This window comes from Rhodococcus coprophilus NBRC 100603 (assembly GCF_001895045.1).
GTDB classification, from domain to species: domain Bacteria; phylum Actinomycetota; class Actinomycetes; order Mycobacteriales; family Mycobacteriaceae; genus Rhodococcus; species Rhodococcus coprophilus.
This window is the reverse complement of the sequence record NZ_BDAM01000001.1, coordinates 514497-571048: the sequence shown is the minus strand read 5'-3', so window position 1 is coordinate 571048 and position 56552 is coordinate 514497. Positions and strand designations below refer to the sequence as shown.

General features: G+C 67.5%; 53 protein-coding genes and 6 tRNA genes (2 of these 59 cut by a window edge). 30 read left to right on the top strand and 29 right to left on the bottom strand.

Annotated elements, in window-relative coordinates; translation table 11 throughout:
• Positions 1-261, bottom strand: the 5' portion of a protein-coding gene (locus RDCOP1_RS02600; protein ID WP_072698482.1) for a YihY/virulence factor BrkB family protein. 1053 nt of this gene lie to the left of the window's left edge; the window shows 261 of its 1314 coding nt (coding positions 1-261); it begins with the start codon at positions 259-261; its stop codon lies off the left edge, out of view.
• A 231-nt stretch (positions 262-492) separates the two neighbouring features.
• Between RDCOP1_RS02600 and RDCOP1_RS02595 the strand changes: the two genes are divergently transcribed.
• Positions 493-2220 carry a DEAD/DEAH box helicase gene (locus tag RDCOP1_RS02595; protein WP_072698856.1) on the top strand — a complete coding sequence of 576 codons (1728 nt, stop codon included), beginning with the start codon at positions 493-495 and terminating at the stop codon, positions 2218-2220.
• A gap of 75 nt (positions 2221-2295) precedes the next feature.
• Here RDCOP1_RS02595 and RDCOP1_RS02590 read toward each other — a convergent pair whose 3' ends face one another.
• Positions 2296-2496, bottom strand: a complete 201-nt coding sequence (locus RDCOP1_RS02590) for a DUF7455 domain-containing protein (RefSeq protein WP_072698481.1) — start codon at positions 2494-2496, stop codon at positions 2296-2298.
• 288 nt (positions 2497-2784) lie between these two features.
• Here RDCOP1_RS02590 and RDCOP1_RS02585 point away from each other — a divergent pair, with 288 nt between their 5' ends.
• Complete coding sequence (locus tag RDCOP1_RS02585; RefSeq protein ID WP_072698480.1) at positions 2785-3129, top strand: DUF952 domain-containing protein; 345 nt, start codon at positions 2785-2787, stop codon at positions 3127-3129.
• Between the two features lie 112 nt (positions 3130-3241).
• On the opposite strand, the gene RDCOP1_RS02580 is transcribed toward RDCOP1_RS02585, so the two are convergent.
• Entirely contained in the window at positions 3242-4603 is a 1362-nt protein-coding gene (locus RDCOP1_RS02580; protein ID WP_072698479.1) for an RNA polymerase sigma factor, read from the bottom strand.
• A 133-nt stretch (positions 4604-4736) separates the two neighbouring features.
• The gene (gene ppgK, locus RDCOP1_RS02575; protein WP_072698478.1) at positions 4737-5531 is read right to left on the bottom strand and encodes a polyphosphate--glucose phosphotransferase; all 795 of its coding nucleotides are present in this window, start codon (positions 5529-5531) and stop codon (positions 4737-4739) included.
• Between the two features lie 163 nt (positions 5532-5694).
• Between ppgK and RDCOP1_RS02570 the strand changes: the two genes are divergently transcribed.
• A complete protein-coding gene (locus RDCOP1_RS02570) occupies positions 5695-6573 on the top strand; it encodes an inositol monophosphatase family protein (RefSeq protein WP_072698477.1) in 879 nt (292 codons plus the stop codon).
• Between the two features lie 89 nt (positions 6574-6662).
• Here RDCOP1_RS02570 and cei read toward each other — a convergent pair whose 3' ends face one another.
• The gene (gene cei, locus RDCOP1_RS02565; RefSeq protein WP_072698855.1) at positions 6663-7346 is read right to left on the bottom strand and encodes an envelope integrity protein Cei; all 684 of its coding nucleotides are present in this window, start codon (positions 7344-7346) and stop codon (positions 6663-6665) included.
• A gap of 393 nt (positions 7347-7739) precedes the next feature.
• Here cei and RDCOP1_RS02560 point away from each other — a divergent pair, with 393 nt between their 5' ends.
• The gene (locus tag RDCOP1_RS02560; RefSeq protein ID WP_072698476.1) at positions 7740-8042 is read left to right on the top strand and encodes a DUF4193 domain-containing protein; all 303 of its coding nucleotides are present in this window, start codon (positions 7740-7742) and stop codon (positions 8040-8042) included.
• Positions 8043-8225: 183 nt separating this feature from the next.
• Here the strand turns inward: RDCOP1_RS02560 and RDCOP1_RS02555 are convergent, their stop codons facing one another.
• Positions 8226-8660, bottom strand: coding sequence for a DUF3093 domain-containing protein (locus tag RDCOP1_RS02555; RefSeq protein WP_072698475.1), 435 nt, complete (start codon positions 8658-8660; stop codon positions 8226-8228).
• 149 nt (positions 8661-8809) lie between these two features.
• Between RDCOP1_RS02555 and dut the strand changes: the two genes are divergently transcribed.
• Positions 8810-9280, top strand: coding sequence for a dUTP diphosphatase (dut, locus tag RDCOP1_RS02550; protein WP_072698474.1), 471 nt, complete (start codon positions 8810-8812; stop codon positions 9278-9280).
• Between the two features lies 1 nt (position 9281).
• Complete coding sequence (locus RDCOP1_RS02545; RefSeq protein ID WP_072698473.1) at positions 9282-10235, top strand: DUF3710 domain-containing protein; 954 nt, start codon at positions 9282-9284, stop codon at positions 10233-10235.
• Here the strand turns inward: RDCOP1_RS02545 and RDCOP1_RS02540 are convergent.
• Positions 10232-10996, bottom strand: a complete 765-nt coding sequence (locus RDCOP1_RS02540; RefSeq protein ID WP_072698472.1) for an alpha/beta fold hydrolase — start codon at positions 10994-10996, stop codon at positions 10232-10234. The genes RDCOP1_RS02545 and RDCOP1_RS02540 overlap by 4 nt on opposite strands.
• A 131-nt stretch (positions 10997-11127) precedes the next feature.
• On the opposite strand from RDCOP1_RS02540, the gene RDCOP1_RS02535 reads away from it, so the two are divergent.
• Positions 11128-11505, top strand: coding sequence for an OB-fold nucleic acid binding domain-containing protein (locus RDCOP1_RS02535; protein WP_072698471.1), 378 nt, complete (start codon positions 11128-11130; stop codon positions 11503-11505).
• 85 nt (positions 11506-11590) lie between these two features.
• Entirely contained in the window at positions 11591-12286 is a 696-nt protein-coding gene (locus tag RDCOP1_RS02530) for a DUF3159 domain-containing protein (RefSeq protein ID WP_072698470.1), read from the top strand.
• Positions 12287-12306: 20 nt separating this feature from the next.
• On the opposite strand, the gene eutC is transcribed toward RDCOP1_RS02530, so the two are convergent.
• The 4 genes from eutC to RDCOP1_RS02510 all read right to left on the bottom strand — a co-directional run bounded on the left by eutC (position 12307) and on the right by RDCOP1_RS02510 (position 15919).
• Complete coding sequence (gene eutC, locus RDCOP1_RS02525; protein WP_072698469.1) at positions 12307-13053, bottom strand: ethanolamine ammonia-lyase subunit EutC; 747 nt, start codon at positions 13051-13053, stop codon at positions 12307-12309.
• Entirely contained in the window at positions 13050-14462 is a 1413-nt protein-coding gene (locus RDCOP1_RS02520; protein ID WP_072698854.1) for an ethanolamine ammonia-lyase subunit EutB, read from the bottom strand. Before RDCOP1_RS02520 ends, eutC begins: the two co-directional genes overlap by 4 nt.
• 103 nt (positions 14463-14565) lie before the next feature.
• On the bottom strand, positions 14566-15219 hold the full coding sequence (locus RDCOP1_RS02515) for a potassium channel family protein (RefSeq protein ID WP_072698468.1): 654 nt from the start codon (positions 15217-15219) through the stop codon (positions 14566-14568).
• 34 nt (positions 15220-15253) lie between these two features.
• The gene (locus RDCOP1_RS02510) at positions 15254-15919 is read right to left on the bottom strand and encodes a potassium channel family protein (RefSeq protein ID WP_072698467.1); all 666 of its coding nucleotides are present in this window, start codon (positions 15917-15919) and stop codon (positions 15254-15256) included.
• Positions 15920-16113: 194 nt separating this feature from the next.
• On the opposite strand from RDCOP1_RS02510, the gene RDCOP1_RS02505 reads away from it, so the two are divergent.
• From RDCOP1_RS02505 to dxs, 5 genes are all read left to right on the top strand, one after another.
• On the top strand, positions 16114-18111 hold the full coding sequence (locus RDCOP1_RS02505) for an APC family permease (protein ID WP_072698466.1): 1998 nt from the start codon (positions 16114-16116) through the stop codon (positions 18109-18111).
• On the top strand, positions 18108-19400 hold the full coding sequence (locus RDCOP1_RS02500; protein ID WP_072698465.1) for a class I SAM-dependent RNA methyltransferase: 1293 nt from the start codon (positions 18108-18110) through the stop codon (positions 19398-19400). The genes RDCOP1_RS02505 and RDCOP1_RS02500 overlap by 4 nt, the downstream gene beginning before the upstream one ends.
• Before the next feature lie 129 nt (positions 19401-19529).
• On the top strand, positions 19530-19994 hold the full coding sequence (locus RDCOP1_RS02495) for a MarR family winged helix-turn-helix transcriptional regulator (RefSeq protein WP_072698853.1): 465 nt from the start codon (positions 19530-19532) through the stop codon (positions 19992-19994).
• Positions 19991-21598 carry an MDR family MFS transporter gene (locus RDCOP1_RS02490; protein WP_072698464.1) on the top strand — a complete coding sequence of 536 codons (1608 nt, stop codon included), beginning with the start codon at positions 19991-19993 and terminating at the stop codon, positions 21596-21598. The genes RDCOP1_RS02495 and RDCOP1_RS02490 overlap by 4 nt, the downstream gene beginning before the upstream one ends.
• 156 nt (positions 21599-21754) lie before the next feature.
• Positions 21755-23719, top strand: a complete 1965-nt coding sequence (gene dxs, locus RDCOP1_RS02485; protein WP_072698463.1) for a 1-deoxy-D-xylulose-5-phosphate synthase — start codon at positions 21755-21757, stop codon at positions 23717-23719.
• Positions 23720-23740: 21 nt separating this feature from the next.
• On the opposite strand, the gene RDCOP1_RS02480 is transcribed toward dxs, so the two are convergent.
• From RDCOP1_RS02480 to RDCOP1_RS02470, 3 genes are all read right to left on the bottom strand, one after another.
• Positions 23741-25138: a sugar porter family MFS transporter gene (locus tag RDCOP1_RS02480; protein WP_072698462.1), complete on the bottom strand. Its 1398-nt coding sequence runs from the start codon at positions 25136-25138 to the stop codon at positions 23741-23743.
• Positions 25139-25321: 183 nt separating this feature from the next.
• Entirely contained in the window at positions 25322-27463 is a 2142-nt protein-coding gene (locus RDCOP1_RS02475) for a 3-hydroxyacyl-CoA dehydrogenase NAD-binding domain-containing protein (protein WP_072698461.1), read from the bottom strand.
• Between the two features lie 2 nt (positions 27464-27465).
• Positions 27466-28686 carry a thiolase family protein gene (locus RDCOP1_RS02470; RefSeq protein WP_072698460.1) on the bottom strand — a complete coding sequence of 407 codons (1221 nt, stop codon included), beginning with the start codon at positions 28684-28686 and terminating at the stop codon, positions 27466-27468.
• A 169-nt stretch (positions 28687-28855) separates the two neighbouring features.
• Between RDCOP1_RS02470 and RDCOP1_RS21425 the strand changes: the two genes are divergently transcribed.
• Complete coding sequence (locus RDCOP1_RS21425; protein WP_169848802.1) at positions 28856-29011, top strand: hypothetical protein; 156 nt, start codon at positions 28856-28858, stop codon at positions 29009-29011.
• A 36-nt stretch (positions 29012-29047) separates the two neighbouring features.
• Here the strand turns inward: RDCOP1_RS21425 and RDCOP1_RS02465 are convergent, their stop codons facing one another.
• The 3 genes from RDCOP1_RS02465 to RDCOP1_RS02455 are packed head-to-tail and all read right to left on the bottom strand — an operon-like array spanning position 29048 to position 32458.
• Positions 29048-30343 (bottom strand): ribonuclease D, encoded by a 1296-nt coding sequence (locus RDCOP1_RS02465; protein ID WP_084722307.1) that lies wholly within the window; start codon positions 30341-30343, stop codon positions 29048-29050.
• Between the two features lie 58 nt (positions 30344-30401).
• Complete coding sequence (locus RDCOP1_RS02460; RefSeq protein WP_072698458.1) at positions 30402-31832, bottom strand: WS/DGAT/MGAT family O-acyltransferase; 1431 nt, start codon at positions 31830-31832, stop codon at positions 30402-30404.
• Between the two features lie 53 nt (positions 31833-31885).
• The gene (locus RDCOP1_RS02455; protein ID WP_255311407.1) at positions 31886-32458 is read right to left on the bottom strand and encodes a DUF3000 domain-containing protein; all 573 of its coding nucleotides are present in this window, start codon (positions 32456-32458) and stop codon (positions 31886-31888) included.
• A gap of 132 nt (positions 32459-32590) precedes the next feature.
• On the opposite strand from RDCOP1_RS02455, the gene hemE reads away from it, so the two are divergent.
• From hemE to RDCOP1_RS02435, 4 genes are read left to right on the top strand one after another with little or no spacing between them, the layout of a single operon-like run.
• Positions 32591-33688, top strand: coding sequence for a uroporphyrinogen decarboxylase (hemE, locus tag RDCOP1_RS02450; protein ID WP_072698850.1), 1098 nt, complete (start codon positions 32591-32593; stop codon positions 33686-33688).
• Positions 33685-35043: a protoporphyrinogen oxidase gene (locus RDCOP1_RS02445; protein WP_072698457.1), complete on the top strand. Its 1359-nt coding sequence runs from the start codon at positions 33685-33687 to the stop codon at positions 35041-35043. The genes hemE and RDCOP1_RS02445 overlap by 4 nt, the downstream gene beginning before the upstream one ends.
• A gap of 5 nt (positions 35044-35048) precedes the next feature.
• Positions 35049-35744, top strand: a complete 696-nt coding sequence (hemQ, locus tag RDCOP1_RS02440; RefSeq protein ID WP_072698851.1) for a hydrogen peroxide-dependent heme synthase — start codon at positions 35049-35051, stop codon at positions 35742-35744.
• A 59-nt stretch (positions 35745-35803) separates the two neighbouring features.
• Complete coding sequence (locus RDCOP1_RS02435; protein WP_072698849.1) at positions 35804-38095, top strand: molybdopterin-dependent oxidoreductase; 2292 nt, start codon at positions 35804-35806, stop codon at positions 38093-38095.
• Between the two features lie 19 nt (positions 38096-38114).
• Here RDCOP1_RS02435 and RDCOP1_RS02430 read toward each other — a convergent pair whose 3' ends face one another.
• A complete protein-coding gene (locus tag RDCOP1_RS02430; protein ID WP_072698456.1) occupies positions 38115-39086 on the bottom strand; it encodes an L-lactate dehydrogenase in 972 nt (323 codons plus the stop codon).
• An 88-nt stretch (positions 39087-39174) separates the two neighbouring features.
• Between RDCOP1_RS02430 and RDCOP1_RS02425 the strand changes: the two genes are divergently transcribed.
• The gene (locus RDCOP1_RS02425; RefSeq protein ID WP_072698455.1) at positions 39175-39900 is read left to right on the top strand and encodes an HAD family hydrolase; all 726 of its coding nucleotides are present in this window, start codon (positions 39175-39177) and stop codon (positions 39898-39900) included.
• On the opposite strand, the gene msrB is transcribed toward RDCOP1_RS02425, so the two are convergent.
• The 3 genes from msrB to RDCOP1_RS02410 form a co-directional block, all read right to left on the bottom strand.
• Complete coding sequence (gene msrB, locus RDCOP1_RS02420) at positions 39863-40291, bottom strand: peptide-methionine (R)-S-oxide reductase MsrB (RefSeq protein WP_072698454.1); 429 nt, start codon at positions 40289-40291, stop codon at positions 39863-39865. The two genes, RDCOP1_RS02425 and msrB, sit on opposite strands and share 38 nt — an antisense overlap.
• 75 nt (positions 40292-40366) lie before the next feature.
• Entirely contained in the window at positions 40367-41611 is a 1245-nt protein-coding gene (locus RDCOP1_RS02415; RefSeq protein WP_072698453.1) for a glycosyltransferase family 87 protein, read from the bottom strand.
• A 74-nt stretch (positions 41612-41685) separates the two neighbouring features.
• Positions 41686-43245: an alpha/beta fold hydrolase gene (locus RDCOP1_RS02410; RefSeq protein ID WP_072698452.1), complete on the bottom strand. Its 1560-nt coding sequence runs from the start codon at positions 43243-43245 to the stop codon at positions 41686-41688.
• Between the two features lie 211 nt (positions 43246-43456).
• Here RDCOP1_RS02410 and zapE point away from each other — a divergent pair, with 211 nt between their 5' ends.
• Entirely contained in the window at positions 43457-44470 is a 1014-nt protein-coding gene (zapE, locus tag RDCOP1_RS02405; protein ID WP_072698451.1) for a cell division protein ZapE, read from the top strand.
• Between the two features lie 13 nt (positions 44471-44483).
• Here the strand turns inward: zapE and RDCOP1_RS02400 are convergent, their stop codons facing one another.
• Positions 44484-45044, bottom strand: a complete 561-nt coding sequence (locus RDCOP1_RS02400; RefSeq protein ID WP_072698450.1) for a GNAT family N-acetyltransferase — start codon at positions 45042-45044, stop codon at positions 44484-44486.
• Between the two features lie 347 nt (positions 45045-45391).
• Between RDCOP1_RS02400 and RDCOP1_RS02395 the strand changes: the two genes are divergently transcribed.
• Entirely contained in the window at positions 45392-45988 is a 597-nt protein-coding gene (locus RDCOP1_RS02395) for a 2-isopropylmalate synthase (RefSeq protein ID WP_231922953.1), read from the top strand.
• 49 nt (positions 45989-46037) lie between these two features.
• Here RDCOP1_RS02395 and RDCOP1_RS02390 read toward each other — a convergent pair.
• From RDCOP1_RS02390 to RDCOP1_RS02370, 5 genes are all read right to left on the bottom strand, one after another.
• Positions 46038-46112, bottom strand: a tRNA-Val gene (locus tag RDCOP1_RS02390).
• 17 nt (positions 46113-46129) lie between these two features.
• Positions 46130-46204: transfer RNA gene (locus tag RDCOP1_RS02385), tRNA-Gly, on the bottom strand.
• 52 nt (positions 46205-46256) lie between these two features.
• Positions 46257-46331, bottom strand: a tRNA-Val gene (locus RDCOP1_RS02380).
• Position 46332: 1 nt separating this feature from the next.
• A tRNA-Cys gene (locus RDCOP1_RS02375) sits at positions 46333-46403 on the bottom strand.
• Positions 46404-46428: 25 nt separating this feature from the next.
• Positions 46429-46500, bottom strand: a tRNA-Gly gene (locus RDCOP1_RS02370).
• A gap of 438 nt (positions 46501-46938) precedes the next feature.
• Between RDCOP1_RS02370 and RDCOP1_RS02365 the strand changes: the two genes are divergently transcribed.
• The 9 genes from RDCOP1_RS02365 (at position 46939) to pdxS (ending at position 55522) form a co-directional block, all read left to right on the top strand.
• A tRNA-Val gene (locus tag RDCOP1_RS02365) sits at positions 46939-47010 on the top strand.
• A gap of 198 nt (positions 47011-47208) precedes the next feature.
• Positions 47209-47799: a DUF742 domain-containing protein gene (locus RDCOP1_RS02360; RefSeq protein WP_072698449.1), complete on the top strand. Its 591-nt coding sequence runs from the start codon at positions 47209-47211 to the stop codon at positions 47797-47799.
• A 145-nt stretch (positions 47800-47944) separates the two neighbouring features.
• The gene (thrS, locus tag RDCOP1_RS02355; protein ID WP_072698448.1) at positions 47945-50014 is read left to right on the top strand and encodes a threonine--tRNA ligase; all 2070 of its coding nucleotides are present in this window, start codon (positions 47945-47947) and stop codon (positions 50012-50014) included.
• Positions 50011-50607 (top strand): ATP adenylyltransferase, encoded by a 597-nt coding sequence (locus RDCOP1_RS02350; protein WP_072698447.1) that lies wholly within the window; start codon positions 50011-50013, stop codon positions 50605-50607. Before thrS ends, RDCOP1_RS02350 begins: the two co-directional genes overlap by 4 nt.
• A 118-nt stretch (positions 50608-50725) precedes the next feature.
• Positions 50726-51391, top strand: a complete 666-nt coding sequence (gene pgsA, locus RDCOP1_RS02345) for a phosphatidylinositol phosphate synthase (RefSeq protein ID WP_072698446.1) — start codon at positions 50726-50728, stop codon at positions 51389-51391.
• The gene (locus RDCOP1_RS02340) at positions 51388-52290 is read left to right on the top strand and encodes a phosphatidylinositol mannoside acyltransferase (protein ID WP_072698445.1); all 903 of its coding nucleotides are present in this window, start codon (positions 51388-51390) and stop codon (positions 52288-52290) included. The genes pgsA and RDCOP1_RS02340 overlap by 4 nt, the downstream gene beginning before the upstream one ends.
• Positions 52291-53418 (top strand): glycosyltransferase family 4 protein, encoded by a 1128-nt coding sequence (locus tag RDCOP1_RS02335; RefSeq protein ID WP_072698444.1) that lies wholly within the window; start codon positions 52291-52293, stop codon positions 53416-53418.
• Positions 53415-54479, top strand: a complete 1065-nt coding sequence (locus RDCOP1_RS02330; protein WP_072698443.1) for an NUDIX hydrolase — start codon at positions 53415-53417, stop codon at positions 54477-54479. The genes RDCOP1_RS02335 and RDCOP1_RS02330 overlap by 4 nt, the downstream gene beginning before the upstream one ends.
• A 113-nt stretch (positions 54480-54592) precedes the next feature.
• Positions 54593-55522: a pyridoxal 5'-phosphate synthase lyase subunit PdxS gene (gene pdxS / locus RDCOP1_RS02325; protein WP_072698442.1), complete on the top strand. Its 930-nt coding sequence runs from the start codon at positions 54593-54595 to the stop codon at positions 55520-55522.
• 51 nt (positions 55523-55573) lie between these two features.
• Here the strand turns inward: pdxS and RDCOP1_RS02320 are convergent, their stop codons facing one another.
• A complete protein-coding gene (locus tag RDCOP1_RS02320; RefSeq protein ID WP_072698441.1) occupies positions 55574-55777 on the bottom strand; it encodes a hypothetical protein in 204 nt (67 codons plus the stop codon).
• A gap of 64 nt (positions 55778-55841) precedes the next feature.
• A protein-coding gene (locus tag RDCOP1_RS02315; protein WP_072698847.1) for a SpoIIE family protein phosphatase crosses the window boundary here: on the bottom strand, positions 55842-56552 show its 3' portion. It continues 510 nt past the right edge of the window; only the last 711 of its 1221 coding nucleotides appear in the window; the start codon falls outside the window, past its right edge; its stop codon occupies positions 55842-55844.

Below are 56552 nucleotides of genomic sequence, written 5' to 3'. Positions count from 1 at the left end.
GAAGGTGACGATCTTGGACGTGATGATGTCGACGGTGTCCGGCCCGAACCATCCGCCCACGTAACCGAGGCTGCCGAGCAGCCCGAGCAGCAGCGGCGGCAACGACAGCGTCTGCCAGAACGCCGCGGTGGCCGCCTTGCTGAAGATGGAATGGGACCACGCCATCGACAGCGTGTGCCAGACCACCTGCCCACTCCGGCGTACCGCGTGCCGTACGCGGACGCGGAGATTCGGAGAGGCGGATCGGGCTGTGTCGTTCATCTGCTTCCAGCATTCCCGACGACATGCCGTTGTGCGTGTTGCCGGGCGGGTTAGGTGCAGGGAAAGTCTGCCACGATCCGTTCGGGGGTGATCTTCGGCGCGCGGTTCGTGGCCGGGATCGCTGCGCCGAGACGTTAGGCTTCAGGACGGTCGACGTCCGGTCGAGTCGAAAATGTAGTGGCACCGGCGGAGGTCGATCAGAGCTATGCGGACAAGGAGCACGAGAAACCGGTGAGCATCGAAACCGTCGGACAAGCTACGACCTCCGCTCCGGGGGGACAGCTTCGCGCCTGGCAGCGTCGCGCCCTGACGAAGTACCTGGCGACCAAGCCCCGCGATTTCCTCGCGGTTGCCACCCCGGGCGCTGGTAAGACCACATTCGCACTGCGTGTCGCATCCGAACTGCTTCGCGACCGTACCGTCGACCAGATCACGGTGGTCGCGCCCACCGAGCACCTCAAGCACCAGTGGGCAGCGGGCGCTGCGCGCGTCGGTATCGCGCTCGACTCGAACTTCTCGAACTCGACCGGGCAGACCTCGAGCGATTTCCAGGGCGTCGTCGTGACGTACGCGCAGGTGGCGTCGCACCCGTTCAAGCACCGGGTGCGCACGGAGGCGCGCCGGACCCTGGTGATCCTCGACGAGATCCACCACGGCGGTGACGCCAAGAGCTGGGGCGAAGGCATCCGGGAGGCGTTCGGCGACGCGACGCGGCGTCTCGCGCTGACCGGTACACCGTTCCGCAGCGACGACAGCGCTATTCCGTTCGTCACGTACGAGCCGAACGGCGACGGACTGATGCAGTCCAAGGCGGACCACTCGTACGGTTACGCCGACGCCCTCGCGGACGGTGTGGTGCGGCCGGTGGTGTTCCTCGCCTACTCGGGAGAGGCACGATGGCGCACGAACGCGGGGGAGGAGTTCACCGCCCGTCTCGGTGAGCCGCTGAGCGCCGAACAGACGGCGAGGGCCTGGCGCACCGCACTCGACCCGGACGGCGACTGGATCCCCGCTGTCCTGCGGGCCGCGAACACCCGGCTCGAACAACTGCGGGCCGGTGGGATGCCCGACGCGGGCGGACTCGTCATCGCGACCGATCAGACGGTTGCGCGTGCGTACGCGCGGACACTGGAGGCGCTCACCGGCGAAGCGCCGGCCGTGGTTCTGTCCGACGATCCCACTGCGTCGAAGCGGATTTCGGAGTTCAGTGCGAGCGCTCAGCGCTGGATGGTCGCCGTGCGCATGGTGTCCGAAGGCGTCGACGTTCCCCGCCTCGCGGTGGGGGTGTACGCGACGAGCGCGTCCACGCCGTTGTACTTCGCGCAGGCCATCGGCCGGTTCGTGCGTGCGCGCCGCAAGGGCGAGACGGCGAGTGTCTTCCTGCCGTCGGTGCCGGTCCTCCTCGACCTCGCCAGCCAGCTCGAGGCGCAACGCGACCATATTCTCGGCAAGCCGCACCGGGTGAAGGAAGGGTTCGACGACGAACTGCTCGCCGACGCGAACCGCCGGAAGGACGAGCCGGGTGAGGACGAGAAGGCCTTCCAATCGCTGGGTGCGGACGCCGAACTCGACCAGGTGATCTACGACGGTTCCTCGTTCGGTACGGCGACGTTCTCCGGGAGCGACGAGGAAGCCGACTATCTCGGTCTGCCCGGACTGCTCGACGCAGACCAGATGCGGGCGTTGCTGCGCCAACGCCAGGAGCAGCAACTCGACAAGCCGAAAGCCGCGCCCGCGCACGAGCCACCTCCGCAAGTGGCGGAGCGGGCGGCGACCGCCGATTCCCTGGCACAGTTGCGGCGCGAGCTCAACTCACTCGTGGCTGTGGTCCATCACCGGACCGGTAAGCCGCACGGTGTCATCCACGGGGATCTACGCCGCCAGTGCGGGGGTCCGCCGACCGCGATGGCGACCGTCGAGCAGTTGCGCGACCGGATTGCGATCCTGCGGAGCTGGTGACAGACGAAAAGCGGGCGACCACATCGATGTGGTCGCCCGCTTCCGGTCGGGTGCCGTGCGGCTCCTGACGGAGGGTCACACGGTCGCGTCGGATTCTTCTTCGGTGGCGATCGTCGCACCGAGTTCACGGAGACGATCGGCGTGCTCGTTGGCATGGTGGCCGCAGAAAAGCAACTCGCCACCGGCAGGAAGCACGGCGCGGACACGAGCGGCAGCATTGCACCGATCGCAGCGATCTGCAGCGGTCAACTTCGGGCTGGTCAACGTACCGGGCATGACTCCTCCAAACTGGCTACCGCTGAAATCGGGTGCCTGGGGTCTGGTCCGCCGCGCCGGGGGTAGCGCGGTGGATCTACTCTGACAGACGTTTCGGGTCGATGGGTTGTTCCCCCGGGTGCCCAATGGTGGTGCGGTTCACGCATGGACCTGCGAAAAGGCTCCGACGTGGCGCTTTGTCCCAGGTTGTGTTCGCTGACAGCGCAGCGCCCGTGAGCGAGTCCACACGGGATCGGGCAGCGGAGAGGCTGCAGTGCGCGCCCGCGGAGCCACGGCGAGAATGATCCGATGACCGACATCCTCTTGCACATCTGTTCACGCGACGACTGGAGTCGGGCTCAGGACGCGGGCGCTGTGACGCCGGTGTCGCTGGACGAGACGGGATTCGTGCATCTGTCGACGCCCGCGCAGGTGCATCTGCCGGCCGACCGTTTGTTCGCCGGACGGACCGACCTGATGCTGCTGCACGTCGATCCGTCGATGCTCACCGATCCGGTTCGTTTCGAACCGGGTGTGCCGGAAGACCCCGAGTCGATGCGGTTTCCGCACCTGTACGGTCCGCTGCCGGTCGCGGCGGTCGTCGCGGTCACCGAATACCGGCCGGGTACCGACGGACGCTTCGCGCCTCTGTGAGTGCCGGCCGCGTAGGACCGGTGCACCGGCGAGGGCGCGGGCACGCACCCGGGTGCCGAAACGAGAAGCGAGGGCCACCCGAGTGGGGTGGCCCTCGCTTCACGAGAAAATGTCAGTCGAGGTAGTCGCGCAGTACCTGCGAGCGGGACGGGTGCCGCAGCTTCGACATCGTCTTCGACTCGATCTGGCGGATACGCTCGCGGGTCACCCCGTAGACCTGACCGATCTCGTCGAGCGTGCGCGGCTGGCCGTCGGTGAGGCCGAAGCGCAACCGGACCACGCCGGCCTCGCGCTCGGAGAGGGTCTCGAGGACCGACTGGAGCTGGTCCTGCAGCAGCGTGAACGACACGGCGTCGACAGCGACGACCGCTTCGGAATCCTCGATGAAGTCGCCGAGCTGGCTGTCGCCCTCGTCACCGATCGTCTGGTCGAGAGAAATGGGTTCACGCGCGTACTGCTGGATCTCCAGCACCTTCTCGGGCGTGATGTCCATTTCCTTCGCCAACTCCTCCGGAGTGGGCTCACGCCCGAGATCCTGGAGCAGTTCGCGCTGGATGCGGCCGAGCTTGTTGATGACCTCGACCATGTGGACCGGAATACGGATCGTGCGGGCCTGGTCGGCCATGGCGCGCGTGATCGCCTGCCGGATCCACCACGTGGCGTACGTGGAGAACTTGTAACCCTTGGTGTAGTCGAACTTCTCGACCGCGCGGATGAGACCGAGGTTGCCTTCCTGGATCAGGTCCAGGAAGGCCATTCCGCGGCCGGTGTAGCGCTTGGCGAGCGAGACGACGAGTCGGAGGTTCGCCTCGAGCAGGTGGTTCTTGGCGCGGTTGCCGTCGCGGCAGATCCAGTTCATGTCGCGGCGTTGCGCCACGGGTAGCTTCTCGCCCTTCTCGGCGAGCTGCTGCAGACGGTAGACCGCGTACAGACCGGCCTCGATGCGCTTGGCGAGCTCGACTTCTTCCTCGGCGTTGAGCAGCGCAACCTTGCCGATCTGCTTCAGATACGCACGAACCGAGTCGGCGGACGCCGTGAGTTCGGCATCTTTGCGGGCCTGACGCAGCGCCTCGGACTCTTCTTCGTCCCAGACGAAGTCACCCGACGCCTTGTCCTTCTCGCTGGGCTCCTCTTCCTCCACCACGACATCCTCGGTGGTGGCGAGTTCGCCCTCGGAGATCTCGAGGTCGGCGAGATCGGCCACGTTCGCGGCGTCGAATTCTTCCTCGCCGGCGACCGCGGTGGACTTCTTGGCAGCCGCCTTCTTGGCGGGAGTCTTCTTTGCTGCGGCTTTCTTGGCGGGAGCCTTCTTCGCTGCGGCTTTCTTGGCGGGAGCCTTTTTCGCTGCGGCCTTCTTCGCTGGGGGCTTGGTGCTCGGCGCGGTGTCCTCAGCGTCTGGGGCGGCGCCGGAGGCGCCTGCAACTGGTGCGGATTCGTTCTCTGAATCAGCGGTGTGGATGTCGGTGGCTGCCACGTACGCCCTTTCGTGACGAGGTAGTGCGGCGTCGCGCCAGAGGTGTTCCGGCGGAGAGGTCTGTCGGGATCAGGCCGGTTCCGGCCGGCTGTGGACCATTGTAACGATTCCGCCCGGAGAGGATGAGCGCGACTCAGGGAGTTACGCCGGTTTTTGCTGCATACGCGGCTCCGACGATCCCTGCGGCGTTGCGCAGTTCGGCGGGCACGACCGGAGTCCTGTTCGTCAACAAGGGGATCCACTTGTGATGTTTGCGGCTGATCCCGCCGCCGGCGATGAACAGGTCGGGCCACAACAGCGCTTCGTAGTGCTCGAGAACCCGGGAGACCCGCTTGGCCCACTGTTTGTACGACAGGCCGAGCTTGTCCTTCACCGACGACGCGGCAATGTGCTCGGCTTCGTGTCCGTCGATCTCCATGTGACCGAACTCGGTGTTGGGAAGGAGCACGCCGTCGTGCAGCACGGCGGAGCCGATACCCGTGCCGAAGGTGAGGAGTATGACCACTCCACCGGTGTCCTTCGCGGCACCGAAGCGGTCTTCTGCGATCCCGGCGGCGTCGGCGTCGTTGAGCACGGAGACCTCCTTCCGGCCAAGTGCCCCGGTGAACAAGCCGATCGCGTCGGTGCCGATCCACGACGAGTCGATGTTGGCGGCGGTGCGGACGACACCACTCATCAGAACCGACGGCAGGGTCACACCCACCGGGCCCGACCATTCGGCCTGCTCCACGATCTGGGCGACCGTCGCGGCCACCGAGTCCGGCGTCGAGGGATCGGGGGTGAGGATCTTGATGCGCTCACCGACAAGTTGCCCGGTGTCGAGATCCACCACCGCGCCCTTGATGCCGCTGCCACCGACGTCGACCCCGAACCCCAGGTTCGACGACTGCACCGAATCCGACGAACCCGACAGGGTCTCCTGGGTCATCGCGTGTTCCTCTCGCTCGGATCGTCCACCCGGGTGGAGCCCGGACTGCGCCTGCCGCAACTTTAGTGTGGTCCGCCGCGGCGCGGGGCGCCGAACCGGGGCTTCGTCCTGCCCGGCGCGCCGTCCGCTGGTGCGGCGAGAGCGGGTGTGTTCGGATGAGGAGATGCCTGTCGAGCAAACCTTCACCGAATCGGACCTGGCCGAGCTGCGCGAGGTGGCCGTCACCGTCGCACGGGAAGCCGCAACCCACGTCCGTGCCCGTCGCGGTGAACTTTTCGGTCCGCTCGGGTCGAACGACGGCGGTTCGGTCCGCACGAAGTCCAGCCACACCGATCCGGTCACGGTGGCCGACACCGAGAGCGAGGATTTGATCCGCGCACGACTGCGCGAGCTGCGTCCCGACGATGCCTTCCTCGGGGAGGAGAGCGGTGGCAGCCAGGTCGCCGGAACAGGGGCCTCGGGAGTGCGCTGGGTGGTGGATCCGATCGACGGCACCGTCAACTTCGTCTACGGGATCCCCGCGTCGGCGGTTTCGGTCGCGGCGCAGGTCGACGGTCGATCGATTGCGGGAGCGGTCGTCGACATCGCGTCGGGTGACATCTACGCGGCGGCCGAAGGCGCGGGCGCGACGCTCACGGATGCGAGCGGCGAGGTGACGACTCTGCGATGCAACCCGGTGACGGACCTCCGACTGTCCCTCGTGGCGACAGGCTTCTCGTACTCGCCGGCGCGCCGCGCCCATCAGGGTGCGATCGTGGCTGTGCTGCTACCGCGGGTCCGTGACATCCGGCGCATCGGTGCGGCCGCGCTCGACCTGTGCATGGTGGCCGCCGGTCGCGTCGACGCTCACTACGAGCACGGGCTGAACCCGTGGGACTGGGCCGCGGGTGCGCTCGTCGCGACGGAGGCCGGCGCGGTGGTCCGGCTGCCCGAGGGGTTCGGCGACGTGGGCGAGGTCACCGTCGCGGCCGCGCCCGGAATCGCCGTTGCATTCGACGACTTACTGACCGAATTAGGCGCAAATCACAACGCACCGAATTGAGTAATGCGCCCGATTCACCCGAATATCAGTTCCGGGTTCACGTGAATTTGAGACGGGCGTACCCATTTGCACCCGAAGTGAAAAAGTAATCAGCAGCGAGCGTCCCGGGCGGCGGTGAGAAGATCGATGTCGAGCGGCGCCGAACCCTCACCCGCCGGAACCTCACGCAGCGTCCTCAGGACCTCTTCGGCGTCGGCGGAGGGGGAGAGGTCCTTGAAGTACGTGCCCAGCGCGAAGTCGACGGTGTCGTCCTCCCGCGAGTCCTGGACCAGCTCGGCACACGGAGCGAGAAGCCAGACCGCGCCGGCGGCGGCCTTGCCCGACTCGCCGAACCGGATCTGTCCCTGGCACTGCATGTTCTGGTCCAGATACACAGGATCGTTACCGGCCTGCACGTCCGGCGCGCTGGCGAAGCCGTAATCGCTCAACTGCGCGGCCACGTGCGTCGCCTGACCGCGTTCGCCGTTGGCGTTGAACACACGAACGCGGGTGGCAGCCAGGGGCGCGGGCTCGATGTCGAGGAGCGTCGAGCGATCCACGACGTCTCCGAGAGGCGCAGGCCGCGCGCCGTCCGGGCCGGATGCGTCGAGTGACGGCGGGTTGCACGCGACCGTGGTCGTCACCGGTTCGACGGAGCTGAACACCGAGCTCCAGACGACGATGGTCGCGGCTGCGAGAACTGCAGCGGCGATCGCTGCCGGTAAAGCCTTGCGACGGCGGAACGGCCGGCCGCGCTTGTCGGTAGCGGTGCCATGTGTGATCAGGGAAACCACGCGGCCCTGCCTCTCGTCTTCGTACCGGTGATCGTGCGCACTCACTCTAGAGGGCGTGTCCTCCACCCGATGGAGGGCTCCTGAGGTGTCGCCGATCCGGCCCGGGAATGTCACGGGTTTCTGTGGTGTTGGTGACAATTACTCGGCAATTGCCGACCGGCTGCGAAATTGGTTGCATATTTCTGTGCAGTGTCGGCTATTGTTCGGCGGCCCGTGTCGTAGAAGTGGAGACGAGCGGGTTGGGATTAGACGCATTCGGGTAGGTCCGGGATCCCGGAAACTATCCCGGAAACTATCCAGGGAACTTCATCACACCGTCGAGCGTTGCCTTGGCCGGGAGCATCATCCGTGCTTCTGCTGAGCGCCCGCACGAAGATTAGAAGGTAAGAGGACATGGCGACTGACTACGACGCACCGCGGCGGACCGAAAGTGACGAGGTGTCGGAGGATTCACTCGAGGAACTGAAGGCGCGGCGTAACGAAGCGCAGTCCGCTGTGGTGGACGTCGACGAATCGGACACCGCCGAGTCGTTCGAGTTGCCCGGTGCGGATCTGTCCGGCGAAGAGCTGTCGGTGCGCGTCGTGCCCAAGCAGGCCGACGAATTCACGTGCTCGAGCTGCTTCCTGGTGCATCACCGCAGCAGACTGGCAACTGAGGAGAACGGCGTGATGATCTGCCGCGACTGCGCGGCCTGACATCCCCGGCGACCGCGCGGCACCACGTTGCCGGGTGGTCGCCCCGGACGACGACGGCACCGGGTGTTTGCGGAACATGCCGCACTCACCCGGCCGTCTCATATCTGCTGATGACGCTGCTCCGGTGGCTGCCAGCCGGGCCTCCGGGAGGGAGACCCGGCGGCCGGACCGCTTCGGTCCCGGCTACTTCACCGAGGTCACTTCACACCCCAGCGCAGCGAGCAGCTCGGCGGGATGCCGCGTACTGATCAACCAGTAGGGCGTCGGGTCGTCGGGATCGTCGAGGACGACCATCGCCATGGTCTTGACCCAGGGCCGGTGCTGCACGAAGGCTGCCGGGTCGAGCTGCCGTCCCATCGCGGCGCTCTTCGCCGACGCAGGGACCACCACGCCGCGTGAGATCACGTCGACGGGCAGATGCGCGCGTCCCACGACCAGTTCGCCGTCCACGACTTCCACCTTGCTGCGGGACAGCCAGATCAGAGCCCAGATCGGGAAGGGCAGCAGGAGGACGTACGGCAGCCATGCGTAGAGGCCCGGCGCGCCCATGTGCAGCTCGGCCGCGAGGAGAGCAGCGATGCCGAGACCGATGGGCCACCACCACCACGGCACCCACATCTGTTCGGAGAAGGCAGGGGTGCCGGTGGTCCGGCCGGGGGTCGCTCCGGAGCGAGAGGATCGAGACACAAGCCCAGGATAGTCGCCGTCCTCCCACCGCTTCGCGCCCGCAGCGGGGACGCGCAATCCGCAGAGTAACCTCGGTCCCCGTGACCGATCTTCCGCGCATCCCGCTGCGTCGTCTCGACCCCGGGATCCCCGTGCCCACCCGCGCTCACCCCGGTGACGCGGGTGTCGACCTCTGCACCACTGTCGACCTGACTCTCGAACCGGGGCAGCGAGCTCTGGTCGGAACCGGCATCTCCGTCGCCCTGCCGATGGGTACCGTCGGGCTCGTTCATCCGCGTTCCGGGCTCGCTGCGAAGTTCGGCCTGTCGATCGTGAACACTCCTGGGACGGTCGATGCGGGATACCGTGGAGAAATCAAGGTCTGCTTGATCAACCACGACACCGAAAACGCCATCGAACTGCGTCGCGGTGACCGGATCGCCCAATTGCTGGTCCAGCGCGTCGAACTGGTCGAGTTCGTCGAGGTCGACGAGCTCGACGACACCGTGCGCGGCAGCGGCGGATACGGATCCAGCGGCGGACACGCGGGTCTCGTGAAGGAAGGTTCCTGACATGTTCGGACGTCGCAAGAAGCGTGGATCGGACGACGCCGGGGCCGGCGAAGCGTTCTACGCAGAGAACGGCTACGACGACGCCGGCTTCGCCGACACCGGATACGACGAGGCCGGATACGACGAGGCGCAGTACGACGAAACCGGGTACGACGACTACGCGAGCAGTGATGCCGGGGACGAGGGCCCGTTCGACATCACCGAGATCGACGAGGAGTCTCTCACCGGTTCTCGCCTCGATCTCGGATCCGTGCTGATACCGCTCCCTCAGGGGAGCCAGATCCAGGTGGAGATGGCGCAGAGCGGTGCGCCGCAGAATGTTCACCTGGTCACCCAGTTCGGCCGGATCACCGTCTCGGCCTACGCGGCCCCGAAGTCGCCCGGGCAGTGGCGTGAAGTCGCCGCGGAACTGTCCGAGACCCTGCGCAACGACAACGCGACCGTCAGCATGGAGTCCGGGCCCTGGGGCCGGGAACTGCACGGCGTCACGCCCAACGCGGATCTTCGCTTCATCGGCGTGGACGGTCCCCGTTGGATGATCCGTTGTGTCGTCGCCGGTCCGACGGGCAACGCCGGTGCGGATTCGGAACTGGTCGCGCTCGCGCGGTCCGTCGTCGCAGGCACCGTGGTCCGTCGTGGAGCGGAGCCGTACCCCGTGCGCACACCGCTGCCGGTCGTCCTTCCCGAAGCACTCGCGAACCAGCTTGCCGCGGCGGCGCAGCAGCAGGCCGCAGCGCGACAGCAAGCCCCGCAGCAGGGACAGCAGCCGCAGCAGGGCCGAGTTCCTCAGCAGGGTCGACCCCCTGAGCAGGGTGTGCCTCGGGCGCCGCAACAGGGCGGACGCCCCGCGCCACAGCCGCCCGCCGGGACGAACCCCGCGCCACCGTCTGTCCGGCCGCCGCAGCCGCCCCGGCGCGGCGAATCCGGCTCCGCGATGCAGCAGCTGGGGTTCTAGCCGGTAGCGCCGGTCCGGTCACCGCCAGGGGCCGGATCGGCACACGCCTCGTCGAGCGCCGTGAGACACAGGCTGCCGAGACGGGACGGATCCTCGCCGATCTCGGCCAGACTCAGGGTCGCCAATGCGGCGCGCGGGATCTCCCGAGCCCATTGCCGGCCCGTCTCGAGCGGATGCACGGCGTCGTCCACGGCCGCTGCGATACCGACTGGCACCTGTAACGCGCGAAGGCCCGCCACATCGAGAGCGTGCACACCCGCCGCCTCTTCGAGTGCCGACGGAAGATCGGGCCACTGCGCCTTCCACGACCGGGTCAGTTCCGTGGCGAGCCACGCAGGGCTCGAGGCCGCCATCGCGGCGGTCACGTCGTCGAGCCCACGAGCGCGGAGTTCCGATGCCGTCCATTTCGCGCTCGCCGCGGCGGGCGCCGCCTGGGGGTCGCCGGTCCACGCCGGCAGCGCAGCCAGCACCCCAGCGGCGAGGCCGGGATGCTCCGCCGCCCATTTCGAAGCGACTGCCGCACCGATCGAGACCCCGCCGACCAGGATGGGGCCGCTCCGTGCGGCAGCGTCCATCGCGTGGACATAGCTGTCCACCACCCGTTTCGGGTCGGGATCGACCGCCACGATGTCGATTCCCCGGGAGCGTAGAGGCCCCCGGAACACCCGGTCGACGAAGTCCGCGTCGGACCCGGTTCCGGGCAGGACGACGGCGGCACGGACGGTGCTGGAATCGACGGTGAAGGGCTCGGTGCGGAACATGTCACAATCCTGCCGAACGCCCGAAAGTGCCCGGCCACCCGGTGTGCTTGTACTTGCCCGGAATCGGTCTACAGTGACGAACGGACGACAACTTCGGGCACGCATGTGCCCACCGTGTACAGGAGCGCGCCATGCCACCCGCCGCGGCCGGTTACCTACGCCGGCTCACTCGTCGGTTGACCGAGGATATCGAGGAACTCGACGCAGAGGAGATGGCCGAGTCGTCGCATTCGACGGGTGCAGTTCCCGTCGTCCAGTGCACCCGCGGCCAGGAAGTGACCATGTTCGGCCGGCTCCGCAGCGTGGAGTCGTGTTCGAAGGCCGCCGCCCCGACCGTGCAGGCGGAGTTCTTCGACGGCACCGATTCCCTCCTGCTCGTCTGGATCGGACGCAGGCGCATTCCGGGTATCGAAACCGGCAAGACACTGCTGGTGCGAGGACGGGTCGGCGAACGCGACGGCCGGCGCGTGATCTACAACCCCTACTACGAATTGCGCGGCCCGGCCTGACGAGGCGGTTGCCGTCGCGCCCGTCACGGGCGGCGGCACTGGTCCGAGCCGGGCGTCCCCGCGTGAATATGGCACCCTCGTAGGCGTGAGCGACATCAGGCAGCCGACGATGCTGGAGCAACTCGGTGGCATCAGCGGGTTGGTGTATTCGACGTTGCCGGTGCTGGTGTTCGTGCCTGCCAACAGTTGGTGGGGGTTGACGGTCGCCATCTGGGCCGCTGTGGCCGTGGCCTGCGGCGTCCTGGTCTGGCGCCTGATCCGGGGAACCCCGATCCAGCCCGCGATCTCGGGTTTCATCGGCGTCGCGGTGTGCGCCTTCATCGCTTACCGCACCGGCGACGCCAAGGGCTACTTCCTCTTCGGGATCTACGCCAGCCTCGTATACGGCGGGGCTTTCGTCGTATCCGTGATAGTCCGCCGGCCGCTCGTGGGCGTCATCTGGGGCATGCTCAACGGGCAGGCTTCCCGGTGGCGCACCCATCGGGAAGCCGTCCGTGCGTACGACATCGCGACCATCGCCTGGGCGCTGGTGTTCCTGGCGCGGTATCTCGTCCAGAACCACCTCTACGACGCCGACGAGACCGGGTGGCTGGCCGTCGCCCGCATCGGAATGGGCTGGCCGCTCACCGGGCTCGTACTGCTCGTGACCCTGTGGGCTGTGCGCAAGGCCGACCGCCTCGTCGAACCGGCACCCGACCCCGCGCCCGAGTCCGCGGCGGCTCCCCGTCATGCCCTCAAGGAGGATCGCCGCGATCCCGGGCCACCGTCCGACGACGCGTAACCGGCCGCCGAGTCGGCGGGCTACAACGCGGGTCGGTCCACCTCGGTCAGCGACGGGGCACGTGAGTCGTCCTTGAGAACGACCCCGGACGCGCCCAGCTTCCGGGCCCCGTCCACGAGAGCCGCGACCACCCGCGCAGCGTGGTCGCAGCTCATTCCGTGGGGCGGATGGATGTTCGACACGCAGTTGCGCTCGGAATCGCGGCGTCCGGGCTCGGGGTGATGGGTCAGGTAGACGCCGACACTGTCGGCAACCGACAGGCCCGGACGTTCCCCGATGAGAACCAGCATGGTCGTGACGCCGAGTTGTGCGCCGATGTGATCGCCGAGCGCGACCCGTGCCTGGGTGGCGATCACCGGCGGTGCGAAGGTCAGGCCGGGAAGCGCCCGCACGATTGCGGCGGTCAGGTCGGGGCCGTGCGCGAGGAGCGCGGTGGACGACAGACCGTCGCACAGGGCGATCCCGATGTCGGCACCGCTGTGCGGCAGCGTCGTGCCTTCCTCCGGACGGCGTCCCAGGTCGGGCCGGCGAAGGTAGACATCGCGGTCCGCGGCGGCGCTGCGCACCGTCAGGGGTTCCCCGAGTCGGAGGGCTCGTAGCCGGTCCGCGAGGGACGCCACATCGAGGGGGGCGTGAACGGCGTCGCGTGCGGCCGCCTGGGCGGCGACGAACTCGAGGTGCCGCCGGGTGGGTAGGCCGTTGCCCGCGCGTCCCAGCCCGATGCGGGCCCGGGTGTGGCGTCGTAGTTCGTCCCACGCGTCCGTCACAGCGCACCTCCGAGTGCGCGCAGCGGTGACGCCGCCACATCGATCGGGAGGATGCGGCCGGATTCGTCGGCCATCCCTTGTTTGCGGAGCCAGTCCTCGAACTCCGGACTCGGCCGCAGGCCGAGGGCATCTCGCACGTACAACGCGTCGTGGAACGAAAGCGACTGGTAACCGAGCATGATGTCGTCGGCACCGGGGACGGTGATGACGAACGCAGTTCCGGCGACACCCAGCAACGTGAGCAGAGTGTCCATGTCGTCCTGGTCGGCCTCGGCGTGATTGGTGTAGCAGACGTCGACGCCCATCGGCAGGCCGAGCAACTTCCCGCAGAACTGGTCTTCGAGACCGGCTCGGATGATCTGTTTGCCGTCGTAGAGGTACTCCGGTCCGATGAATCCGACGACGGTGTTCACCAGCAGGGGATCCAGCTCGCGGGCGACAGCGTAGGCGCGGGCTTCGAGAGTCTGCTGATCGACCGGTCGGCGGTCCGTCCCGAGGTGCGTACCCGACGACAGCGCCGATCCCTGGCCCGTTTCGAGGTACATGACGTTCTCACCCACGGTTCCTCGGCGCAGAGCCCGGGCAGCCTCGTTGCCTTCCCTCAGCAGTGCCAGATCGACTCCGAACCCGCGATTGGCGCCCTCGGTACCCGCGACGGACTGGAAGACCAGATCGACGGGCGCGCCCTTCTCGATCAGGTCGACGGTGGTGGTGACATGGGTGAGCACACACGACTGGACCGGGATCGAGAATCGCTGCCGGATGTCGTCGAGGAGGCGGAGCAGGTCGGCGACCGCATGCGGAGAGTCGCTTGCGGGATTGATCCCGACCACCGCGTCACCACAACCCATCAGCAGGCCGTCGAGGACCGCGGCCGCAACCCCGTGCGGGTCGTCGAGCGGGTGGTTCGGTTGCAATCGCGTCGACAACCGTCCCGGCAGCCCGACCGTCGTGCGGAACGCGCTCGTCACGTTCGCCGCGCGCGACACTGCGATCAGATCCTGGTTCCGCATGATCTTGCTCACCGCCGCGACCATCTCGGGGGTCAGGCCGGGTGCGAGGGCTCCCAGCACGACCGCGGAGTCCGGTTGTGCGGCGACGGCGAGCAAGTGGTCGCGGAAGTCGCCGACCGTCAGGTGTGCGACGGGCGCGAACGCCTCGGTGTCGTGCGTGTCGACGATCAGGCGGGTGACCTCGTCCGATTCGTAGGGGACGACCGACTCGTCGAGAAAGGCCGTCAGCGGCACGTCCGCGAGCGCCCACTGGGCCGCCGCGCGTTCTGCGTCGGAATGGGCGGCACAACCGGCGAGTTCGTCACCGGACCGTCGGGGGGACGCTTTGGCGAGAAGATCCACGAGACCGTGGAATTCGTGTGAGACACCGGCGATCTGCTGCCGATATACGGTCATGGCTGCGTCACCTCCGAATCCCTGCACCGCGCCCTACGGCGTGGTCGGCACAGCGTACCGGGGTGGGAGGCGGGGCGCCGGTCGTGACGGCGGAGCCGGGTGGCTAGAGGCCGACGGCCGCCCGCAACTCGTCCTCGACGTCCTGTGAAGCGACGAACAGCAGTTCGTCCCCACCCTCGAGGGGGTCGTCGGGCTGGGGGACGATCACGCGCTCACCACGAAGAATCGTCACCAGCGCGGCATCGCGCGGCAGTTGCAGCTTGCGGACGGGCTTGCCCGCGAGCGCGGTGGTGTCGGGCAGCGTGATCTCGACGAGGTTCGCGCCCTTGCGCAGCGTCATCAAACGGACCAGATCTCCGACGGTGACGGCCTCCTCGACGAGCGCGGCGAGCATGCGCGGCGTGGACACCGCAACGTCGACGCCCCAGGATTCGTCGAAGAGCCATTCGTTGCGCGGGTCGTTCACGCGGGCCACGACGCGCGGTACGCCGAACTCGGTGGTGGCGAGAAGGCTGAGCACGAGGTTGACCTTGTCGTCACCGGTCGCGGCGATCACCACGTCGTAGTTCTCCAGGCCGGCCGCCTCGAGCAGGCTGAGCTCACACGCGTCGGCGTGTACCCATTGGGCCTGCGGCACGGCCGCGGGCTCGACGTGGTCGAGTTTGCGCTCGAGCAGCATGACTTCGTGGTTGTTGCGCACGAGCTCACGGGCGATGGACCGCCCGACCGCTCCGGCGCCTGCGATGGCCACCTTCATCGACGGTTCCTCTCGGTTGACGGGGTCATCGTGCTCAGTTGTCCTCGGCCGGAGGGCTCTCGGCCCGTGCGATCGCCTCGGCTGCGGAACCGGACACGGCGGCGAGGTAGACGAGGTCGCCGGCCTGGATGACGGTCCTGCGATCCGGCAGGAGACCCGTTCCGAACCTGATGAGGAACGCGACGCGGGAACCGGTCGCTTCCTCGAGTTCGGTCACGCGCCGTCCGACCCAGTCTTCGTGGACGTCCACACCCGCCACGGCCACCGAGCCCGTCGGGTCACGCCACTTCGCAGTTTCGCTGTCGTGGGTGAGCGCATGCAGGAACCGGTCCGTGGTCCACGGCACCGTCGCAACTGTGGGGATGCCCAGGCGCTCGTAGGCGGCCGCACGTTTCGCGTCGTAGATCCGTGCGACAACCCGCTCGACACCGAACGTCTCGCGGGCGACCCGGGCGGAGATGATGTTCGAGTTGTCTCCCGACGACACCGCGGCGAATGCGTCGGCGCGTTCGATACCCGCGCGGATCAGCACGTCACGGTCGAATCCCATCCCGATCACGGTGGTACCGGGAAAGTCCGGTCCCAGCCGCAGGAACGCGCTCGGATCGCGGTCGACGACCGCGACGTCGTTCCCGAGTCGCGCGAGTCCGGTGGCCACGGACGAACCCACCCGGCCACACCCCATCACCACCACGTACACCGTGACTCCGTTTCTTCGGTCGCAGCTCGGACACGAACAACGCGAGACGACCGTGTTTCCCGGTCGACGAACGGAACCGTACCGCCCGCCGGTCGTGTGCGAGGTCGGACGTGACGGAACCGTGCGCGGGTGTGTGGAATCGGACAGGGTGTGCGGTGCGCCGTTCGGCGAGGGTGACGGCTTAGGCTTTGCAGGTGTCAAAGCTTTCGACTGCCACGAAACGGCTCCTGCTCGGTCGCCCGTTCCGCAGCGACACGCTCGGGCACGACCAGCTGCCCAAGCGGATAGCGCTGCCTGTATTCGCGTCCGACGCATTGTCGTCGGTCGCGTATGCGCCGGAGGAGATCTTCCTCGTCCTGTCCGTCGCAGGTCTGTCGGCATACGCGTTCTCACCGTGGATCGGGCTCGCTGTAGCCGTGGTCCTGGTGATCGTCGTCGCGAGTTACCGGCAGAACGTGCGCTCCTACCCGTCCGGGGGAGGCGACTACGAGATCGCGACGAAGAACCTCGGCGCCACGGCGGGCCTGACGGTCGGCAGCGCACTCATGGTCGACTACGTGCTGACGGTCGCGGTCTCGTTGTCGTCGGCCGCGGCGAACATCGGCTCGGCGGTGCCCTTCGTGGCCGAGCACAAGGTGCCGTTGGCCATCGCCGCGATCGTGGTGCTCGCCGCGGTGAATCTGCGGGGCCTGCGGGAGTCCGGCAAGGCACTCGCGTTCCCGACGTACGCCTTCGTGGGCTGCATGATGGTGATGATCGTCTGGGGTTGGGTGCAGATCTTCGTCCTGGGCGAGGATCTGCGGGCCGAGTCGGCCGACTTCGAGCTCGTCGCAGAGCAGACCGACCTCACTGCGATCGCGTTCATCTTCCTTCTGGCGCGGGCTTTCTCGTCCGGGTGCGCAGCCCTGACCGGCGTCGAGGCGATCAGCACCGGGGTACCGGCGTTCCGGAAGCCCCGGGCCCGCAATGCCGCCACGACCCTGTTCCTGGTGGGCGCGATCGCCGTGACCTTGTTCCTCGGAGTGGTGTTCCTGGCCCAGCGTGTCGGGGTGGTGGTCGCCGAGAATCCGGCAACGCAGCTTCGGGGAGCGCCGGAGGGGTACGAGCAGAAGACGCTGGTGGCGCAACTCGCGCAGACTGTCTTCAGCGACGTTCCGGCCGCCTTCTTCGTGATGGCGGTGGTGACTGCCGTGATCCTCGTGTTCGCCGCCAATACCGCCTACAACGGGTTCCCGGTGCTCGCGTCGGTGCTCGCCCAGGACCGCTATCTGCCGCGTCAGTTGCACACCCGCGGCGATCGCCTCGCGTTCAGCAACGGAATCCTGTTTCTCGCGGGCCTGGCCATCGTGTTCGTGTGGCTCTTCGACGCCGAGGTGACCAAGCTCATCCAGCTCTACATCGTCGGTGTGTTCGTTGCCTTCAGCCTCGGTCAGGCCGGAATGGTGCGGCACTGGACGCGGTATCTGGCCACCGAGACGGACCCCGCGATCCGCGGCCGGATGCAGCGGTCACGGCTGATCAACGGGATCGGGTTCGTGGCGACGACGGCCGTGCTGCTGGTCGTGCTCGTCACCAAGTTCACCGCCGGTGCCTGGATCGCGGTGGTGACGATGGTGGCGATCTTCGGTGTGATGAAGGCGATACGTCGCCACTACGACAGCATCACGGCAGAACTCGAAGGCGCGGAATGGGACGGGGTGCTTCCGAGCCGGACACATTCGATCGTGCTCGTATCGACCCTCCACCTGCCCACATTGCGTGCGCTGGCGTACGCGCGGGCGACCCGGCCGGACACACTCGAGGCCATCACCGTGAACGTGGACGAGGAGGACACCCGCAAACTTGTCCGTGAATGGGAACGCAGCGACCTCACCGTGCCGTTGAAGGTGGTCGAGTCGCCGTATCGTGAGATCACCAGACCCGTTCTCGACTACGTGCGACGGGTCCGGCGTGATTCCCCGCGCGACGTGGTGACGGTGTTCATCCCGGAATACGTGGTGGGCCATTGGTGGGAGCAGATCCTCCACAACCAGAGTGCGTTACGCCTCAAGAGTCGTCTCCTCTTCCAGCCCGGGGTGATGGTCACGAGCGTGCCGTGGCAGCTGCGTTCGTCGGCGACGGTGGCGCGGGAACGGATCGATTCGGCGCCCGGAGCGGTGCGCCGGGGTCTCGACAAGGAGGAACAGCAGTGAGTCGGCAGGAACGGCAGGACACGCGCACGGATTGGTCCGGACGCCGGGTAGAGGTGATCTTGGGCAATCCCGCACACGGCGGGTTCTGCGTCGCCCGGTTCGAGGGCCGGGTGATATTCGTGCGGCACGGTCTACCGGGCGAGCGAGTGTTCGCGCTGGTCACGGAGGACCGTGGCGGCTCGTTCTGTTTCGCCGACGCGGTGGAGATCCTGGAGGCATCGGAGGATCGGGTCGATCCGACCTGCCCGGTGTCCGGTCCGGGTGGCGCGGGCTGCTGCGACATGTCCCATGCCTCCGTGCCGGCCCAGCGGCGCATCGCAGGCGCGGTCGTGGCCGAGCAGCTCCGGAGGCTCGGTGGCCTCGAGCGGGACATCGCCGTCGAGGAGATCCCGGGAGGGGCGCCGAACGGGACGTTGTGGCGGACCCGCGTCCGGCTCGCGGTCGACGCTGCGGGCAACCCCGGTTACCGGCGGTACCACAGCAACGAGGTGGTTCCCGAGCTCGAGTGCCCGCAGATCGACGTTGCGGCCTACCAGGGGCTGGCGGAGCGGGTGTGGCGGCCGGGCGCCGACCTGCAGGTGGTTCTCGATGCGAACGGCGACCGGCACATCGTGGAGATCGCGCCTCCGGCGATTTCGAGCGTCGGACGCAAGAGCCCGGGCAGGCGCGGTGCCTCGGCGCGGCGTGCCGCCACGAGCGCACCGCGGGCCGAGAAGGTCGTCGAAGGTTCGGGGCGGCCGGTCGAACGTGTCGGCGATCGTGAATGGACCCTTGCGGCAACGGGTTTCTGGCAGGCTCATCGCGGCGCGCCGACCACCTACTCCGAGGTGGTCGCGGAGTGGGCTCAGGCCTCCGAGGGCAGCACCGTCTGGGATCTGTACGGCGGCGTCGGTGTCTTCGCCGCGGCGCTCGCGGGACAGGTGGGCAGCCGGGGGAGCGTGGTGTCGGTCGAGTCGTCGCGTACCGCGGTGGAGGACGGGGCCGCGGCGCTCGCGGACGTGGACCAGATCTCGTTCCGGCAGGGCCGTGTGGAGCGGGTGGTCGGTGACCTGCCGACCCCGGAGGTCGTCGTTCTCGATCCGCCGCGTGCCGGTGCCGGCAAGGAAGTGGTGAGCGCCATCGCGCAGGCGGGTCCCCGCCGGATCGTGCACCTCGGGTGCGATCCCGCCTCGTTCGGCCGTGACGTAGGCCTTTATCGTGCACAGGGTTTCGAGCTCGCCGAGGTCAGGGCGTTCTTGGCGTTTCCCTCGACGCACCATGTGGAGTGCCTGGCGCTGTTCACCCGCTGAGCTGGGGAGGCCAGGGAAGCCGGGCCGACGGCGCGAAGTACGTCCGGATTGCGAAGTATTTGGTTACCGCAAGCAACTATCTGTTATAGTTGCATGTTGTAACCAACTAATTCGTCTTCGGAGGTGCTCGTGTCCGTTCGGGCCGAGACAGCGCACGAGCTCGTAGACGCGATCTTTCTGCTGGGTAGGACGATGCGCTCGGCCATCGCACACAGCGAGACCGAGGTACTTCCCAACGCGCTCGTCGGGGTGCTGATCCTCCTCGCACGCGCGGGGGCGTGTCGCCCCAGCGAACTCGCCGCGGAGATGTGCGTCAGCCAGTCGTCGCTCAGCCGGCAGATCGGCGAACTCGTGGAGCGAGGCCTCGTCGAAAGGCACCCGGATCCCGGCGACAAGCGAGCACACATCGTCAGATGTACGCCCCAGGGACTGGAAGTTCTCGAATCCGTCCGCGGACGGCGCACCGAGCGACTGTCCGCCGAACTCACCGACTGGGACCAAGAGCAGGCTGCCGACGCGATCGAAGTCCTGCGTCGTCTGAACGCTTCGCTGCTTCCGATAGCTACAGCCACAGCCCAAAGGAACTTTTCATGACCACCACCGACTCGAGGACCGGGGCGCTTCCGCCAGGTTCCGATGCAGCGGCCGACGCGCCGATGACCCACCGGGAGATCCTGGTCGTTCTCTCCGGCCTGCTCGCCGCCCTCTTCACCGCGTTGCTGAGCAGCACCATCGTCTCGACGGCACTGCCGACCATCATCGCGGACCTGAAGGGCACGCAGACTCAGTACGCGTGGGTGATCACCACCGCTCTGCTCGCGAATGCGGCGTCCACCCCGATCTGGGGCAAGTTCGCCGACCTGTTCAACAAGAAACTTCTTGTCCAGCTCTCGATTCTGGTGTTCGTCGTCGGATCGGTGCTGGCCGGCATCGCGCAGAACGTGCCCATCCTGCTCGCTGCGCGTGTGGTGCAGGGCATCGGTATGGGCGGACTGACCGCCCTCGTCATGGCGATCATCGGCAGCATCATCCCGCCGCGTGAACGCGGCCGCTATTCCGGCTACATGGGCGCCGTCATGGCCGTCGCGATGTCGGGCGGACCCGTCCTCGGCGGCGTCATCGTCGACACCCTCGGCTGGCGTTGGTGCTTCTACGTGTGCGTCCCGATCGCCGTCGTCGCGCTCGTCCTGCTCCAGCGCACCCTCCACATCGAGACGGTCCGCAAGCAGAACGTCAATATCGACTGGCTCGGCGCGACTCTCATCACCGCTGCCGTGAGCGTCCTGCTCGTCTGGGTGTCCTTCGCCGGAAAGGCCGGGTACTACGACTGGATCTCCACCGAGTCGGCGCTGTACGTCGGCGGTGGAATCCTGCTGCTCGTCGCGACCATCATCGTCGAGACGAAGGTCGCCGATCCCATCATCCCGCCGAAGATCGTCACCGAACGCACCACCGCGCTGGCGATTATCGCGTCCGTCGCCGTCGGTGTCGGCCTGTTCGGTGCCACCACATTCCTCGGTCAGTACTTCCAGACCGCGCGCGGATACAGCCCCACGGAGGCCGGCCTGCTGACCATCCCGATGGTTGTGGGCACCCTGGTGTCCTCGATGCTCTCGGGTCAGCTGATCACCCGGTTCGGCAAGTGGAAGGGCTTCCTCATCGGAGGCGCGGTCCTGCAGCTGGCCGGATTCGCACTGCTCGGCACCATCGACCACACCACCTCGCTGATCGTCATCAGCGGCTACATCGCGATCGTCGGTCTCGGTACGGGCATGCTGATGCAGAACCTCGTGCTCGCGGTCCAGAACATCGTCAGTGTCCGCAACATCGGTGCGGCGAGTAGCTCGGTGGCGTTCTTCCGGACGTTCGGCGGCGCCATCGGCGTGTCCGTCCTGGGATCCATCCTGGCCTCGCGCGTCGCGACGATCTCGGCCGAAGGTTTCGCGCAGCTAGGGATCGACCCCGGCGCCGGCGGAGGCGGCAGCCTCGACATGACGGCACTTCCCGCGCCCGTCGTCGAGGTCGTGCAGCACGCCTACGGTGACGCCACGGGCACCCTCTTCGTCGTCGCCGCAGGCTTCGCGGTGATCACTCTGATCGCGGTCGCGGTCATCCCCAACAGGGCGCTCCGCACCACCATCGATCTCGTCGAGGAGCCATCCGGTGACGCGGATCGGAAGGAATCGGCAGACGTGTGACGTAGGTCTCCGGCGGGGCCCGATGTCGTGACGACCACGACTTCGGGCCCCGTGTCTACGGAGTGCGCTCACCCCCTAGTCGCGATCGCTCCGTAGACTGGGTTCACTTACTCGCGCGGCCACGCGCGAATCCCGAGCCGGAGGGAGTTTCTCCAGGTGGGTGTCTTGTCCCGCATACAGTCCCCCGACGATCTTCGTCGGTTGACCCCCACCGAGATCACGCAGCTCGCGGGGGAAGTCCGTAATTTTCTGGTCGAGAAGGTAGCTGCGACCGGGGGACACCTCGGGCCCAATCTCGGTGTCGTGGAGCTGACCATCGCGCTCCATCGGGTCTTCGACTCGCCTCGCGACCCGATCCTCTTCGACACCGGCCATCAGGCCTACGTGCACAAGATCCTCACCGGTCGCAGGGACCGGTTCGACACCCTCCGCCAGCGCGGCGGGCTGTCGGGATACCCGTCCCGCTCGGAGAGCGAGCACGACTGGATCGAGTCGTCGCACGCGTCGGCAGCACTGTCCTACGCCGACGGGCTCGCGAAGGCCTTCGCGCTGACCGAGGAACGCGACCGCACCGTGGTTGCCGTCGTCGGCGACGGTGCGCTCACCGGCGGGATGTGCTGGGAGGCGCTCAACAACATCGCCGCCGGTGCCGAGCGTTCCCTCGTGATCGTGGTCAACGACAACGGCCGTTCCTACGCGCCGACGATCGGCGGACTCGCAGATCGCCTCGCGGTGCTCCGCCTCAAGCCCGGGTACGAGCGGGCGCTCGACAACAGCCGACGGATGGTCAAGGGTGTTCCGTGGGTCGGTTCGGCCGCATACTCGGTTCTCCACGGGATGAAGGCCGGCGTCAAGGATGCCGTCAGCCCGCAGGTCCTGTTCACCGATCTCGGGATCAAGTACCTCGGCCCGGTGGACGGCCATGACGAACCGGCCATGGAAGCGGCCCTGCGGCGCGCCAAGGCCTACGGCGGGCCGGTCATCGTGCACGCGGTCACCCGCAAGGGAGCGGGCTACGCACCGGCGGAGAACCATTTGGCGGATCTGATGCATGCCACCGGAGTGATGGACCCGCGCACCGGTCTGGCCACGTCCTCGTCGTCGTCACCGGACTGGACGTCTGTGTTCTCCGAGGAACTGATCGCCCAGGCCGAAGGGCGCAACGACGTCGTCGCCATCACCGCGGCGATGCCCGGCCCCACCGGGCTCGCGAAGTTCGCAGAGCGGTTCCCCGAGCGCACCTTCGATGTGGGCATCGCCGAGCAGCACGCCGTGACATCGGCAGCCGGGCTCGCGCTCGGCGGGCTGCATCCCGTCGTCGCCGTGTATTCGACATTCCTCAACCGCGCGTTCGACCAGTTGCTCATGGACGTGGCATTGCTGAAACAGCCCGTCACGATGGTGCTCGACCGCGCGGGAGTGACCGGCTCCGACGGCGCGAGCCACAACGGGATGTGGGACTTCTCGTTGCTGGGAATCGTGCCGGGTATTCGCGTCGCCGCACCGCGTGACGCTGCGACGTTGCGGGAGGAACTCTCCGAGGCGCTCGACGTCGCCGACGGCCCCACGGTGCTGCGCTTTCCGAAAGGGTCGGTCGGGGAGGACATTCCGGCCGTCGAGCGTATCGACGGGATCGTCGACGTCCTGCGCATGCCCGAGGGGCGTTCCGGGGACGTGCTCATCGTTGCGGTCGGAGCATTCGTCAGACTCGCGCTCGACGCGGCGGCCGAGCTGGCGGAACAGGGCGTCGAGGTGGCGGTCGTGGATCCGCGCTGGGTGCTGCCCGTCCCGGAATCGATTCCGGCGCTGGCACGCGACTTCCGGCTCGTCGTCACCCTCGAGGACAGCGGCGTGCACGGCGGCGTCGGTTCGGCTGTCGCGGCTGCGCTCCGGGACCGCGACATCGACATTCCGCTGCGCGCACTCGGTGTTCCGCAGCGCTTCCTCGACCATGCGTCCCGGTCCGAGATCCACAAGGATCTCGGTTTGACCGTGGAGGATGTGGTGCGTCGCATCTCCGGCTGGGCTGCGGTACCGCGCTCCATCGACACCGCGCCGGCGGGCGGAACGGGGAGCGCACCCGACGACGCCGAGACGGACCTCGAACGGGAGGTCGGCTGAGTGCCCGTCCCTCCCGGGGGGTCAGGACTGCATGTCCTCGAGTTCCATACCCTTGGTCTCGGGGATCTTGGACTTGACGAAGAAGTACGAGAGCAACGCGAAGAACGCGAACAATCCGTAGAGGAACCACAGGCCCACCGTCGACGTCAGCGGCGGGAAGGCCAGGGTCACGGTGAAATTCGCGAGCCAGTTCGCGGCTGTACTGATACCGAGGGCGACTGCCCGCATACGGTTCGGGAACATCTCGCCCAGCATGACCCACATGATGGGGCCCCACGTCGCGGCGAAGAAGATGACGAAGGCGTTCGCGCCGACGAGTGCGACGGCACCCCACGGTGCCGGCAGAGACACGTCGTCGCCCGAGCCCTCGGCTTGGGAGAACGCGATCGCGGCCAGCAACAGGCCGACGAACATCCCCAGGGAACCGCCCATCAGGAGCGGCCGCCGGCCGATCTTGTCCACGAACAGGATCGCCACGAAGGTCATCACCACGTTGATCAGTGCGGTGATCACCGAGGTCGTGAACGACTCGTTCTCGCTGAATCCGACCGATTTCCACAGCGTCGTCGAGTAGTAGAAGATCGCGTTGATGCCGACGAACTGCTGGAAGATCGCCATCGTGATGCCGACCCACACGATCGATTGCAACCCGAAGACCGGGCCCCGGATATCTCCGAACGAGGCCTTCGTATCGCGTCGCAGGGTCAGCCGGATTTCGCGTACCCGTTGCTCCGGTTCCAGTTCACCGGTCACGTTGGCGAGGACCTCGGCGGCTTCCTCGTCTAGATCCTGCCCCACCAGGTATCGCGGCGACTCGGGGATCAGCACCGCGAGAATGCCGTACACCGCAGCGGGGACGATTCCCACCAGGAACATCCATCGCCAGGCCTCGAGCCCCCACCACAGGTCGTTCGACGCGCCACCTGCGGCATTCTGCAACACCGCGTCGGACAGCAGGGCGGCGAAGATGCCGAGGGTGATGGCGAGTTGCTGGAGCGAGGCGAGACCGCCGCGGTATCGGGCCGGTGCGATCTCGGAGATGTAGGTCGGCGCGATGACCGACGCGATGCCGATGCCCAGTCCGCCCAGAACCCGCCAGAGCATGAGATCGGGGACGCTGAACGCGAGACCGGAACCGGCCGACGAGACCACGAACAGGATCGAGCCGAGCACCATGACTCGCTTGCGGCCCCAGCGATCGGCCAGCCGGCCCGCGAACCACGCACCTACCGCGCAGCCGAGCAACGCGATCGCGACGGCGAACCCGGTGACGAACGAGCTGAGCGCGAAATTCTCTTCGATCGAGTCCACTGCGCCGTTGATGACGGAGCTGTCGAACCCGAACAGGAATCCGCCCACTGCGGCGGCGACGGTGACCGCGATGACCTTGGCGGCGTGTGCGGTTGACGGTTGCGTCATCGGAAGCTCCTGCTGACGTGTGCAACGCCCGGGAGGGTGCTGCGCGGCCGGAAAAGCTACGGCACTGCTCATCGGGGACACTACGCCGAAGGCGGGTCGCGGGGGACGATCTTCACACGAAGAAGGCGTGCCGCCCCAGGGGGCGGCACGCCTTCTTTTCAGGTGCGCCGAGCGCAACCGGTGCTACGCGACGTCGGCGACGCCCGGAGCCAGGAAACGCTTGCCGTTGACGGCCTCCGACGTGCCGGTGCGGTCCAGGTACGGCGTGATTCCGCCGTTCCAGAACGCGAAGCCGCCACCGAGGATCAGGCAGAGGTCGATGTCCTCGGGTGCTGCGACGACACCTTCGTCGAGCATGATCGCGATCTCCTCCGCGAACGCCCGGCGGGTGCGCTCGAGCACCTCCTCCGCGGTGGACGGCGAGTCACCCTGCGGCCACAGTGCGGCGACTTCGGGGTCGACGACCTGCTGCCCGTCGGCGTACGACCACACGCCGGGCTTGCGAGCCTCGACGAGAGCCTCGAGGCCGGGCGACGAGACGAACCGGCCGGGGTATGCGGCCTGCAGGGTCTCGCCGGTGTGCAGTGCGACGGCAGGACCCACGAGTGCGAGCAACGTGAACGGTGACATCGGCATGCCGAGTGCACCGACGGCGTTGTCCGCGACCTCGAACGGTGTGCCTTCGTCCACCGCGGTCATGACCTCACCGAGGGTGCGGGTGACCAGGCGGTTGAAGACGAAACCGGGCTTGTCGCCGCACAGCACCGCGGACTTCCTCAGCGACTTGGCCGTCGCGAATGCCGTTGCCAGCGTGGCGTCGTCGGTCTTTTCGCCCCGGATGACCTCGAGCAGGGGCAGCACGGCGACCGGGTTGAAGAAGTGGAATCCCACGACCCGCTCGGGATGCTGCAGACCCGACGCCATCTCGGTGATCGACAGCGAGGAAGTGTTCGTCGCGAGGATCGTCTCGGGCGTGATGTGCTGCTCGAGCTCGCTGAACACCTGCTTCTTGACATCCATGTTCTCGAACACGGCCTCGATCACGAAGTCGGTCTTCGCGAATGCGGCCTTGTCGAGCGAACCGGTGACGAGCGCCTTGAGGCGGTTCGCGGCGTCGGGCGACAACCGGCCCTTGCCCTGAAGCTTGTCGATCTCGGTGTGGACGTATCCGACACCCTTGTCGATGCGATCCTGGTCGATGTCGGTCAGGATCACCGGCACTTTGAGCTGCCGGAGGAACAGCAACGCGAGCTGGCTGGCCATCAGGCCCGCGCCCACGATGCCGACTCCGCTGATCTTGCGGGCCAGGGACTTGTCCGGAGCGCCGGCGGGGCGCTTGGCGCGCTTGTTGACCAGATCGAACGCGTACAGTCCCGCACGCAGTTCGTCGGACATCAGCAGGTCGGCGAGTGCCTCGGTCTCGGCGTCGAAGCCCTTGCTCAGCGACTCGGGATCGGAGATGTCGGTGGTGCGGGCGAGCTCGAGGAGCTCGATCGCACGCTCGGCGGCGGGGGAGAAGCCGCGGGTCTTCCCTGCGACGAGCGCCTTGGCGCGTGCCATGGCGGCGTCCCAGCCGGCCCCGCGGTCGATCTCCGGACGCGCCGGCACGATCTCGCCGGCGAGTACCTTCGACGCCCACGCGAGCGACTGCTCGAGGAAATCGGCCGACGCGAGCACGACGTCGGCGTAACCGAGCGCCTGGGCCTGCTTGGCCTTGATGGTGCGGCCGTTGTTGAGCGGGTTCTCGAGAATCAGCGTGACGGCATTCTCGGGGCCGACGATGTTCGGGAGAAGCTGCGTGCCACCCCAGCCGGGGACCAGGCCGAGCATCACCTCGGGCAGGCCGAGCGCCGGAACGTTGTCGGCGACCGTGCGGTAGTGCGCGTGCAGTCCGACCTCGAGTCCGCCGCCGAGCGCCAGACCGTTGACGAAGGCGAAGGTGGGGATCGAGGTGTCGCGCAGGCGGCGGAACACGTTGTGTCCCAGGGCACCCAGCTCCACGCCCTGCTCACGTTGCGTGACGGCGGGGACGCCCTTCAGGTCGGCGCCCGCCGCGAAGATGAACGGCTTGCCGGTGACTGCGATCGCGGCAGGGTTCGCCGCGAACGCCTCGTCCAGCGCCTTGTCGAAGGCGAGCAGGCCCGCGGGTCCGAACGAGTTCGGCTTGGTGTGGTCGAAGCCGTTGTCGAGCGTGATCAGGGCGACCTGGCCCTCGATCCCGGGAACGGAGAGCAGTTTGGTGTACGCGTGGGTGACGACTTCGTCGGCGAACGCGGACGCGATCCCCGTCGCGTCGTTCGCCCCGTGTGCGGTGTCCGATGTCATGGTTATGCGGCTCCGGATTCGTAATCGGCGTGGTTCGGGTTCTCCCAGATCACGGTGCCGCCCATGCCGAGACCGATGCACATGGTCGTCAGGCCGTAGCGGACCTCGGGATGCTGTGCGAACTGATGCGACAGCTGGGTCATCAGGCGGACGCCCGACGAGGCGAGCGGATGGCCGCACGCGATCGCACCGCCCCACTGGTTGACACGCGGGTCGTCGTCGTCGATTCCGAAGTGCTCGAGGAACGCGAGCACCTGTACGGCGAACGCCTCGTTGATCTCGAACAGTCCGATGTCGTCGATGCTCAGGCCGGTGCGGGCGAGCAGCTTCTCGGTGGCCGGGACGGGACCGATGCCCATGACCGCGGGATCGACGCCCTGGAAGGAGAAGCCGACCATGCGCATGCCGACGGGCAGGCCGAGCTCACGGGCGGTGTCCTCGCCCGCGAGAATCGCGGCCGTCGCGCCGTCGTTGAGACCCGCTGCGTTGCCCGCGGTGATACGACCCGCGGCGCGGAACGGCGTCTTGAGCTTCGCGAGATCTTCGATCGTGGTGCCCGGGCGGGGCGGCTCGTCCTCGGTGGCCAGACCCCAGCCGGTGGCGGAGCGGGTCGCGACGGGAACGAGCGTGTCGGCGATCCAGCCGGCCTTCTTGGCGGCGTCGTACTTGTTCTGGCTGTTCACGGCGTAGGCGTCGGTACGAGCCTTGGTGATGCTCGGGAACCGGTCGTGCAGGTTCTCGGCGGTGTTGCCCATGACGAGCGCGCTCGGATCGACCAGCTTGTCGGCGAGGAAGCGCGGGTTCGGGTCTGCGCCCTCGCCCATCGGGTGGCGGCCCATGTGCTCGACACCGCCGGCGATGACGACGTCGTACTGGCCGAAGCCGATGCCGGACGCGGTGGTGGTCACGGCCGTCATGGCGCCTGCGCACATGCGGTCGATGGCGAAGCCCGGCACGGTTTCCGGCAGGCCCGCGAGGATCGCGGACGTGCGGCCGATGGTCAGGCCCTGGTCGCCGGTCTGTGTGGTGGCGGCGACCGCCACCTCGTCGACCCGGGCGGGATCGAGCTGCGGATTGCGGCGCAGCAGTTCACGGATCGCTTTGACGACCAGATCGTCGGCACGGGTCTCGGCGTACATGCCCTTCGGCCCGGCCTTACCGAACGGAGTGCGGATGCCGTCGACGAAGACGACGTTGCGTTGCGTTGAGGTGGTGGGAGCCACGCGGATTCCTCCTGATGGAGCGATACTCGCCGACACGTGCCGTGGCGAGGAGTGCGCGGCCACCTTCCGGTGACCGGCCTCGCGCACAAGCGTACATCGGCATTACCGGCGAGTAACTTACAACCGCCGATTTCGCGGAAGGCGCCCGGACCCTCAACTGGATACGCCTGTGAGCAGTGTGTTCTCGTTCACCACCTTACTCGTTCACCACCTTCCCACGTGGCTCGTCCTGCGCGACGCGCGTCGCCGGTTCGGGGCGGCGCGGACGCATCGAACCGGCGCGACCGAACGACCGGCACGTCCGGGCGCGGCGACCGCACCCTGACCGTTCGGTGCTCCGGCGATTGCGCTGGGAAGGGCGCTACGACGCCGGGGTGAGAGCCTTCGCGAGTCGCGGTGCCGTGAGTGCGCGTTGCCACGGCCGGGCACCTCCGGCGGCGAGCCGATCCTCGATGTAGGCCTCGACGTCTGCGCCCGCCGACACGTCCCAGTCCCAGCACAGACGACGCACGAGTTCGGGGCTCACCAGGTTCTCGACGGGAACGGACACCTCTTCGCTCAAGGCTCCGAGCTCGGCGCGCGCCGCCGTGAGACGTGCGGCAGCCTCGGGATGGTGCCTCGCCCACCGTCCGACCGGAGGAGGACCGATCAACGGGGGAGTCATCGGCGGCAGTTCCGACTGCGGCAGGGAGCGGGCACGCTCGATCGCCGCGAGCCACACCCGCGACGACCGGCGCTGCCGGGGCCCGCCGAAGACCGGGAGGGCGCGCAGATCCGAGAGGGTGGCGGGCTGGGCTTCCGCGGCTGCGATGATCGCGGAATCCGGCAGGATGCGGCCGGGCGCGATGTCGCGGTTGGCGGCGATCTCGTCCCGGGTCGTCCACAGTTCCCGCACGATCGCGAGACGACGCGGATCCTTGATGGTGTGGATCTTCGACGTCCGGCGCCAGCGATCGGGCTTCGGTGCCGGCGACCCGGCGAGCCGGATGTGCTCGAACTCCTGCGCAGCCCAGTCGGTCTTGTGCTGCCGTTCGAGTTCCTCGGCCATCGCGTTGCGGAGTTCGACGAGAATCTCGACGTCGAGCGCCGCGTAGTTGAGCCAGGTGTCGGGCAGCGGGCGGGTCGACCAGTCCGCGGCGCCGTGTCCCTTCTCGAGTTCGAAGCCCAGTGTATCGGCGACGAGCGCCGCGAGCCCGACCCGCGGGAATCCGGCGAGACGCCCGGCGAGTTCGGTGTCGTACAGCGCGGCCGGATGCAGTCCGAGTTCGGCTAGGCCGGGCAAATCCTGGTCTGCCGAGTGGAGGACCCACTCGAGGTCGTTGATCACCGCGGCGAGCGGCGCGAGATCGGCTGCCGTCGGGATCGGGTCGAGAAGCACCGTTCCGGCTCCGTCGCGTCGCAACTGGACGAGATAGGCCCGCGCGGAGTAGCGGTAACCGGAGGCCCGCTCGGCGTCGACGGCCAGCGGTCCGTGACCGGCCGCGAGGAGTGCGGCGGCCTCGGCGACACCCGCCGCGGTGGTGACGACCTCGGGCACCCCCTCCCGGGGTTCGAGGAGCGGAACCGTCGCCTCGGGTGTGTGCTCCTCAGCCGTATCACCGCCGGTGGGAGAGCTGTTTTCGGGCACTACCGTCTCATGGTCCTGGCCTGCAGACATGGCGTGACTCTAGCGCTGTCGCGGGAAAGACGGATCGCGCCGCGCACAGAGGGGGCCGTCAGCCACCCAGTTTGTCGACCCGTGGATCCTCCTCGGTCCGCGCCTGCATCTCCTCGGCGGCGGCGACCAGCGCGTCCAGCGCAGGTGCGAGATCGTCGCTCAGTTCCCACAGGTCGGGTACCAGTTCCGGGCAGGTGATGAGGCCGACGTCCACCTTGTCTTCGAGCGAGACGACGGTGATGTTGAGCCCGGCGCCGTGGAAGAGCGGGCCGAACGGGTACAGGGCGGTCACGTGTGCCCCGAGGAAATAGAGCGCCTGCGGGGGGCCGGGCACGTTGGAGATCACCAGATTGTGGATCGCGGGATGCTTGTCGGCCAGACGCAAGGCCGCGTAGGTGCGCATCGCGGCACCGAATACCGACGCCCCCATGAACTCCGACCAGTCCTGCAGCATGTTCGCGCCGAGAGCGGAGTTGTGATCCTTCGCGACCGCGTTGGCCTCGGCGAGGGCGCGTAACCGCTCGACCGGGTCCTCGATGTGTGTGTGCAGACCGGCGAACATTCCCGACACCTGGTTGCGTCCTGGCCGATCCGACTCCCCGTGGACCGAGACCGGCACCATCCCGACGAGGGGGCTGTCGGGTAGCTCGCCGCGCCCGTCGAGGTAGGCGCGCAGCGCGCTTGCCACGACGGTCATCACGACGTCGTTGACCTTGACTCCGAACGCGTTCTTCACCGTCTTCACCGCGGCGAGCTCGAGCTGGGTGAATGCCACGGCGCGATGGCCCGTGATCGTCGAATTGAAGGGGGTGCGCGGCGCCGTGAACGGCGCGGGCATCGCATCGCCCCGGCGCGCGCGGCTCACCCAGGACGCAAGCGACGACACCGCGGACGGAAGGATCCGGGCCAGGTGCAGGGGACGGAGAGCGACGTTCACTGCGCCGGTGACCGCCATCTGGATGTCGTTGCCGCCGCCGACTTCCGACGCGACGGCCTCCGGTCGCGGCGCATTCGGGTCGAGACTGCACAACTGCGCGATCATGGCTGCGCCCGAGACGCCGTCGACGCTCGCGTGGTGCATCTTGAGGATCATCGCGATCGATCCGTCGTCGAGTCCCTCTACCACCCACATCTCCCACAGCGGCTTCGACCGGTCGAGCGGCTGCGCGGCGATGTGACCGCACATCTCGGCGAGTTCGACCCTGGAACCAGGGGAGGGAACCGCGACACGATGTAGGTGACGGTCGAGGTCGAAGTCCTTGTCGTCGACCCATACCGGGTGGTCGATGTTGAACCGGTTGTCGGCGAGCTTCATGCGGAAGGCGGGCACGGCGTCGAGCCTCGCCTCGATCTCTTGTCGCACGATCCGATAGTCGTATCCGTCCGGCACCGTCGACGGATCGAGGATGAGCAACCCGCATATGTGCAGGTGCTGGCTGGGTGTCTCGAGGTAGAGAAAGCCCGCGTCTAGACCACTGAGGCGCTGCATCCACCCAGGCTAGAGCGGGCAGTCTCTCCTGAGGGCCGATTCGGGCGTACCAGTCACGACCGGAGCCGTGCGACACCGATCGGTGGGAGTCCCGCAGCGTAGGCGAGGACATCGCAGAACGCTTCCACGTGCGGGCCGAGCACATCCGAGCGAGGGGTCCACGACGCGCGAAGCTCGAGCTGATGTGCCCGCGGTGGGCCGGCGATGTCGCCGAACCGCACCGAACTCGTCGCCGTGACGGTCCCGCCGAGCGCGGTCAGCGGTTCACCGTGTGCCTCGAGTGCATCGACGAGCCAGCTCCATGCGACATCCGGAAGCAGCGGGTCGGCGGCGAGTGAGGCATCGACGTCGGCCTGGATGTACGCGACGAGCCGGGTGGTGCCGTGCCAGGCTTCGTCACCGTTCGGGTCGTACAGGAGGATGAGGCGCCCGAAGGCGTCACCCTCCGACTCCTCGGGCACGCCCTCGGACTCGTCGTGCAGGACCTCGGCGCCGAGCGCGAAACTGTGCGGGGCGAGCCGTTGCGGTGGGCGGATGGGCGCGACCTCGATCTCGCTGCGGACGGTGGCCGCCTTCATCGCTGCGACTGCCGCGGCGAAGCGGGCCGGCTCGGGCGGATTGGTCACGACATCGGACGTTAGTGCCGGTGACGCAGTGCACGCGGGAGGCGCGCCGGTTCCGGCGGGGCGGGCGAGCGTGGCAGCATGGGCATCGAACCGGGGTCCGATGAACCCGACGAGACCGAAGAACGAGGATCGATGACCGGCTTGGAAAACACGAACGTCTCCTCCGCGGTGCCCGCGCAGTACCCGTCGCGCAGAGCCCTACCGGATGCTCCGCTGCTGAATGCGGCCAGGGGGACACGGCCGTCGCACCGTCCGGTGTGGTTCATGCGCCAAGCCGGGCGCTCGCTGCCGGAATACCGCGAGATCCGTGCCGGTGTCGGCATGCTCGAATCGTGCTTCGATCCCGATCTCGTCTGTGAAATCACGATGCAGCCGGTGCGACGACACAAGGTCGACGCCGCGATTCTGTTCTCCGACATCGTCGTTCCCCTCAAGGCAGCGGGAATCGACCTCGACATCGTCGCAGGCACCGGTCCGGTCGTCGCCGACCCGGTACGCACCGCCGCAGACGTCGCGGCGCTTCCGCATCTCGAAGCCGAGGAAGTCGGTGCGGTCGCTCGCGCAGTGACACTGCTGACGCGCGAGCTCGGCAGCACGCCGCTGATCGGGTTCGCCGGAGCTCCGTTCACGCTCGCCTCGTACCTCGTCGAAGGCGGACCGAGCCGCAACCACGAGCGCACCAAGGCGCTGATGCACGCCGATCCGAAGACCTGGCACGAGCTCCTCGGGCGTCTGACGGACATGGCCATCACCTTCCTGCGCGCGCAGCTCGGGGCCGGCGTCGACGCGATCCAGTTGTTCGATTCGTGGGCCGGGGCGCTCTCCCTCGCCGACTATCGCGAGTACGTGCTCCCGCACTCCGAACGGGTCTTCGCGGAACTCGCCGCTGCCGACGTACCGCGCATCCACTTCGGTGTGGGCACGGGTGAGTTGCTCGGCGCGATGGGCGAGGCCGGAGCCGACGTCGTCGGAGTCGACTGGCGCATCCCGCTCGACGTCGCCGCGCAGCGCGTCGGCCCGGGCAAGGCATTGCAGGGCAACCTCGATCCCGCACTTCTCTTCGCAGGCTGGGACGTCGTCGAGCGTGAGGTCCGGCGCGTGGCCGCCGAAGCCGACCGCGCCCTCGCAGCCGGCAGCACCGGCCACATCTTCAATCTCGGCCACGGCGTGCTGCCCGACACCGATCCCGACATGCTCACCCGCGTCGTCGAGCTGGTGCATTCGTTGTGACCCGCCCGGTCGTCGCCGTTGTGGGTGGGGGCATCACCGGCCTGGTCGCCGCCTACCGGCTGCGCGGCGCACTCGGTCCCGACGCGCGGATCGTCGTGCTCGAGCAGTCCGAGCGGCTCGGCGGCAAACTGCACACCGTCGATCTGGTGGACGGACCGGTCGACGTCGGGGCGGAAGCCTTCATCGCGCGACGACCCGAAGTGCCCGCCCTGCTCGACGAGCTGGGCCTGGGCGACGAGGTGGTCACGCCCTCGGGCGCGCGGCCGCTGCTCTACGCCGGCGGACGGCTCCACCCGTTGCCGACCGGCACCTTGATGGGCATCCCCGCCGAGGCAGGTGCTCTCGAAGGGCTCGTCGACGACGCGACCCTGCGCCGCATCGCCGACGAACCGGACGTGCCGTTGCAGTGGGATCCCACTCGCGACATGTCGGTGGCCGCACTGGTCGGTTCGCGTTTCGGTGAACAGGTCGTGCGGCGCAGTGTCGATCCACTCCTGGGTGGGGTCTACTCCGGGTTGTCCGACACCGCGGGCGTGCGGGCAACTCTTCCGACCCTGGCTGCCGCACTCGACGCCGGTGCGACGAGCCTGACCGCAGCAGTCGCGGCGGCGCTTCCGGTGCCCTCGGACAAGCCCGTCTTCGGAACCCTGCGCGACGGGTACGCGACGTTGCTCACGGCGCTCGAAGAGGCGGCTGCCGCGGAAATCCACCTGGGCACCACCGCAACGGGATTGCGGCGCCACGACGGGCGGTGGTCCCTGCACCCCGTCGGCGACGTCGACGCAGTGGTACTCGCGGTGCCCGCACCCGAGGCCGCCTCGCTCCTGCGGGACGTCGTGCCGTCGGCTGCGGCCGCTGCCGCGGAGATACCTCTCGGCTCGTCGGTCGTGGTTGCACTGGCTATCCCCGTCGCCTCGGCACTGCCGCAGAACTCGGGCATTCTCGTGGCCACCGGCGAGGAGCTTTCCGCCAAGGCGTTCACGCTGTCGAGCCGGAAATGGCCGCACCTCGCGGAGCGCGACGCCCTGTTCGCGCGGGCGTCTTTCGGACGTTACGGCGACGACGCGCTCCTCTCCGCCTCCGACGAACAACTCGTCACCCTCGCCCGGGCCGACCTCGCTGCCGTCACCGGAGTGGACGACGAACCCATGGCTGCATACGTGCAGCGCTGGCCCGGCGGGCTTCCCCAATATCAGGCCGGGCACAACGACATCGTCGCCTCCATCGAAGCCGAAACAGCGGAGGTCGGCGGACTCGAGGTCGCGGGAGCGATGCTGCACGGTGTCGGCGTCCCCGCATGCGTGGCCTCGGGAACCACCGCGGCGGCACGAGTCGCCGCACGAATGGCAGGATGACCGGTATGGCACGTCTCGATTACGACAAACTCAATTCCACCCTCCGCTACACCATGTGGTCCGTCTTCCAGGTGCAGCCGGGGGTTCTCGACGACGACCGGACCAAGGCGGCTCGGAACGCCAAGGAGTTCTTCGCGCAGTACGACGACACCGACGCCACGGTGCGGGGCATCTACAACGTCGCCGGCACCCGCGCCGACGCCGACTACATGATCTGGTCGCACGCCGAGCGTCTCGAAGATCTCCAGAAGCTCTACGCAGACTTCCGGCGCACCACCGATCTGGGACGCGCGAGCGCCCCCGTCTGGTCGAACGTCGCCCTGCACCGGCCCGCGGAGTTCAACAAGAGTCACGTGCCGGCGTTCATCGCAGGTGAGGAGCCCGGCGCATACGTGTGCGTCTATCCCTTCGTCCGCTCCTACGAGTGGTACCTCCTGCCCGACGCCGAGCGCCGCACGATGCTCGCCGACCACGGCAAGGCCGGACGCGGTTACCCGGACGTCCGCGCGAACACCGTGCCGTCGTTCGCGCTCGGCGACTACGAGTGGATCCTCGCGTTCGAGGCCCCCGAACTCGACCGCATCGTCGACCTGATGCGCGACCTGCGGGCGACCGAGGCCCGGATGCACGTGCGTGAGGAGACGCCGTTCTTCACCGGCCCGCGCGTCGAGGTCGAGGCGCTCATCGAGTCGCTTCCCTGACTGTGACCGACCCGGCCGAAGCCGGCGGGGGCGCGCTGCCCGGAGCGCGGTTCTCACAGATGGCGCACTGGGGCATGTATTCGGCGGAGGTGCGCGACGGCGAGGTCGTCGCCGCGCATCCCTTCGCTGGGGACAGCGATCCGTCGCCGATCCTGCAGAACATCCCGGGATCGGTGCGGCATCGCTCGCGCATCGCGGGTCCGGCGATCCGGCGGGGGTGGCTGGAGCACGGACCCGGCCCGAGCAGCGATCGTGGCAGCGACGAGTACGTCGCCGTCTCCTGGGACGAACTCACCGAGTTGCTCGCGACGGAACTGAAGCGCGTCGCTGAGCGACACGGCAACCGGGCGATCTTCGGGGGATCGTACGGCTGGTCGGCGCCGGGGCGCTTCCATCACGCCCAGAGCCAAGTCCACCGATTCCTGAAGATGTTCGGTGGCTACACCCGGTCGGTCCACAGCTATTCGCTCGGGGCGACCGGGGTGATCATGCCGCGTGTCGTCGGAGCCCACTGGAAGCTCTTCGCGCGATCGACCAATTGGGACGTCATCGCCCGCGAAACCGACCTGCTCGTGTCCTTCGGCGGTGTGCCGCTGAAGAACACCGGCGTCAACGACGGCGGCACCAGCGACCATCCCACGCGCAGCGCGCTCGATCGCATGCGCGAACGCGGGGGCCGTATCGTCTCGATCAGTCCGCTGCGCGACGACGTACACGGCGAGCACGAGTGGCTTGCACCGCGACCGGGCAGCGATGTCGCGATCATGCTGGCGCTGGCTTACGTTCTGGCCCGCGAAGACCTCGCCGACCGCGGTTTCCTCGACCGCTACTGCACCGGATACGACAAGTTCGAGGACTACCTCTTCGGCCGCACCGACGGTGTCGTCAAGACGCCGGAATGGGCTGCGGACCTGTCCGGTCTACCGGCCGGGACGCTGGTCGACCTCGCGCGGCGGATGGCGTCGGGACGCACCCTGATCTCGGTGACCTGGTCCCTGCAGCGGGTCCGGCACGGCGAGCAGGCACCCTGGGCCGGCATCACCCTGGCGGCGATGCTGGGCCAGATCGGGATTCCCGGTGGGGGATTCGGCCACGGCTACGGATCCATGAACGAACCCGGACGCGCGCCCGTGCCCTACCCGCTGCCCACCTTGTTCCAGGGCAACAACGAGGTCGACGACTTCATCCCCGTCGCCGCGATCTCCGATCTGCTGCTGCACCCGGGCGAAGAATTCGACTACGACGGCCGGCGACTGACGTTCCCGGACACGAGGCTCGTCTACTGGGCGGGCGGCAATCCGTTCCATCACCACCAGCACCTCGCCCGCCTGCGACGCGCCCTGACCCGGCCCGACACGATCGTCGTCCACGACCCCTACTGGACGCAGATGGCGAAGCACGCCGACATCGTCGTGCCGTCCACCACCGCACTCGAACGCGACGATCTGTCGTGTACCCGCAACGACCCGCTGCTCGTCGCGATGCAAGCTGCCACACCGCGTTTCGCCGGTGCCCGGGACGACTACGACACCTTCTCGGCCCTCGCTCATCGCCTGGGATTCGGTGAGCGGTTCACCGAGGGCCGTACCTCGGCGGAGTGGCTCGAGCATCTCTATGCGCAGTGGCGGGGATACGTCCTCGCCGACGACCGCCGTATCGAAGATCCGCCGCCGTTCGCGGAGTTCTGGCGCCGTGGACATGTGCGGATGCGCACCGAAGACGACCTCACCCTGTTCGAAGAGTTCCGGGCCGATCCCGAGAACAACCCGCTCCGCACACCCAGCGGACGGATCGAGATCTTCTCCGCGGACATCGACAGCTTCGGATACGACGACTGTGGTGGTCACCCCACGTGGTACGAACCCGAGGAGTGGCTCGGCAGTGAGCGCGCACAGCAATTCCCGCTGCACCTGATTGCAAACCAGCCCAAGAGCAGACTGCACAGCCAACTCGACCACGGTGCGACGAGCCAGAAGTCGAAGATCCATGGTCGCGAACCGATCCGTATCCACCCCGGAGATGCGGCCGGGCGCGGTATCTCCCACGGCGACGTGGTGCGGGTACACAACGATCGGGGTTCGTGCCTCGCCGGCGCCGTGCTCGACGACGGACTGCTTCGCGGAGTCGTGCAACTCGCGACGGGCGCGTGGTACGACCCGCTCGACCCGGCCGATCCGGATTCGATGTGCGTGCACGGCAACCCGAACGTTCTCACTCCCGACACCGGAACCTCGTCACTGGCTCAGGGGTGCACGGGTCAGCACGTGCTCGTGGAGATCGAGCGGTTCGACGGTGAACTGCCGCCCGTCCGTGCCTACGATCCGCCCACGATCCTGCCCCGGCGCCCGTGAGGTGAGAAGCCCGGAGGGGCTACAGGCCGAGGGACTTCTGCACGTTGCGGAGGGTCGCCGCGGATTCGGCCAGTCCGGCCAACTCGTCGTCCGACAACGGGACCTCGAGGACCCGATCGGCGCCACCGGCATCGACGATCGTCGGCAACGACAGGCATACGTCGCGCACACCGTGGGTGCCGGTCTGCAAGGACGACACCGGCAGCACGCGACGCTGGTCACGCAGCACGGCCTCCACGATGCGCGCCGTCGACAGGCCGATCGCCAAATTGGTGGCGCCCTTGCCCTGGATGATCTCGTAGGCGCTGCGCACGACCTCATGGAAGATCTTCGCGCGCGTCCGGTCGTCGAACACCACGCGGCCGTCGACGGTGTACGAATCGATGGGGATGCCGCCGACCGTGGCGCCCGACCACAACGCGAGTTCGGAGTCGCCGTGCTCCCCGACGATGAACGCATGGGTGTTCTCGATTGCGACGCCGGCCCCCTCGGCGATGAGATAGCGGAGACGACCGGAGTCGAGAACCGTGCCGGATCCGAAGATCCGGCCGTCGTCGACACCGCTGATCGCGATGGCCGCAGCTGTCACGATGTCGACGGGATTACTGACGAACAGCAGCACGGCATCGGGGGATTCCGCCAGCAAACGGGGCGTCACCGACTGCGTGATCGCGACGTTCGCGGCGGCCAGATCCAGCCGGGACTGACCCGGCTGCTGTTTCGCGCCCGCGGTGATGACCACGAGGTCGGATTTCGCGGTCACCGCGACATCGTCGCTGCCCTCGATACGGCAGGCAGGAGTGAACTGGGTTCCGTGGCTGAGGTCGAGCACTTCGGCGCGCACCCGAGCGGCATTGGTGTCGAACAAGGCGATCGTGTTCGCGGTTCCGCGTAGCAGGCACGCGTACGCCACCGCGGCGCCGACACTGCCTGCCCCGACGATGGACACCTTTGCTGTACCGATCCTGGGCCCGCTACGCGCTGTCGCCATGTAGCGATCATCACCTCTTTACCCCTCCTGCGCCAGCCGGCGAAGCGGGATCCAGCGGACGCCTCGGCGAGTCGATAACCTCGGGGACATGAACGCACGACCGTTCGACGCCGTTCTCTTCGACTTCTCCGGCACACTGTTCCGGCTCGAAGAGGACGAGAGCTGGATGGCCGGTATCACCGACTCGCAGGGGGAAGCGTTCGAGGTGAGCAGGCGGGCCGAGCTCATGCGGCGCCTGACCGCGCCCACCGGGCAGCCCGTGGAGATGGACGCCGGGGAGCATCATGCCTGGACCAACCGCGACCGTGATCCGAAATGGCATCGCGAGGCCTACCTGACCGTGCTGTGCCGGTCCGGAGTCGAAGATCCGGTGCAGGCGGAGAAGCTGTACGCCAAGGTGGTGGACCCGTCCTGCTGGACGGTGTACCCGGACACGGTGCCGGTGATAGAAGCACTGGCCGGAGACGGCATCGCGGTCGGGGTCCTCAGCAACATCGCCTTCGACATCCGGCCGGCGTTCGCCGCACTCGGTATCGACGACGACATCTCCGTGTTCGCACTGTCCTTCGAGATCGGTGCGGTCAAACCGGAGCCCGAAATCTTCCGCTACGCAGTCGATGCGCTCGGGGTCGAACCTCGCCGAACGCTGATGATCGGCGACAGCGCCGCCGCGGACGGCGCCGCAGCGGAGATCGGCTGCGCGTTCGAACTCGTCGAGCCGCTCCCGACGACGGAGCGGCCCGACGGGCTGTGGCGTGCTCTGGCCGAAGCCGGAGTTACGTTGTCGGAACCAGGCGCAGGGAAATCGAATTGATGCAGTACCGCTGATCGGTGGGCGTGGGGTACCCCTCGCCCTCGAACACGTGGCCGAGGTGACTGAGGCACGACGCGCACAGCACTTCCACGCGGCGCATTCCCAGCGAATCGTCGGACCGCAGGATCACGGCATCGGAGTCGGCGGGATCGAAGAACGACGGCCAGCCGCAGTGCGACGGGAACTTCTCGCTGCTGCGGAACAGTTCTGCGCCACAGGCCCGGCACTCGTAGACACCCTCGGTCTCGGTGTCGGTGTACTCGCCGGTGAAGGGCCGTTCCGTGCCGGCCTGACGCAGCACCGCATATTCGGCGGGAGTGAGCTTGTCGCGCCACTCGTCCTCGCTGAGCACGACCTTGGGTGCGGGTTCGGATCGGGGAGTGGAAGTCATGTCCCCACGCTAGTCGCGCTCCGGGGGTGCCGCCACGACGCACCCCTGCGACACCACGCAATGCGCGCGTCGGGGTCAGGCTCGGACTGGTGTCTCCTCGGTCTTCGACGGCAGCAGGTGTGCCGGTTCGATCCCGTCGGCCAGGCGTCCTTCCCGCCGCGCCGCGAGGTAGCGGTCGACCAGTACCGCGAAGATCACGATGATGAGCAGCGACCATCCGAGCGTCGTCTTCATGTACTCGGCGGCCCGGCCTGCCTCGACCCAGCGCCCCGACAGCCAGGAGTCGTAGCTCATGAACCCGTACACCGCGAGCCATGCCGGCCAGTTCCGCACCACGGAGTTGGGCAGCAGCACCGTCATCAGCAGCGGGAACAACATCATCGAGTAGTACATCTGGCCCAGCGAACCGAGCAGGAACGACGCGCTCAGGAGGACACCGGTCGCAGTGCACACGAAGAAGACTTCGTCGTTGCGGCAGTAGCGGTAGAGCAGCCAGAGCGACACCGCCACGAGAACGGCGAGGAGACCGCGCAGACCCAGGATCAGCCATCCGGGCAGACCGTAGTACATCCCGTTGCCGACGATCGCGCTGTTGAAGTAGTCGCGCGATTCGAGCAGGTACGGCACGGTGAGTTCGACGAAGTTCCATGCGTCCACGGACAGTGGCCAGGCGATGATGTTGAGCAGGATCGGCACGCCGGCGGCAGGAATGAACACTTTCCATTGCCCTCGCACCAGCGGAAGGAACAACAGCGGCGCGAGGATCGGTTTGACCGCGAACGTGAGCCCGAGCATCACGCCCGCCCAGAGGTCCCGCCGTTTGAGCAGGAGTACGAGGAACGCGACTTGTCCCAGCAGCACCAACCCGTTGATGTTGGTGAAGACGAGCGTGTTCGTCACGGTCTCGGAGGCGAACGCACCCAGCACGAGGATGGGAGCGACGGGGGAGTCGAGTCGCAAACCGAACATGCGCAGCAACAGATACAGCGCAATCAGGATGGCGACGGCATTGGCGAGGATGAACAGCCAGCGCGAGCGCTCAGGGTCGATCACGGCGATCGGAGAGATCAGCAGGGTCCCGGACGGTGGATACAGATAGTGCGGATCCACCCATTGGAAGTTCGCGGTGTAGACGGGGCGCCGGTTGAGGAACGCGAGCGCCGCGTTGTACACCGGCGTGAAGTCATCGGTCCGGAAACCGTTGACCGCTTTGATCACCACCCGGTGCAGAACGGTCATTACCGCCAGTGGCCAGACCACGACCTTGACCACATCTGCTGTGGTACGCGCCGTCCGAGGTTCGAGACTCCTGAGGAACACTACGGCACGGTACCTTGCGCGCGATCGAGACCGTGAATGTCCCCCGGCGGGGAGCTCCGCATGCCAGTCGGGTCTCACGCCGGGCAGAGGCTCCCGTTCGGCGGAAGTTCTCCCGTGCTCAGATACCGCTCCATACGGCCCTGGATGCACGTCGAATGCAACGATGCGGAGTAGCCGGCACCCTGCCACGACGCGGTCGACCACGCGATCGCGCCGGCCGTGAGCGCACCGGTGACGGACTCACCTCCCGCGCTGCCGACGAGAGGATCCGCAGCGCCGCCGGTGACGAGAACCGGAGTCTCGAGGGCTGCCGGCAGAGGCGGGGCGGGAAGGGTGGGCCACGACGCGCAGGCTGTGGTCGCTGCGGCCGCATCCGCACCGAACAGCGGATACAAGCTCGCCCAGGTGCGCTGGAGATCGGCTGCCCGCGTCGGCGTCGGCCAGCGCTGGCCGTCACTGCACCGCGACACGAACTGGCCGTCCGACCCGAGCAGCTGTTCGGCGCTGCCCACCAGATCGAGGAGCGGCGACACGTCGCCGTCCCGCGCGGCGGCGAGTGTGTCGGACAGTTCGCGGATCCGGCCTTGAAGATCTCCCCGCGGTGTACCCAGATATGCCGTGACGACGGTGAGCAGAGCGTTCGACGACACCGGCGCCAGCGCACCGCTCGTAGCCTCCGCATGGAGATCCTCGAGTGCCTGCCGGGGGTCGTCGCCGAGCGAGCAGTCGAGTGCGGCGCACTGCCGCGCGAACGCATCGACGGCGGCCTCGGCGCCTCTGGCACGCGACTCGGCGATCTGTTCCGCATCCCCCGATGCGGCGACGGGGGAATCGAGCACCAGTCGGCCCACCGCGCCGGGGTACGTCGCGGCGTACGCGAGGGCGACCGCCGCACCGTTCCCGATACCGAGAAGGCCCAATCGGTCGATGTTCCACGCCTGGCGGAGCCGATCGAGGTCGCCGGCCGCATGGGAGGCGCTGAACATCAACTCCTGGGGTTGGAGATAGTCCGTGCACGAGATCGTCGCCTGGCGGCCGAGTTCGGCGACTCGCTCCGGCGCGGATCCACTGCGGCCGAACTGCCCGAGATCGCCGAGCGCACGACGGTCGGCACCGAACACGCAGTCGATCGCCAGCGACATCCCGATCCCGCGACGATCCACTGCGACGATCGGACGGGTGGACAGGACACCGGAGAGCGGACCGGTCGCGAGCGCCGCGAGTGCGCGCGTCGACGGCATGTCGCTGCCGGTTGTGAGGACCACTGGTGCCACGTCGCCCGGAGTGTCGGGCAGTTGCGCGCGGAGTACGGCCAGCGGGAATGTGCCGGGAACCGATCCGGAGGGGTCGATGGGTGTCGCGACTTCGGCGCATTCGAGCCTCAGCCCCGACGGACCCTGCGGCAGCGAGTACGAGGCGACGGTGTCTGCGGTGCAGTCACGCCATGCCAGGTCCGACTGGGGAACGGGGAGTTCCGGAACGACGGCTTCGTCTTCTTCGGTGGCGGGTTCGCTGCCGCCGACCCCATCGCGCACCACGGCGACCTCCGGCCGGACCGACGGTCCCGCGCCGCACGCGGCGACCACCGCAGCCACTGCGATCCATCCCACCGCGAGCACACCGGTTCTGCGCATGGGGGACAGCCTGCCAGGTTGCGCCGTCGAGGTCGTGCAGAGGTATCACCGGGAAGCGATGGACGCCGTGGCCGGGCACTCGGAGGGGCGCTGCGCCGGGGTTCCCGCATTGTCTCCCGGCGGTGTGACGAGATCGTGAACGTCTTGTGAAGTAGGTCGCATTCCGTCTCCGCGGCACTTCTGCCACATGCGTCGGCCTTAGGCTGAGGAAATGCACGAACGCCTCGTCGACCGCAACCCGGTTGTGCCCGCAGATCAGTTGGTGGGGCAGCTGGTGCCTCCCGCAATGTTCGACGAGGTGAGCTTCGCGTCGTACATCCCCGATCCTGCCGAGCCCAGCCAGGCGGCGGCGGTGAAGGCAGCCGAAGAATTCGTCGGCAAGGTCGCGAAGATCCGGGGCGGTAAGCGAGGCCTGTTCGGCCGCAAGGCACCCGCTCAGGGTGCCGGGCTCTACCTCGACGGTGGTTTCGGCGTCGGCAAGACTCACCTCCTTGCCTCGATCTTCCACAGCGCGCCCGCGCCGAAGGCGTTCGGCACGTTCGTCGAGCTGACCCACGTCGTCGGCGCCCTCGGATTCAACAAGGCCGTCGAAGAACTGTCGACCCACAGCGTGCTGTGCATCGACGAATTCGAACTCGACGATCCGGGCGACACGATGCTCATCTCGCGTCTGCTCACGGAGTTGTCGGCGCGGGGCGTGTCGATCGTCGCGACCTCGAACACTCTTCCCGGCCAGCTCGGTGAGGGCCGGTTCGCGGCCCAGGACTTCCTGCGTGAGATCAAGAAGCTCGCGTCGATCTTCGAGACGATCCGCGTCGACGGACCCGACTACCGGCACCGCGACCTGCCGCCGGCACCCGAGCCGATCGACTCGGAGGAGCTCATCGAGCGTGCCGACGAGGTGTCCGGCGCGACCCTCGACGACTTCGACGAACTGTGCGACCACCTGAGCACCCTGCATCCCTCCCGGTACGGCAAGCTCGTCGAGGGGGTGCCCGCAGTGTTCATCAACGGCGTGCACCCCGCGCGCGACCAGTCGGTCGCCTTGCGCCTGGTGGTCTTCGCCGACCGCCTCTACGACGCGAGCATTCCGGTGACGGTCGCGGGAGCGCGGCTCGACGAGATCTTCACGCCCGAGATGCTGGCAGGCGGCTACCGCAAGAAGTATCTGCGTGCCACCTCGCGCCTGCTCGCCCTTTCCCGTTTCGAGGTAGCCGCAGGCTGATCGCCGCGGGTGGTCACAACACGCGCTGCATGAGGAAGTCGTCGTGGGTCTGCGAGCCCACGACGAAGGTGCGGGTCCCGACCACCTCGAAGCCGTGTTTGCTGTAGAAGCGACGGGCTCGCGTGTTCTCCTGGTTCACACCCAGCCACAGCCCGGCGCGTTTCCGTTCGACCGCACGTTCGACGATCGCCTCCATCAGCGCTGCGGACACTCCGGCGCCGTGATGCCCCGGAAGTACGTACAGCTTGCTGATTTCGATGGCCGGTCGCGCCGTGACCACGTCGGGTACGGCCGACGCTTCCGAGTTCTCGCTCGCCGGGTCCACCGCCATCAGGTACCCGACGATCTCGTCGGCCACGCAGGCCTTCAGCACGATGCGGTGGGAGTCGGTGAGGTACTCGCTGAAGTTCTCGGCGCTCAGGGTCTCGTCGACGAATGCCGCGATGTCCTCGGACCCGGCCCCTGGAGGGCACGCCAGGGGAAAGGTGGCCGCTGCGACTCCGGCGATGGTCTCGGCATCCCAGATTCCTGCCGGACCGACGGAGACGGCTTCTTCGAGTGACGACGTCGACATGAATCCAGTGAAGCACCGAGCCGTCGGGCCGGGAAGTTCCGGGGCCGGAAATGGCTGAACCCCAGCCTTGGATGGGGGGTCATGGCTGGGGTTCAATACCATCGGGGGGGATGGCACGTTCCACGCTACCCGAGTGATTTCCCGGGTTTCCACCTGCAGCGGTCACGTTTCCGTCACATCGTGCACAACTCATTGTTGCGGAGCGTTCACAAACCCTTTAAGGTCAGCGGTTATGAAGCGCGTACTCGTAGTTCGCCGCCGTAGCGGGGTCTGATTCGGACCGACCCCTCGCTGCGGGTCGTTGTGCTACGCGTCGGTCCTTCCTTCTCCAGGAAGACCCCATCGAAATGAACGCCTTCACTTCACTTCTCTCCTTCGGTTCGGATGCTCCGGCCTTCACCTCGGATTCGCCCCGTCGAGCGACGTTCCGCGCCCCGAATGCATGCACCAACAGTGCCGCGACGCGCATCGACCCGTTCGCCGCGAGGTACGGGCGCTCGCTTCCTCTCCCGCTGCGTGCCGAAGCGGCCGGATTGTCGTGGCAGGAGTTCGTCGCGGTGTACGCGGACGAGCGCGGCCCGCTTCGTCTGCGTGACTGGTCCGCCACCACGATGCCCGCCGGCCGGGCGGCGTTCGAAGCGACGATCGCAGTGGGCGACACCATCCACACTGCTGCCGCTCTCGCGTGCGGTCCGGTGGCTGCGATGACGGCGATGCTCCACGACCTCGGTTTCGGCCTCGAGATCCACTCGTTCCACAGGCACGATCTCGGCGACACCCACGTGACGTTCCTGCTCTGCGGTTCCGGCGAACACCGGACGTGGGTCATGGGAGCAGGGGAGAGCGGCGAGGAATCCACGCTTCGCGCGATGATCGCCGGAATCAACCGGATCCATACTTCGGCGCAGGGCTGTGCAGCGACGAGCAAGTCCGCCCACCGATAGCGGATACGACGAAGGCCCCCTTCGAAATGAAGGGGGCCTTCGTCGTACCTGGTGCGCGATACTGGGATTGAACCAGTGACCTCTTCCGTGTCAGGGAAGCGCTCTCCCGCTGAGCTAATCGCGCCAGCTGTTGGGCCGGGTTGGAGCGGATGACGGGATTCGAACCCGCGACCCTCACCTTGGCAAGGTGATGCGCTACCACTGCGCTACATCCGCATGCACGTTGACTGTACATCTAACACGACTCGACCCACGTGCTGGTCGAACCTGGTGCGCGATACTGGGATTGAACCAGTGACCTCTTCCGTGTCAGGGAAGCGCTCTCCCGCTGAGCTAATCGCGCGAGGTGGAGACGGGAATCGAACCCGTGTGCACGGCTTTGCAGGCCGTTGCCTCACCACTCGGCCACTCCACCATAAAAGGTCGAGTCCAACCTCTCGAGCGGATGACGGGATTCGAACCCGCGACCCTCACCTTGGCAAGGTGATGCGCTACCACTGCGCTACATCCGCATTCGCACCGTTCGGCGTTTTGCTCTCCGTGGTGCGGTTCAGAACACTAGCCGACCATCGTCGAAACACACAAATCTGCAGGTCGTGCCTGGAATCGGCGTCCGGAGGTGAGTCGGCTGGACCTTTCGGGCGGATGGGTGTTCTGCCCGTCCTTCCAGTCGTTGCCGAGCCGTGTCCAGGTGCTGTGTCGTGTCCGGTTGCTTTCGTGTCCTGTCGTGCGGCCTAGGTGGTCGCCGAGCGGAGGGCGCGGGCCCGGGACGCTCGGCCGGCTCTTGAAGGTTGCGTCGTCATATAGGTGCCGGAACCATAGGGGCGGTGCTGCAGCGCCTCTTCGGAGGTAGCTCGGTCCCGCTCGCGAATCGCTGTGACCTGCTGATTCGTGTTCACGGCGAGAGAGTGTTAATGTTCCTTTCCGTTCGAGCCGCAGCGATGCGGCCCGGTCCCGTGGCTCAGTGGAAGAGCGTCCCGTTCACACCGGGAAGGTCGCTGGTTCGATCCCAGCCGGGACCACAGAGTGATGAAGGGCACCCCACGGGGTGCCCTTTTTCGTATTCTGCTCGTGTAACAGTTGGGCATGATGCGACCGATGTTGCTGGAGGGCGCTTCCCTTCCGTGCCTGTCGGCGCAGTCCCACTTTTGCGGCCATCGGCGCCCGCACAAGCGGTTGATGGCAGGATTGACCTCGTCCCAGGAGGGGGTGCGCCCGAGATGAGTGTTGCGGACAGTGAATGGCCGATTGTCGGGGCTACCGGTGCCAGGTTCGGAACGGCGCGGTCCCGGCAGCGCAGGAACAAACCGGATGCCGACCTCGCGCAGCGCGGTCGGACCGAGGAAGTGCCGACTCCGGGTGGTGTTTCCGGGCGGGCCGAGGTGGTGGACGGTGTCCTCGCCGGACGATCGGCAATGTCCGTCACCAGGGGATCCGAGATCGATGTGGGAAACGAGGACATGGACCAGCCAGAGACGTCGTCTTTCGTACGGCCGTTCGTGCGAATCGGAGGACGCACACGCGCCGAGGTCGAGTTGCCGCTCGAAGCACTCGTCTCCGCTGTGCCGTCCGCGCAGGGAAGTGAGCGGGGGTTTGCCCTCGAAGAGCACCGGACTGTACTGGCGCTCTGCGTGCAGCCCCGGTCGATCATGGAGGTGGCCGCGCTCGCCGGTATCCCGTTGGGGGTCGCCCGGGTACTCGTGGGCGATCTCGCTGCCACCGGCGAGCTCACGGTGCATCGCACGGTCGATCGCGTCGGCCCGGGTGTCGATCTCCTCGAGCGCGTACTCGTCGGCCTGCACGGGCTCTGACACGGACGGGCTCCGGCCTCCGCAGTCCGAGACGCCCTGTGTTCGTTGCCGGAGGGAATGTCGATAGCATGTAGGGGTTGCCGTCGCGCACGTCTACGCGCGGGCGACGCCCTGTATCAGGCATCGAGCCGAGGAGTTCACCACCGTGACCACGCCCGCATCCGCGAAATCAGCCACGCTCGTCCGGGTGCCGGCTGGAACCAGTGCGGGCGCAGCCGTACGTGAGGCGGGCCTGCCGCTCAAGGGCCCCGACACGATCGTGGTGGTCCGTGATGCCGACGGCGCGCTGCGCGATCTCGCCTGGGTCCCGGACCAGGACGTCGAGGTCGAAGCGGTCGGCGCGGACACCGAGGACGGACGCAGTGTCATCCGGCACTCCGCGGCCCACGTCCTCGCGCAGGCTGTGCAGCAGGAGTTCCCCGAGGCGAAACTCGGCATCGGACCGCCTATCAAGGACGGCTTCTACTACGACTTCAAGGTCGATCGCCCCTTCACGCCCGAGGATCTCGCCAAGCTCGAGAAGCGCATGAAGAAGATCGTCAAGGACGCACAGCGCTTCTCCCGCCGGGTCGTCCCCGACATCGCCGAGGCGCGTGAGGAACTCGCGAACGAGCCGTTCAAGCTCGAACTCATCGACGACAAGTCCGGAATCGACGACCCCGAGGTCATGGAGGTCGGCGGCAAAGAGCTGACCATCTACGACAACCTCAATCCGCGCACCGGCGAGCTGATCTGGAAAGACCTCTGCCGCGGCCCGCACCTGCCGACCACCAAGTACATCCCGGCGTTCAAGCTCACGCGAAGCTCCGCCGCGTACTGGCGCGGAGACCAGGACAACGCCGATCTGCAGCGTATCTACGGCACCGCGTGGGAATCCACGGAAGCCCTCGACCGGCACCTCGAACTGCTCGCCGAGGCGGAACGGCGCGACCACCGGAAACTCGGCGCCGAACTGGACCTCTTCTCGTTCCCGGACGAACTGGGTTCCGGCCTTCCCGTGTTCCACCCCAAGGGCGGCATCATCCGGCAGGAGATGGAGAACTACTCCCGCGAGCGCCACGTCACCGCCGGGTACGACTTCGTCAACACGCCGCACATCACCAAGGGCAACCTCTACGAGATCTCCGGCCACCTCGACTGGTACCGCGACGGCATGTTCCCTGCCATGCACATCGACGAGGAACTCAACGACGACGGCACGATCCGCAAGCCCGGCCAGGACTACTACCTCAAGCCGATGAACTGCCCGATGCACGACCTGATCTTCCGTTCCCGCGGCCGGTCGTACCGTGAGCTGCCGTTGCGGATGTTCGAGTTCGGTTCTGTGTACCGCTACGAGAAGTCGGGCGTCATCCATGGTCTGACCCGCGTGCGGGGGATGACGCAGGACGACGCGCACATCTTCTGCACGCCCGAGCAGATGCGCGACGAACTCACCTCGGTGCTGAACTTCATCCTGGAGTTGCTCCGGGACTACGGACTCGACGACTACTACCTCGAGTTGTCGACGAAGAACCCGAAGAAGTTCGTCGGCAGCGACGAACTGTGGGAGACCGCCACCGATACCTTGCGCGAGGTCGCCGAGGCTTCGGGTCTGCACCTCGTTCCGGACCCGGGCGGCGCCGCGTTCTACGGCCCGAAGATCTCGGTGCAGGTCACCGATGCGCTCGGGCGTAACTGGCAGATGTCCACCATCCAGCTCGACTTCAATCTGCCGGAACGATTCGAGCTCGAGTACACCGGCTCCGACGGCGCCAAGCACCGTCCCGTCATGATTCACCGCGCGCTGTTCGGCTCGATCGAGCGTTTCTTCGGGGTGCTCACCGAGCACTACGCGGGAGCGTTCCCCGCATGGCTCTCGCCGGTGCAGGTCGTCGGTATCCCTGTCGCCGCGGACTTCGAGGACCACCTCTTCGACGTCGTCGCTGCGCTGAAGGCCGAAGGTATCCGCGCCGAGGTCGACATCTCCGACGACCGGATGCAGAAGAAGATCCGTACGCACACCACCCAGAAGGTGCCGTTCATGCTCCTCGCCGGGGAGCGCGACGTCGCGGCGGGCGCGGTGAGCTTCCGGTTCCGCGACGGCACCCAGATCAACGGGGTTCCCGTCGACGAAGCCGTGCGCATCGTCGTCGACTGGGTGCGTCGCCGTGAGAACGCCTCGCCGACCGCAGAACTCGTACAGCCGGTGGCCGGGGCGGACGCTCAGCCGTGACCGGCGACCGTACCGACGAGCCGGGTGAGCAGACCGATCGGTCCTCGGGGCCGGCCGACACCACCGACGCCCTCGTCGACCGCGGAGTAGGCGATCGGGACCACCTGCAACGCTTGTGGTCTCCGCACCGCATGTCGTACATCACCGAGTCTCCCGCTGCGCGCAGCGAGCCGTACGAACCGTTCACCGACATTCCCAAGATGCCGGACGAAGAAGGCCTCGTAGTCTCCCGCGGCGAGCACGTGTACGCGGTGCTCAACCTGTATCCGTACAACCCCGGACACCTGATGGTCGTGCCGTACCGGAGGGTCGCGAATCTCGAGGACCTCACCCCCGAGGAGAGCGCCGAACTCATGGCGTTCGCGCAACGCGCCCTCCAGGTGATCAAGAAGGTGTCGCGGCCGCACGGCTTCAATGTCGGCCTCAACCTCGGCGCCGCTGCGGGAGGCTCGCTGTCCGAGCACTTGCATCTCCACGTGGTACCGCGCTGGGGTGGCGACGCCAACTTCATCACCGTGCTCGGCGGTTCCAAGGTGATGGTGCAATTGCTGCGCGACACACGGGCACTCCTGGCGTCCGCTTGGGACGAGTGAGAAACTCGCTTTCACCGGAGGTCTCTGCACCTGTCGGCGGTTGGGCCGACCACGGCCTTCCCGGTCGTGGCAGGATCGTGCGGACACAAAGGTCGAATCGGAAAACGGGGGTCGAGCAATGCTGAGCTTCTTCGGGCGTGCGTCGGTGTCGAAGGCCACCGCGCCGCTCGGCAAGGCGTTGATCCGAACCGGGCTGACGCCCGACGCCGTCACCGTCATCGGTACGGTCGCGACGATCGTCGCGGCGGTCACCCTCTTCCCGATCGGCCAGTTGTTCTGGGGTGCGCTGGCAATCACGATCTTCGTCATGTTCGACATGCTCGACGGGGCGATGGCACGCGCACGCGGCGGCGGAACGCGGTTCGGAGCGGTCCTCGACGCGACCTGCGATCGTGTCGCAGACGGTGCGATCTTCGCAGGTCTGGCGTGGTGGGCGGTCTATCACGAGGAAAGCCGTCCGCTGTTCGTCGCGACGTTGATCTGCCTCGTGTGCTCGCAGGTGATCTCGTACGCGAAGGCCAGAGCGGAGGCGAGCGGTCTGTCGGCGGACGGCGGTCTGATCGAACGCCCCGACCGCCTCGTCATCGTCCTCGTCGGCGCAGGTTTCACCGGTCTGGGTCTGGACTGGGCGATCCACATCGCGATGTGGCTGCTCGCGGTGGGCTCGGTGATCACGGTCTTCCAGCGTGTTCTCGCGGTGCGCAACTCGCCCAGCGCACGCGAACTGCTGCCGATCGTTCCCGCCGGCCCCACCGACAAGACCGACGACGAGGACGACCGGTGAGCCTCGCCGATCGCGGCTCGGACCTCGGATATGCAGCGGGCTGGCGCGTCGTGCGCGCACTCCCGGAGCGCTTCGCCCGGCGGTTGTTCGACACCGGTGCCGATTACTTCGCGCGGCGCAACGGGGGACCACAACAGTTGCGGCGCAATCTGGCCAGGGTGCTCGGCACGACTCCGGAGCAGGTGCCGGACGAACTGGTCCGCGCGTCGCTGAGGTCCTACGCCCGTTACTGGCGCGAAGCGTTCCGGTTGCCGTCGATGGATCTGGACGCGACGGCAGCCTCGATCGACCACGCCATCGAAGGGCGCGAACATCTCGACGCCGCTCTCGGGTCGGGCCGCGGCGCGATTCTGGCCCTGCCGCACAGCGGCAACTGGGATCTCGCCGGCGTGTGGTGCGTGCGGCACACCGGCAGCCTGGCGACAGTCGCGGAGCGCCTGCGCCCGGAAGCCCTGTACAAGCGATTCGTCGAGTACCGCGAAGGTCTGGGCTTCGAAATCTTTCCGCTCACCGGCGGGGAAACCCCGCCGTTCGTCGAACTCGCCGAACGGTTGCGAGAGAACAAGGTGGTCTGCTTGCTCGGCGAACGTGATCTGGCCAGGAAAGGCGTCCCGGTCACCTTCTTCGGCGAACCGACACGGATGCCTGCCGGGCCTGCGAAGTTGGCCCTCGACACGGGCGCGGCGCTGCTACCCGTCCATTGCTGGTTCACCGAAGACGGATGGGGATTCCGAGTGCATCCGGAGATCGACGTGACGGGAGGCGTGGAGGACGCGACCCAGGCTCTGGCCGACCGGTTCGCCGCCGACATCGCCGAACACCCGGCAGACTGGCACATGCTGCAGCCGTTGTGGCTCGACGACTTGTCCGAGGCTCGCCGCGCCCGAATGGAGGCGTAAGTGAAAATCGGAATGGTCTGCCCGTACTCGTTCGACGTACCCGGAGGCGTGCAGGCGCACGTCGCCGACCTCGCAGAGGTGCTCATCGCGCGGGGCCACGATGTGAGCGTCCTTGCGCCGGCATCCGAAGACACCGTGCTGCCGGACTTCGTGACCTCCGCGGGTCGTGCAGTGGGAATCCCGTACAACGGATCGGTGGCACGCCTGAGCTTCGGTCCCGTCTCCTACACGCGGGTGCGGCGCTGGATCAACGAGAACAACTTCGACGTGCTGCATATCCACGAGCCCAACGCGCCGAGTCTGTCCATGCTCGCCCTCAAGATCGCCGAGGGGCCGATCGTCGCGACGTTCCACACGTCCACGACCAAGTCGCTGGCGCTGAGCGCGTTCCAGGGCGTTCTGCAGCCCTACCTCGAGAAGATCACCGGCCGCATCGCCGTCTCCGAACTGGCACGCCGCTGGCAGGTCAATTCGCTCGGTGCTGACGCCGTCGAGATCCCGAACGGTGTGGACGTCCCGTTCTTCCGGCACACCCCGCCGCTGCCCGGCTATCCGCGAGCGGGTCGAACCGTCCTGTTCCTCGGCAGATACGACGAACCCCGCAAGGGGATGGAAGTACTGCTCGGAGCACTTCCCACGCTCGTCGCGCGTTATCCCGACATCGAGATCCTGGTCGTGGGCCGCGGCGACGAGGACAAACTGCGCAAGGAAGCCGGGGCGCATGCGCGCCACCTGAGACTCCTCGGGCAGGTCGACGACGACGAGAAGGCCGCCGCGATGCGCGCCGCCGACGTGTACTGCGCCCCGAACCTGGGCGGAGAGAGTTTCGGGATCGTTCTCGTGGAGGCGCTCGCGGCCGGAACTGCCGTCGTGGCATCGGAACTGGACGCATTCCGTCGTGTGCTGCGCGACGGCCGGGCCGGTGTGCTCGTCCCCGTCGGCGACTCGCACTCGCTCGCACGCGGAATCCTCGAGGTCCTCGACGACGACGCGCGTCGTGACGCGCTGGTGGAGGCGGGGACGGAGATCGTCGGCTGTTACGACTGGCCGGTCGTCGCCGAGCAGATCCTGCGCGTGTACGAAACGGTCACCGTGGGCGCCGGACGGGTACGCGAGGTGCGCTCATGACCCTCAGCGCTCTGACGATCCTCGTCCTCGCCCTCGTAGCGGCACTCGTGATCACTGTGGGGTTCTGGGCGTACTCCGTCGCGAACCGGCTCGACCGGCTCCATGTGCGCTCCGACCTGTCGTGGCTCGCGCTGGATGCGGCTCTCGCACGCCGCGCGGTGGTGGCGAGGAGTATCGCCGCGTCGATCTCGGCGACGGAGGGGCGGAATCTCGCGCATCTCGCCGATGCCGCCGAACGCGCGGATCGCACCCACCGCGAAGACGCTGAGAACGCGTTGTCGGCTGCACTCGCCAAGGTCGACACCGATCGGTTGCGGTCCCCGCTCGTCGCCGAACTCGCCGACGCCGAAGCGCGCGTGCTCATCGCTCGCCGTTTCCACAACGACGCGGTTCGCGACACGTTGGCCTTGCGGACCCGTCGCACCGTGCAGTGGCTGCACCTCGGAGGCACGGCGCCGCTGCCCACCTATTTCGAAATCGCCGAGCGCGCAGGTACATCCGTCCCGGTCTCCGCTACCCCCACCGCGACGGGGACGCCCACGCAGAACTCACCCTCGCCGGTTCCCGACCGCATGCGTACGTCGGCGCGGGTGGTCCTGCTCGACGACGCGGGACGGGTGCTGTTGCTGCGCGGACACGATCCCGCGACGCCCGATTCGCACTTCTGGTTCACGGTGGGCGGCGCTGTGGAACCAGGAGAAAGCTTGCTGGACGCAGCGATTCGTGAGGTCACCGAGGAAACCGGACTCCACGTCGAACCGGAGCAGGTGTTCGGCCCCATGTGGCGGCGCGTCGCGGTGTTCCCGTTCAACGGGGAGGTACTCCACTCCGAGGAACTGTTCTTCGCCGTGCAGGTCCCCGCGTTCGAGCCCGGCGCGGACGGTTTCACCGAACTCGAGCGCCGAATGCACCTGGAACACCGCTGGTTCGATCCGTCCGGTGTGCGCGAACTCGTGCAGTCGGGCGAGTCGGTGTATCCCCAGGACCTGCCTCGATTGCTCGACGAGGCACGTGCGGTCGCCGCTCGCCATCGCGCACCGGAGGTCCGCGCGATCCGCTGACGCCGAGCAGGGGTACAGCAAGGCCAGCCTCCCTCGACTGGCTATGGGCGGTGGTGGTGCCCGTCCATAGACTCGCCGTATCGCGCCGGCCGCTTCCGTGCCGCAGCGTGTCTATGCCGACCTCTTCGAGGAGTCCCGCAGTGAGCACCCCAGAATCCACGTCCGTCACCGGCACCTCCCGCGTCAAGCGCGGCATGGCCGAGATGCTCAAGGGCGGGGTGATCATGGACGTCGTAACCCCCGAGCAGGCCAAGATCGCCGAGGACGCCGGAGCCGTCGCGGTCATGGCTCTCGAGCGGGTGCCGGCGGACATCCGCGCGCAGGGAGGCGTCTCCCGCATGAGCGACCCCGACATGATCGACGGGATCATCGAGGCCGTCTCCATCCCGGTGATGGCCAAGGCGCGAATCGGTCATTTCGTGGAGGCACAGATCCTGCAGTCGCTCGGCGTCGACTACATCGACGAGTCGGAGGTGCTCACCCCGGCCGACTACGCGCACCACATCGACAAGTTCGCGTTCACGGTGCCCTTCGTGTGTGGTGCCACCGACCTCGGCGAGGCTTTGCGTCGGATCAACGAGGGCGCCGCGATGATCCGCTCCAAGGGCGAGGCCGGAACGGGTGACGTCTCGAACGCGACCACCCACATGCGGCGCATCCGCCAGGACATCCGCCGGCTGGGTTCACTGCCCGAGGACGAACTCTTCGTCGCGGCAAAGGAACTGCAGGCTCCTTACGACCTCGTCGTCGAGGTTGCGAAGGCAGGAAAGCTGCCGGTCACCTTGTTCACCGCCGGCGGCATCGCCACTCCCGCCGACGCGGCAATGATGATGCAACTCGGCGCGGAGGGTGTCTTCGTCGGTTCCGGCATCTTCAAGTCCGGGAACCCCGCGCAGCGCGCGGCAGCGATCGTCAAGGCCACCACGTTCCACGACGACCCCGATGTGCTGGCGAAGGTGTCCCGCGGACTCGGTGAGGCGATGGTGGGTATCAACGTCGACGAGATCCCGGAGCCTCACCGGCTCGCGGAACGCGGCTGGTGATCGCGTCCGCCGCACCGTCCGGACGTACACGAGTCCGGCGGCGCGGCGGCGTCATCCGGAGTAGTCCCGCAGGGTGAACACGAACCCCACGGCGACCACGGCGACGGCGGCGATGTAGACGACGATCCGGAGCCAGACCGGGCCGTAGAAACTCACCGCGATCGCGGCCGCGAGTGCCGCGATGATCATCAGGACGCCGTAGAGTGGCGTCCGCTGCGGATCGTCCCCGCGGTGCTTATGCCCCTTATCGGCCATGGGAAGCATTCTGCTCGCTCCGCACGGGCGTCGGCAGCAGAACCGGTCGACCGGTCCACTTTGTCTAGGTCGCTGCGGACCTAGGGCGCGGGGCATGGATCGCCATCGCCGCGACGTCGTCCTGGACGCCCGGCCCGAGTTCGCCGAGGAGCTCGCGCATCGCGGCGACGGCGTGGCCGGCGGTCGCCGGCGCGCCCCTTCGGAGGGAAGCGAGGAGCGACTCTTCGCCGAACCTGTCACGAACGGTGTCGGGGACCCGCGCCTCGGTCAGTCCGTCGGTGTAGAACAGCAGCGTGTCCCCGGGGTCCAGCCGGACCTGCGCGGTGACGAATCGCGGATCGTCGAGCAGTCCGACCGGGTGTCCTCCAGCGGTGGGCAGATAATCGGCAGTGCCGCCGGCTCGCATCAGCACGGCCGGTGGGTGTCCACCCGTCGCGAGCGAGACGACGAAGCTCCCCGTCTGCGCAGCGGGGGCGATCGTGCCGAACACTATGGTGCAGAACGGCGCTCGAGTTTCACCGTCGTGAGTTCCGAGCCTCCGTTCCTGCAGGAACGCGGTGTTGAGGGTGGTGAGGACCGTGACCGGGTCGGGATCGTGTACCGCCGCAGCGCGGAGCGTGTACCGGACCATCGATGTCGCCACCGCCGCTCGCGCGCCTTTGCCGCACACGTCACCCAGATACAGACCCCACGAATCGGCGCCCAGCGGGAACAGATCGTAGAAATCGCCACCGACCTCGTCCGGTGACGCGATGTGGTAGTGAGCGGCCACGTC

Excerpts from the sequence above, each read along its gene's own strand:
- RDCOP1_RS02590 (WP_072698481.1), bottom strand. The coding sequence starts at position 2,496 with ATGCCCGGTACGTTGACCAGCCCGAAGTTGACCGCTGCAGATCGCTGC.
- RDCOP1_RS02585 (WP_072698480.1), top strand. The coding sequence starts at position 2,785 with ATGACCGACATCCTCTTGCACATCTGTTCACGCGACGACTGGAGTCGG.
- ppgK (WP_072698478.1), bottom strand. The coding sequence starts at position 5,531 with ATGACCCAGGAGACCCTGTCGGGTTCGTCGGATTCGGTGCAGTCGTCG.
- RDCOP1_RS02570 (WP_072698477.1), top strand. The coding sequence starts at position 5,695 with ATGCCTGTCGAGCAAACCTTCACCGAATCGGACCTGGCCGAGCTGCGC.
- RDCOP1_RS02560 (WP_072698476.1), top strand. The coding sequence starts at position 7,740 with ATGGCGACTGACTACGACGCACCGCGGCGGACCGAAAGTGACGAGGTG.
- RDCOP1_RS02555 (WP_072698475.1), bottom strand. The coding sequence starts at position 8,660 with ATGTGGGTGCCGTGGTGGTGGTGGCCCATCGGTCTCGGCATCGCTGCT.
- RDCOP1_RS02545 (WP_072698473.1), top strand. The coding sequence starts at position 9,282 with ATGTTCGGACGTCGCAAGAAGCGTGGATCGGACGACGCCGGGGCCGGC.
- RDCOP1_RS02540 (WP_072698472.1), bottom strand. The coding sequence starts at position 10,996 with ATGTTCCGCACCGAGCCCTTCACCGTCGATTCCAGCACCGTCCGTGCC.
- RDCOP1_RS02535 (WP_072698471.1), top strand. The coding sequence starts at position 11,128 with ATGCCACCCGCCGCGGCCGGTTACCTACGCCGGCTCACTCGTCGGTTG.
- RDCOP1_RS02520 (WP_072698854.1), bottom strand. The coding sequence starts at position 14,462 with ATGACCGTATATCGGCAGCAGATCGCCGGTGTCTCACACGAATTCCAC.
- RDCOP1_RS02515 (WP_072698468.1), bottom strand. The coding sequence starts at position 15,219 with ATGAAGGTGGCCATCGCAGGCGCCGGAGCGGTCGGGCGGTCCATCGCC.
- RDCOP1_RS02490 (WP_072698464.1), top strand. The coding sequence starts at position 19,991 with ATGACCACCACCGACTCGAGGACCGGGGCGCTTCCGCCAGGTTCCGAT.
- RDCOP1_RS02480 (WP_072698462.1), bottom strand. The coding sequence starts at position 25,138 with ATGACGCAACCGTCAACCGCACACGCCGCCAAGGTCATCGCGGTCACC.
- RDCOP1_RS02475 (WP_072698461.1), bottom strand. The coding sequence starts at position 27,463 with ATGACATCGGACACCGCACACGGGGCGAACGACGCGACGGGGATCGCG.
- RDCOP1_RS02465 (WP_084722307.1), bottom strand. The coding sequence starts at position 30,343 with ATGTCTGCAGGCCAGGACCATGAGACGGTAGTGCCCGAAAACAGCTCT.
- RDCOP1_RS02460 (WP_072698458.1), bottom strand. The coding sequence starts at position 31,832 with ATGCAGCGCCTCAGTGGTCTAGACGCGGGCTTTCTCTACCTCGAGACA.
- hemE (WP_072698850.1), top strand. The coding sequence starts at position 32,591 with ATGACCGGCTTGGAAAACACGAACGTCTCCTCCGCGGTGCCCGCGCAG.
- hemQ (WP_072698851.1), top strand. The coding sequence starts at position 35,049 with ATGGCACGTCTCGATTACGACAAACTCAATTCCACCCTCCGCTACACC.
- RDCOP1_RS02435 (WP_072698849.1), top strand. The coding sequence starts at position 35,804 with ATGGCGCACTGGGGCATGTATTCGGCGGAGGTGCGCGACGGCGAGGTC.
- RDCOP1_RS02430 (WP_072698456.1), bottom strand. The coding sequence starts at position 39,086 with ATGGCGACAGCGCGTAGCGGGCCCAGGATCGGTACAGCAAAGGTGTCC.
- RDCOP1_RS02425 (WP_072698455.1), top strand. The coding sequence starts at position 39,175 with ATGAACGCACGACCGTTCGACGCCGTTCTCTTCGACTTCTCCGGCACA.
- msrB (WP_072698454.1), bottom strand. The coding sequence starts at position 40,291 with ATGACTTCCACTCCCCGATCCGAACCCGCACCCAAGGTCGTGCTCAGC.
- RDCOP1_RS02410 (WP_072698452.1), bottom strand. The coding sequence starts at position 43,245 with ATGCGCAGAACCGGTGTGCTCGCGGTGGGATGGATCGCAGTGGCTGCG.
- zapE (WP_072698451.1), top strand. The coding sequence starts at position 43,457 with ATGCACGAACGCCTCGTCGACCGCAACCCGGTTGTGCCCGCAGATCAG.
- RDCOP1_RS02400 (WP_072698450.1), bottom strand. The coding sequence starts at position 45,044 with ATGTCGACGTCGTCACTCGAAGAAGCCGTCTCCGTCGGTCCGGCAGGA.
- RDCOP1_RS02395 (WP_231922953.1), top strand. The coding sequence starts at position 45,392 with ATGAACGCCTTCACTTCACTTCTCTCCTTCGGTTCGGATGCTCCGGCC.
- RDCOP1_RS02360 (WP_072698449.1), top strand. The coding sequence starts at position 47,209 with ATGAGTGTTGCGGACAGTGAATGGCCGATTGTCGGGGCTACCGGTGCC.
- pgsA (WP_072698446.1), top strand. The coding sequence starts at position 50,726 with ATGCTGAGCTTCTTCGGGCGTGCGTCGGTGTCGAAGGCCACCGCGCCG.
- RDCOP1_RS02330 (WP_072698443.1), top strand. The coding sequence starts at position 53,415 with ATGACCCTCAGCGCTCTGACGATCCTCGTCCTCGCCCTCGTAGCGGCA.
- pdxS (WP_072698442.1), top strand. The coding sequence starts at position 54,593 with ATGCCGACCTCTTCGAGGAGTCCCGCAGTGAGCACCCCAGAATCCACG.
- RDCOP1_RS02320 (WP_072698441.1), bottom strand. The coding sequence starts at position 55,777 with ATGGCCGATAAGGGGCATAAGCACCGCGGGGACGATCCGCAGCGGACG.